Below are 54263 nucleotides of genomic sequence, written 5' to 3' on the forward strand. Positions count from 1 at the left end.
CGTCCACCGGCCGCCGCGGCGATGTTGGCGTGCGTCCGGTCGCCGGCGCCGATGGCCTCCAACACGCGCCGCGCCGTGTCGGGGTTGGGGAACTCCGCCAGAAGGGACGCCTCAGGCACGCCGAACAGGGCCGCGGCCGGGTCGGCGCACTCGTCGCGCATGAAGTCCAGTGCGGGCGTGGCATGCGGCCAGGTGCGGATGATGCCCGGCAGCCCTCCGGAGACCAGGTGCGCGTCGATGGCGTCGGCGGCGCCGAGTCCGAGCGCCCGGCCCAGGTCGGCCGGATTCAGCGGTCCGAGCACCAGGTTGTCGGCCCGCCCGTAGAACGGGCGGTCGTAGGCGGTGAGGCGCTCCATCATGTGCAGGTCGCTGCCCAGGAGGAGGAGCAGGAGGGGCTTGGCGGACAGCAGCCGATCCCACGCGGTCTGCAGTGCGCCGTCGAACACGGGGTCCTGCTCGGCGAGCCACGGCAGTTCGTCCAGCACGACGATGGACGGAGTGTCCGGGAGAGCCGCCGCAAGGACCCTGAACGCGTCAGGCCAGTTGCCGCCGTCCAGGCGGGGGATGAGGCCGGGCTCGCCCGGCAGGGCCGATTCCCTGAGGTCGCGCGTGAACGAGGCCACCGCCTCGACGGGCGACGCTCCCTTCGTGGCGGCCGAGAAGAGGTACGGCACCCCGGCCCGGTCGCAGAACTCCTGGACGAGCCGCGACTTGCCGACCTGGCGGCGACCGCGCAGGGCGACCGCCGTCCCGGCCCCCTTGGCCGCGACCCGCTCCAGACGCTTTCCCAAGAGCGCCAGCTCGGCCGTCCTCCCGATGAACACCAGGCCCCCCAAGCGTGTAGCTCGAATCTATGTAGATTCAGTCTACGTAGATGAGAACTACCAAGGAAGGCCGATGCCGGTGGAGCTGTCCGTCGCCCTGGGCCGCGACCTCTAACGGCGGTGGCCTCACGAATCGTGACGCTCGGCCGGACTGAGGGCCGCCCCCCGAGGTGTGATTGAGTCGAGCGGTGCGCCTCACCATGATCGCGGCCCTTGCCGTCACCGCCCTGGCCGCCGCCGGCTGCGCGGACGCCACGGCCGAGGCGGACGCCGTCGACGACGCCCGCGACAAGGTCAGGCAGGTGAGCAACGCCATGTACGGCACCCGGCTGGTCAAGGCGGGCGACATCGGCCACCACATCGCGGACCTCAAGGGCGTCGAGGTCCTGAACGTGTCGGGCGCCGGCACCGGCACCCCGGGCGGCGTCCGGGTGACCGTGCGGGTCTCCGGCGTCGCGCTACGCGGCGAGGGCCTGTTCCAGGGGCCCGGTCGGGTCACCGCGAACCGCTGCTTCGAGCTGGCCTTCGACGGCAGGCCCGGCGAGTGGGACACCGCCCCACCGCCCGCTCCCTGCCCCGACGGCGCTCCCCCGACGTTCGCCCCATGGCCCGAGGCACCGCCGGTCTCCGCCGCGCGCATCGAGCGGGCCCTGCCCAAGGTGAACGCGCTTCCCTCTGGCCGGGGCGTGGAGGAGAGGGACGTCCGCGCCGCGTTGGCGAAGCTCGGCCTGCACCCCGCGATCAGGATCGAGACCGAGCCCCAGTCCGACTTCGCCGTCGGCGTGTCCCTGTACTCCGACGCCACGCCCCCGGGCAAACCGCGCTGCGTCCTCGCCAGCGTCTCCCCGGGCAAGACCAAGGCATGGGTGCCGTCCCCGACCGAGGCCAGGCAGGGCTGCAAGGCCCACATCGCCCTGGGGACCGGCCGTTAGCGCGCCTCGCGCTCCCTCCCGAGAATCAGCCGGAATCCAAGATCTCGAAGGCGTCGCCGGCGACGCCGACGGCCTGGTCGTCGTTGATGGAGATCATGCGCCAGGTCCCGCCGAGTTCGCGGGCCAGCCGGTCGTGCCGCGCGGCCCGCCCCCGGTTCCGGTGGGGCAGCACCACGAAGGGGACCAGGCCGAGCCCGGCGGTGGAGTCGACGGTTCCAGGGTCGTCCGCGGCTTGCAGCGCCCGCAGGTCCGGCCCGGCGAGAGCCGCTCCCGCCGAGATCCCCGCATAGGCCAGGGACCCGTCGGCGACGGCGGTCGCGGCAAGGCGGTCGAACCCGCTGCGGCGGACATGCTCCAGCAGGAAGATGGGATACCCGCCGGTGACGAACACCACCTGGGCTCCGTCCAGCGCACGCCGTAGGTCGTCACCTGCGGCGCGTTCGAGATCGAGGACGTCCACCGCCACCCCCTCCGTCCCGAGCAGTTCGGCGGCGACACCGACGAACGGTGCGGACGGCAGAGGATTCGCCGCCGTGGGGATCAGCACCGCCCGGCGCGGCACGACCGGCAGCGAGCCCAGCCAGGCGGGCAGCGCTCCCAGCCCGGCCGACCCCAGGAACAACCGCGCCGCCAAGAAGGTCACCCCCTGATTCTCTCCCGCCATGGACCCGGCCGGGGAGCGGTCAGGACGCAGGAGTGGCGGGGCGTCAGGGTCCAGGAGTCGATGGAGCCGGGGTCAGCGGAGGGGGCGGAAGAAGTCCTTGAGGTCGTCTGCGAGTAGGACGGGTTCCTCGTGGGCGGCGAAGTGGCCGCCGCGGGGCATGACCGTGTATCTCGTCAGGTTGTAGGTGCGCTCGGCCCAGGTGCGGGGTGGGTGGGCCAGGTCGGCTGGAAAGAGGGCGAGGGCCGTGGGGACGTCCACCGCCAGGACGTGGATGCCGACGAGGGCTTCGGGGTGGGCCTCCGCCAGACGGGCGCTGATTCCGGCACCCAGGTCGCCGCCGTGGGCGGCCTCGTGGGTGCGCCAGTCGTAGCCGTCCGCCCAGTAGGCGGTGAGGCGTCGCAGCGCGGCGGGGTCGGTGCCGGCGCTCCATCCGGGGGCGGGCCAGAGGTCCGGCCATCGGGTGCGGCGCAGCCGTGAGCGCAGGTCGTCCAGGTCGGCGTCGGGCACGGCGATCACAAGAGGCGTCACGGGCGCGCCTCCTCCGGTCCGAGGGTCTGGACGATCGCCGCCCTCGTCGCCTCGCGCGGCTCCGGTTCGGTGGTGAGCAGGGCGTGCATGACCATCCCCTCCAGCAGCGCGTCCAGGCGGGCGGCGGCGTCGGGGCCGGTGAAGCGGGCCAGCACGGCGCGGCTTCCCGCCGTCCACGCCTGCGTGAGGGCGCGGAGGGCGGGCACCCTGAGCGCCGCGAGGTGGAGTTCGAAGCCGAGCGTCGCGCTGCGCCGCCGGGCCGGCCCCCCGTGCACGTAGCCGACCAGGACGTCGACGAGTTGCTCGCGGCTCCCGACGTCGGCGAACAGGTCCTCGAACGCCGCCGACGCCACGTCCACGTACCGGGCGAACGCCTGCGCGTGCAGGTCGCCGAGACCGGCGAAGTGGTAGGTGACCGAGCCGAGCGGCACGCCGGCCCGGGCGGCGATGCTCCGGTGGGTCGCCGCCGCCGCGCCGTCCTCCGCGATGGCGTCGAGGGCGGCCTCGACGATGCGCGCCTTGCGGTCCGGGTCGTTGCGGCGTGTCCGCCTGCGGTCCTCCGCTGGTCCCGTCTCCCCCATATGTACAAACGTACACGAACCTTAGGAACAAACGTACATATCTGTCATCGCAGGTCAGCGAGGGCGGGGTGGGTACTTGGCGACGAAGAGGCCCTCGGCGGTCACGCAGTCTTCGCCGCCGGCCCGGATGGCTCCCACCATCCGGATCTTGCGGCCGTCCACGGAGACCTGGCGGGCGCTGATCGTGAGGGGCTCGAAGAGGGGCGTCAGGCGGTGGTAGCGCAGGGTGAGCTCCGCTGTCATGCCGGACTTGCCCGCCCATCCGTTCGCCACGCCGAGGGTGTGGTCCAGGAGGAGGGCCGAGATTCCGCCGTGGACGCTGGACGGCGGCCCCTGGTAGGGCAGGCCCAGCGTCGTGGCGGCCTCGATGGTGCGGGAGTCCGCGGCGGTGTATTCCAGCGGCGGGGCGATCGGGTTCTCGGGGCCGGTGACCGGGTCGTGGCGGGTGTTGCCGTCGCCGCGCCACATGTCGACCAGGCGGTCGCGCAGCGGCGGTGCCGCCGACTCCAGGTCGTCGGCCACGGCGTTCAGGCGGTCGGCCACGTCCGACATGTCGGCACCCGAGAGGTCTCCGGAGCGGACCAGCGCGTCGAGGACGCGGCGGGCCGCCGCGGCCGCCGCGTCCACGCCGGTCGCCTGCACCTCGGCCTGAAGGTCGAGGGTCATGACGCCGCTCCGGACGGCTGCGGGTCGCGCGGGAGGCCGAGGAGGCGCTCCCCGATGATGTTCAGCTGGACGTCGGTGGTGCCGCCCGCGATCGACATGTTGCGGGAGTTCAGGAACATCCAGGTCGGGTCGCCCCTCCCGCCCTCGCCCTCGCCGGAGAGCGCCTCCGGGCCGATCCAGTCCACGGCCGTCTCCCACACCTGCTGGATGTGCTCGACGCCGATCAGCTTGCCGATGCTGGACTCGGCGCCGGGCCGGCCCCCCGCGAGCGAGCGCAGCGTCGTGCGCAGGCCGAACAGGCTGCTCGACTGCGCGTCGCAGAGGATGCCGCCGAGCGTGGTCAGGCGCTCGTCGCCGGCGTCCGCGGCCAGCTTGATCAGGGCCTCGCCGCCACTGCCGAGGGACGAGTCGTGCGAGAGCGAGACGCGTTCGTTGGCGAGGGTCGTGCGGGCGAGCTTCCAGCCGTCGCCCGGCGCCGCGACGAGGAGGTCGTCGGGGATGAACACGCCGTCCAGGAACACCTCGTTGAACAGGGTGTCGCCGGTCAGTTCGCGCAGCGGCCGGATGTCGATGCCGGGCGACCTCATGTCGAGGAGAAAGTACGACAAACCCTTGTGCTTCGGGACGGACGGATCGGTGCGCGCGAGCAGGATGCCCCAGTCGGCCTCGCGGGCCATGGACGTCCACACCTTCTGGCCGGTGATCTTCCAGCCGCCCTCGGCCTTCTCCGCGCGGGTGGCGAGGGCGGCGAGGTCGGAGCCCGCGCCCGGCTCGGAGAACAGCTGGCACCAGCGGATGTCGCCGCGCAGGGAAGGGGGCAGGAACCGCTCGTGCTGGGCGGGCGAGCCGTGCGCGATCAGCGTCGGCACCACCCAGTTGCCGATGATCATGTCGTGGGCGCGCAGGCCGGCGGCGCGCATCTCCTCGGAGATGACGAGCTGGGTGACGGCGCCGGCGCCCTTCCCCCAGGGCTCGGGCAGGTGGGGGGACGTGTAGCCGCGGTCGGCGAGGTAGGCGGAGCGCTCCTCGCCGTCCAGGGCCTTGGCGGGCTCCAGCTCGGCGCGGACCTCGGCGCGGATCCGCTCGGCCTCCGGGGGAAGTTCGACGCGGAGTTCGCGGCGGACGCCGTCGAGGGTGAGGCGGGCGACGCGGCGGCGCCAGGACGCGGTGGAGCCGAGCAGGACGCGGAGGGTCTGGGCGCGGCGCAGGTAGAGGCTCGCGTGGTGCTCCCAGGTGAAGCCGATGCCGCCGAGTGTCTGCACGCAGTCCTTCGCGGTCTGGAACGCGGCCTGGACGCTGGTGGCCCCGGCGACGGCGGCCGCGAGCGACGCCTCCCGCGCCCGCCCCTCGTCCTGGGCGCGGGCGGCGTCCCAGGCGCAGGCGCGGGCCTGCTCGGCGTGCGCGAGCATCCGGGCGCAGCGGTGCTTGACCCCCTGGAACTGCCCGATGGGACGGCCGAACTGCTCGCGGACCTTGGCGTACTCGGCGGCGGTCGCCGTCGCCCGGTCGGCCAGGCCGGAGGCTTCGGCGGAGAACAGGACCGCCGCGAGGTCGCGCACGACCTGTGCGTCCAGATTCAGGACTGAACGGTCGGAGACCATCTGGTTCTCCGCCCCGACCCGGGCCAGCCGCCGGGTCAGGTCGTGGCTGGGCAGCTCGTCCACCCTCACGGCGTCCCGGGGCAGCACGATCCACGCCGTCGCGTCGCCGTCCTTCACCGGGAGGACGAGGACGTCCGCCGGCGGGGCGCCGAGGACGGGTCCCGACGTGCCGGTCACCGTGATCTCGCCGCCCGCGCGGGAGAGCGAGAGCGTCCCCGCGTCCAGGCCCACGGCGCCGACCGTGCTCCCGTCGGCGAGGGACGGCAGGTGCTCGGTGTGCCCCGCCCGGTGCAGCACGGCGCTCGCCAGCACCGTCGGCAGGAACGGCCCCGGAGCGACGGCCCGCCCCAGTTCCTCCAGGACGACGGCCAGTTCGACCAGACCGTAGCCCGCACCGCCGGCGTCCTCGGGAAGGTGCAGGCCGAGCAGGCCCTGCGCGGCGAGATCGTCCCAGAACGCGGGCGCCTGGTCCCGCTCGGCGTCCACGGCGGCGCGGACGGCCGCGGGGGTCACCTGCCGGGAGGCGAACGCGCGCACGGCGTCGCGCAGGTCGCGGTGCTCCTCGGTCAGCCCGATGGTCATGTGCTCCTCAGATCCGTTCGATGATGGTGGCCGTGGAGTGCGCGCCGCCCGCGCACATCGTGACGAGCGCCGTCGACTTGTCGGACCGCTCCAACTCGTTCACGGCCTGGGTGATGAGTCGCGCGCCGGTGGAGCCGACGGCGTGGCCGAGGGCGATGGCGCCGCCGTTGACGTTGACCCGGTCCATGTCCGCGCCGTGCACCGAGGCCCAGGACAGGACGACCGATGCGAACGCCTCGTTGATCTCCACGAGGTCGATGTCGGACAGCTTCATCCGGGCCCGGTCCAGCACGTGCCGCGTCGCCTCGATCGGCCCGTCCAGGTGGTAGTACGGGTCGGAGCCCACCATCCCGGACGCGACGATCCGGGCGCGGGGGCGCAGCCCCAGCTCGGCGGCCCGGTCCGCCGCCATCAGCAGCACCGCCGCGGCGCCGTCGCTGATCTGCGAGGAGTTGCCCGCGGTGTGGACACCGTCCGGGAGGACCGGCTTCAGCCCGGCGAGCGCCTCGGCGGTCGTGTCGCGCAGGCCCTGGTCGCGGGTGACGACGGCGGTCTCCCCGGTGGGGCCCTCCTTGGTCATCACCGGCGCCTCGATCTCCAGGATCTGGCCAGCGAAACGGTTCTCCGCCCACGCCGTGTTCGCCTTGACCTGCGATGCCAGCCCGAACGCGTCCGCGTCCTCGCGGGTGATGCCGCGCTTCTTCGCGATGCGCTCGGCCGCGGTGAACTGGTCGGGCATGTCCAGCTCCCATCCGTCCGGCGCCGGGCTGCCGGTCTCCGGCGTGAGCGCCCCGCCGAGGAAGACCCGGCTCATCGCCTCGACGCCGCAGCCGATCCCGGTGTGGACCGCCCCGGACGCGATCAGCCCGGCGACGAGGTGCACGGCCTGCTGGGACGACCCGCACGCGCAGTCGATCGTGGTGCACGCCGTCTGGTACGGCAGGCCCGCGTACAGCCAGGCGTTGCGGGTCACGTTGTTGGACTGCTCGCCCGCCTGCGTCACGCACCCGCCGACGACCTGCCCCACCGTCGCGGCCTCGACACCGGCGCGGTCGAGCAGCCCGCGCTGCGCCGCCCCGAGCAACTGCGCCGGATGGAGCCCCGAAAGGGCCCCGTACCGCTTGCCGACCGGAGTCCGGACGGCATCGACGATGACGGCCTCGGGCATGGAGGACACTCCTTCACTACGGACAGGCTGATCGGTGGACGGTGCCGGGCCTGTGGCGACGTTCTCGGGGCGGATCGGGCCGCTGGAGCCCGGGTCGGGCAACCGGCGCCGGATCAGTCGGATCGGGACTCGGCGGCGGGGGCGAACTCCGCGTGCACGAGGCCCGCCTGCTCGGCGAAGGTCGGCCCGTGGTCGCCGCGGACGAGGGGGGGCGGCCGGGCACGGCCGCGGCCACCGCCTCGAAGAGGGTCGCCAGGTTCAGCGTCATGGCGCGACACTAGAATTCATTCTCATTCGGGCACAACGGGTGTCCCACTCAGCGGTCCGGGCCGATCATGCGGGCGGCGCGGACCCGCTCAGCGGGACGTCACCCGCGGCGGAACTAGAATACGTACTAGCCTCCCGGCGGACGAGATCATCACCGACCCGGAGGTTCCGATGAACGCCGACCTCTCTCTGGCGGGCCGCACCGCCGTCGTCACCGGCGCGGGCGCGGGGCTGGGCCGCTGCGAGGCCCTCGCCCTGGCAGCGCGGGGCGCCAACGTCGTCGTCAACGACGTGGGCCCGGCCGCCGAGGAGGTCGCCGCCGAGATCAAGCGGGCGGGCGGCCAGGCCGTCGCGGTGACCGGGGACGTCGGCGACTGGTCGATGGGCGACACGCTGGTGTCGGCCGCGGTCGACACGTTCGGCTCGCTGGACGTCCTGGTCAACAACGCGGGCGTGCTGCGCGACAAGATGCTGTTCAACCTGTCGGAGTCGGACTGGGACGACGTGATCCACGTCCACCTGAAGGGGCACGCGTCGGTGTCGCGGGCCGCCGCCGTTCACTGGCGTACCGCCAGCAAGGCCGCGGGCGGTCCCGTCTACGGACGGGTGGTCAACACCGCGTCGGAGGCGTTCCTGTTCGGGTCGGCCGGCCAGCCGAACTACTCGGCGGCGAAGGCCGGCATCGTCGCTCTCACGCTGTCGACGGCGGCGGGCCTCGGCCGGTACGGGGTGCGCGCCAACGCGATCTGCCCCCGGGCCCGGACGGCGATGACCGAGGCGACGTTCGCCGAGGGCACCTCCCCCGGAGGGCTGGACTCCATGGCGCCCGAGCGGGTCGGGACGTTCGTCGGCTACCTCGCGTCCCCGGCCGCGGAGAAGATCAGCGGGCAGGTGTTCGTCGTGTACGGGGACATGGTCGCGCTGATGGCCGCGCCGACCGTGGAGCACAAGTTCACCGCCGCGGACGGCGTCTTCTCCGTCGAGGAGCTCGGTGAGCAGGTCACCCCGTACTTCGAGGGACGTGAGCCGCACAGGACCTACGCCGCCTACAGCGTCGCCGCGCTCGACGACACCGGCACCAGCAGGCACTGAAGCGCGGACGACGGCCGCCCCGCGAGGCGAGGGGCGGCCGCCGTGTGCTCAGAACATGTCCGCGCCGCGGAGGGTGGCCTCGGCGCCGCCGTCCACGTAGATGACCTGGCCGGTCATGTGGGTGTTGACCGGGGAGATCAGCCAGCGCAGCGCCGCTGCGATCACTTCGGGGCCGGCGAAGCCGTTCAGCGGCATCGGGACGGCCTCCTTCATGATCTCGAACATGCCCTCGTCCTCGAAGAGCGGGACGGTCATCGGCGTCCTGACGACGCCCGGCGCGATCGCGTTCAGCGGGATGCCCGCGCCCGCCCACTCGGGGGTGGCGCAGACCCGGCGCATCCACTGCGCGAGCGCCGACTTCGACGACGGGTACAGCCGGCCGCCGGCGCCGCTCTCCTCGACCTTCGTCGCCGCCGCGATCGCCGCCGGCTCGTCCAGGTCCAGGCAGGCGCGGACGGTGTCGTCGTCCACCGGGTGGGTGCCGGAGATCGAACCGACCACGGCGGCGCGCGGCGCCCCGGCCTTCGCGAGCGCGGGCCGCAGCCCGTCCAGCAGCCCGACGACACCGAAGAAGTTCACCTTGACGGGCATGATCGTGAAGTCGGAGACGCCGGCGCAGGCCACGACGGCGTCGAGCCGCCCGCCCGCCTTCTCCAGCGTCTCTGCGACCGCGCTCGCGCGGCCATCGGGGACACCGAGGTCGGCGCAGACGTCCGCGTCGCGACGGTCGATCCCGATGACGGTCTCGCCCGCGTCGCGGAGCATCCCGGCGAGGGACTCGCCGATGCCGGACGCCGAACCGCTGACGGCGATGGTGCGTGCCATGGTGGTCCCTCTCAGGTGTGGGCGCCGCCGTCCACGCGGAGGTCGGCGCCGGTGAAGTAGGCCGCGTCGGACGAGGCGGCGAACGCGATCGCGGCCGCGACGTGCTCGGGCTCGGCCGCGCCGTAGTAGGAGCGGATCTTCGTGAAGTAGGTGAGGTCCAGGCCGTCCGGGAACATGCCGGGCGCCCGGGTCAGCGGGGTGTCGACGGCGCCCGGGGAGATCGGCACGACCCGGATGCGGCGGGCGGCCAGCTCGGCGGCGAGGCTCAGCGAGAACGCCAGCACGGCCCCCTTGGACGCCGAGTACGCCGTCATGAACGGGTTGCCCTGCGTCGCCGACAGCGAGGCGGTGTTGACGATCACGCCGGTGCGATCGGGGAGGTGCCGGAGGGCCTCGCGGCAGAACAGGGCCGTGCCGACGAGGTTGACGGAGAACATCCGGTGGAGGTCGTCCACCGTGAGGGTCTCGATCGGGGTGGTCTTGTGGACGCCCGCGACGTTGACGAGGACGTCGATGCCGCCGAGCGTCCCGGCCGCGTCCGCCACGGTCGCGACCACGGCGGCCTCGTCGGTCACGTCCGCCACGCGGGTGGCGATGGTGCCGGGCCCGCCCGCCGCGGCGGCCGTCTCCGCGAGGCCCCGCTCCGAGACGTCCACGGCGTACACCGCGGCGCCCTCGGCGGCCAGGCGGATCGCGGTGGCCCGCCCGATGCCCGACGCCGCCCCGGTGAGCAGCACTTTCACGCCGTCAAAGCGATTCATGGCGGCACGCTAGCCGCGGCCGCGGGGCGTCCGCCGGAACGGTCCCGATCACCGGGAGGCGTCGGGCGTCCCGCCGGTTCGCGGGGCGTTCGAGCGGGGCGCCAGCAGCAGCCGGCAGGCGAGGCGGATGTCGCTCTCGACGTCGGCCATGGACGCGCGGCCGTTCAGGCTCGACTGGAGCACGCCGTACCAGCACTGCATCAGCAGCCGGACGAGGGTGACGTCCTGCGCGGTCGGCACCTCGATCCCCACCGCCCGCAGCAGGATCTCCCGGAACGTGCTGTCGATGTAGACGGTGTCGGCGACGGTGGCGACGTGGGCGGTGTTGGACGCGTGCAGCATCGACGTCGACAGGACCGGCTGCGCCATGAGGTGCCGGCTGGCCTGCACCAGCAGGTCGGCGACCGCGTCCTCCGGGCTCGTGCCGGGCGCGGGCTCGGTGACCTGGTCGCGGAGCCGGTCGACCTGCTTGGCCATGACCGCGGTGAACAGGTGGACCTTGGACGGGAAGTACCGGTACAGGGTCCCGATCGCGACCCCGGCGGCCTTCGCGACCTCGTGCATCTGGACGCGTTCGAGGGACTTCTCGGCACCGATGCGCGACGCGGCGCGCAGGATGCGCTCGCGCCGGTCGTGCTGCTCCGGCGAGCTCGGCTCGGCGGACAGCCTGCCCGCTGCGATCCTCGCCACGGTCCTCCCCCGGTTCCCTTCGCGTCCCGATCCTTCCCTGCCAGGAACAATATCCGGGCTCCGGACCGTCCCCGCGAACGTCCGTACCGGTCAGTGGGACGGGCCGCCCCTCCCCGCCGGGGCCGCGCTCTACGGTGTGCCCGCGCCGAGATCCCGAGGTCGGAGGGCATGTCACATGGGACGAGCCGGATGGGACGACGAGTACGACGTGGTGGTCGCCGGCTCCGGGGCCGGGGCGATGGCGGGCGCGCTCGCCGCCGCGTCGGGCGGGCTGCGCACCGCCGTCCTGGAGAAGACGGGCCTGCTCGGCGGGACGTCCGCGTACTCGGGCGCGGCGATCTGGCTGCCGGGGACTCGGGTCCAGGAGCGCGCCGGGCTCGGCGACTCGGCCGAGGGCGCGCGGACCTACCTGCGGGCGCTGCTGGGCGACGCCGAGGAGGAGCGCCGCGAGGCATTCCTGGAAACGGCCCCTGAACTGGTGGACTTCCTGGAAAAGGACCCGGAGGTCGAGTTCCGTTTCCAGGCGTTCCCCGACTACTTCGACGCGCCTGGACGCCTGGACCTGGGGCGGTCGTTCGTCCCGCTGGAGCTGCCGGCCGAGCGGCTCGGGGAGCTGGCGGCGCTCGTCCGTCCTCCGGTCGACCGGGACAGGGCGGGGCGGGGGCATTCGGCGTCCAAGCCGTTGGCGCAGGGCCGGGCCCTGATCGGCCGGCTGCTGCTGGCGATCACCGCGACCGGTGCCGGGGACGTCCGCACGCGGACCGCGCTGACCGACCTGATCGTCGAGGACGGCCGGGTGGCCGGGGTCGCGGCGAGGACCGCGGACGGCCCGGTGCGGCTGCGGGCCCGGCGCGGCGTCCTGCTGGCGGCGGGCGGGTTCGAGTCGTCCACCGCGCTGCGGGCCGAGCGCGGCGTGCCGGGCGGCGCCGGCTGGACGATGGCCCCCGATGGTGCGAACACCGGCGACGCGATCGAGGCCGCCGTCCGCATCGGCGCGTCCACCGGCCTGCTGGACCAGGCCTGGTTCTGCCCCGGCCTCCTCACCCCGGACGGCCGGCCCGCGTTCACCCTCGGGTTCCGCGGCGGGCTGATCGTGGACGCCGCGGGCCGCCGGTTCGCCAACGAGTCCCTCCCCTACGACCGGATGGGCCGCAGGATGGCCGCCGCCGAGGGGCCGTTCCACCTCGTCTGGGACTCGCGCGCGGGCGGCCTGCCCGCGATCTCCGTCCCGCCGCTGCGGGCCGACGAGCAGCTCGCGTCGGGCGCCTGGGTCCAGGCGGGCGCCCTGCCCGAGCTGGCCGAGATGATCGGCCTCCCGCCGGACGCGCTCACCGGCACGGTCGAGCGGTTCAACGGCTTCGCCGCCGAGGGCGCGGACGAGGACTTCCATCGCGGCGAGGACGCCTACGACCTGTACTTCTCCGGCGGCGAGCCGTGCGTCGTGCCCGTCGACCGGCCGCCCTACCTGGCGGCTCGGGTCGTTCTGAGCGACCTCGGCACGAAGGGCGGGCTGCGCACCGACGCCGACGCCCGCGTCCTGGACGGCTCGGGACGTCCCCTCCCCGGGCTCTACGCCGCCGGCAACACCAGCGCCTCGTTCACGGGCCCCGTCTACCCGGGGCCCGGAGTGCCGATCGGATCGGCCATGGCCTTCGCCTACCGCGCCGTCCAGGACATCAGGAGGAACCACACGTGAGATCCGCAGGAAGGGTCGCCGTCGCGGCCGCCGCGTGCGCCGCGATGGCCGGGGTCGCCGCCGTCCCCGCGCAGGCCGCCCCGGCGCAGCGCGGGACGCTGCTCCACAACCGGCCGCTGACGAACCTAGCGGCGCTGCCGAGCGCGGCGAGGAACCGGTTCGTCACCTACGTCTCCGAGGGCGTGGGCGGGAAGCGGATCACGGTCTCGGGGACGGTCGCCGTCCCGAAGGGCGCCCCGCCGCGCGGCGGCTGGCCGGTGCTGAGCTGGGCGCACGGCACCACCGGGACGGCCGACGCCTGCGCGCCGTCCGCCGACGCCCCCGGCGGCCCGGTGCGCGACTACCTGTCGCTCACCGAGCCGTACCTGGACAAGTGGGTCGCGAACGGCTTCGCGGTCGTCCAGACCGACTACGAGGGACTCGGCACGCCCGGCGGGCACCCGTACATGAACGGGGTCAGCGAGGCCAACACCGTCACCGACATCGTCCGGGCCGCCCGCGAGGTGGACCACCGCATCGGACGCGACTGGTTCGTCGCCGGCCACAGCCAGGGCGGCCAGGCCACGCTCTACACGGCGGCGTCGAGGCAGAAGCCCCGCGACATCCGCCTCAAGGGTGCCGTGGCGATCGCGCCCGGCTCGAACATGAGCCAGACCGCGCAGTACGTGAGGGCGCAGTACCCGGGCGCCGAGGTCGCTCTGCCGTTCCTGTTCGTGCTGCTCAACGGCGCGCACGCGGCCGACCCGGCATTCGTCCCCGAGGACCTGCTGACCGACGACGCCGCCGCCGTCGCCAGGGCGGGCCGGACGAACGCGTGCCTTCTCCAGCTCAAGCAGCTCAGCAGGGACCTGCCGCTGGACGACGTGTTCCGTCCGGACGCCGACCTGACGCGGTTCGAGGCCTACTACGACTCGCAGGAGGCGCTCGGCCTGACCCTGAAGGTCCCGACGCTGGTCGCCCAGGGCACCGGCGATCGCGAGGTCTCCCCCGCCGCGACGCAGAACATCGTCAACGACCTGTGCAGGCGCTACGGGACCGTCGCCTACCGGACGTTCGAGGGCGCCGACCACCGGGGCAGCATCAACGCGTCCTTCGAGACGTCCCTGAAGTTCGCCCAGGCCGTCCGCAGCGGCGAGACCCCGCCCACGACCTGCTGACACCGCGGGCCTGACCGAGCATTTCGCCGGGCAGGCCCGCACCATCGCCCCGACGCGCCCGCCCCGGCGCACGCCGCCGCGCGGGCCGCCGAGGCGTGCGCCGGGAGTCAGACCAGGTTGTCTTCCACCTTGAGGCCGAATTCGCCTCGGCCGTACATGGAGAGGGCGTGTTCGACGTCGTTGGCGACGTGGACGCTGCCGGCGTGGGCGTCGCGCCAGGCGCGTTCGATGACGTTGCCGCGGTGCAGGGAGTTTCCGCCGGCGGTCTTGAAGAGGATGTCGATGGCCTCGATGGCGCGCTCGGTGCCGCGGACCTGGTCGCGGCGGGCGCGCAGGCGCAGCTCCATCGGGATCTTCTCGTTGCGGACGGCGTACTCGTGGATCTCGCGGACGTTGCGGTCGGTCTGCAGGATCGCGGCGTCGATCTCGGAGGCGGCGCGGGCGACGGCGACCTGGGCGAACTGGTCCTCGACGAAGCGGCCGCCGCCGAGGCTGAGGCGGATCCGGTCGCGCATGCGGGTCACGTACAGGTCGTGGCAGCCGGCCGCCATGCCGATCACGCTGGCGGCGACGGTGCTGGTGAAGATCGTCCCGAAGGGCATGCGGTAGAGCGGGCCCGTGTTGACCTTGCGGCCGGGGTTGCGGAGCTGGGCCTGCTCGAAGTTGCGCATCGCGCGGTGGGACGGGACGAACGCCTTCTCCACGACGATGTCGTCGCTGGCGGTGCCGCGCAGGCCCATCGAGTCCCAGACCTCGGCGATCTCGTAGTCGCGCCGGGGGACGAGGACGGTCATGAAGTCGACCGGGCGGCCCTCGGCGCCGACGACGAGCGCGCCGAGCAGGGCCCAGGAGGCGAACTCGCAGCCGGAGGAGAACGACCAGCGCCCGGTCACCTCGTAGCCGCCGTCGACGGGGGTGAGGCGCCCGATCGGGGCGTAGGAGGAGGCGATGAGGGTGTCCGGGCCGGCGCCCCACACCTCGCGCTGCGCCTCGTCGGCGAACAGGCCGAGATGCCAGGAGTGGACGCCGAGGACCGCGGCGACCCAGCCGGTCGAGCCGCAGGCGCCGGAGACCGCGCGGATCACCTCGTAGAAGGCGACCGGGTCGTCCTCGGCGCCGCCGTAGCGGGTGGGCTGGAGCATCCGGAACACCCCGGCGGCGGTCAGCTCCCGGATCGTCTCGGCGGGGACGCCTCCCTTCTCGTCCACGGACCGGGCCCGCTCGGCGATGCCGGGCAGCAGTCCGCGCACCGCGTCCAGGACCTCGTTGCTCATCCCCGCTCCTTCCCTAGTAAGGCCATTGCAGGAGACCATGGTCCCCTGCCGGCGCGGGGACGGGCGTCCCGCCCAATGGGACTCGGCGGTCGGGACGGTGACCTGCGACCTAACGTTCGAATCACCCATCCATCGCTGAAGGGATGATCCACGTGACCGCTACCGAGTCGGACGCCGTCCGCGCCATCGAGGCGGAGGCGATCGCCCGCCGGTTCGCCCGGGGATGGCACTGCCTCGGGCTGGCCGAGAAGTTCCGGGACGGCAAGCCCCACACGGTCAACGCGTTCGGGCAGAAGCTCGTGGTCTTCACCGGTGAGGACGGCACGACGAACGTCCTGGACGCCTACTGCCGGCACATGGGCGGCGACCTGTCCCAGGGCACCGTCAAGGGCAACGCGATCGCGTGCCCGTTCCACGACTGGCGCTGGGGCGGCGACGGCCGCTGCAAGCAGATCCCCTACGCGCGCCGCGTCCCGCTGCGGGCACGGACGGCCGCGTGGCCGACGATGGAGCAGGACGGGCTGCTGTTCGTCTGGAACGACCCGGAGGGCCGCAAGCCGCCGGAGGACGTGACGATCCCGGTGATCGAGGGCGCCACCCGCGACGACTGGACCGACTGGCGCTGGACGGAGACGGTCGTCCACACCAACGCGCGCGAGGTCATCGACAACGTCGTGGACATGGCGCACTTCTTCTACATCCACAAGTCGTTCCCGACCTACTTCAAGAACATCTTCGAGGGCCAGGTGGCCACGCAGATCATGAAGGGCCGGACGCGGGAGGACGCGCGCCGGGAGGGCGGGGGCGGCGGGCCGAAGATGCTCGGCAACACCTCCGTGGCGTCCTACCACGGCCCATCCTTCATGATCGACGAGCTGACGTACCACTACGAGGGGTACGACCTGCACTCCGTCCTGATCAACTGCCACTACCCGATCGACGAGAACTCGTTCGCGCTGCACTCGGGCATCATCGTCCAGCACAGCGACGCGCTGCCGCCCGATGCCGCCGAGGCCACCGCGCAGAAGCTGTCGGACTTCATCCTGACGGGCTTCGAGCAGGACATCGAGATCTGGCGGAACAAGACCCGCATCGACAACCCGCTGCTCTGCGAGGAGGACGGGCCCGTCTACCAGCTGCGCCGCTGGTACGAGCAGTTCTACGTGGACGCCGCCGACGTCACGCCGGAGATGACCGACCGGTTCGAGTACGAGATCGACACGACCCGTCCGGTGGAGTCCTGGCAGAAGGAGGTCGACGCGAACATGGCCCGCCGGGAGGCCGAGGGGGCGTCGGCGTGACGACCCGCCAGGACGAGCGCCTGCTGGAGGGGCCGCTGCTGCCGGTCCGCTGCCGCCGCTGCGCCGCCGAGGTGCTGGTGCGCAAGTCGAGCTGGGAGCAGACGAGCATCCAGTGGAACGCCGAGGCCAGGGAGGCGTGCGTGGGTCTGGACGACCCGCACGCGACCTGCCCGGCGCTCCGCTCGGCCATCCAGGAGGCCGCGCTGAACGGCGCCATCACGGTGGTCGAGTGACGGGCGGGCGGCTGGCAGGGCGGGTCGCGGTCGTGACCGGCGCGGGCGACGGGATCGGGCGCGGCATCGCCCGCCGCTTCGCCGCCGAAGGGGCCCGCGTGCTGGTCGCCGAGCTCGACCCGGAGTCCGGGGAGCGGGTCGCCGCGGAGATCGGGGCGGACGCCCGGTTCGTCCGGACGGACGTCACCGACAAGGCGCAGGTCCACGCGATGGTGTCCGCGGCGGTCGGGACGTGGGGCTCCGTGGACGTCCTGGTCAACAACGCCTGGGGCGCCGGAACGGTGAGCCGGGTGGAGACCAAGACCGACGAGCAGCTCGCCCGCGGGTTCGCGATGGGCTACTACGGCCCGCTGTGGGCGATGCAGGCCGCCTTCCCGCACATGAAGGCCCGCGGGTGGGGGCGCGTCATCAACATGTGCTCCCTCAACGGCGTCAACGCCCACATGGGGACCCTGGAGTACAACTCGGCCAAGGAGGCCCTCCGGACGCTGACCCGCACGGCCGCCCGCGAGTGGGCGCCGACCGGCGTCGTCGTCAACGCGATCTGCCCGGGCGCCAAGAGCGCGGCCTTCCGCCGGATGGCGGCCGCGCACCCGGAGATCGAGGCCGCCGCCGACCGCGCCAACCCGATGGGCCGCCTCGGCGACCCGGAGACCGACATCGCCCCCGTGGCGGTGTTCCTGGCGTCCGAGGACGCCCGCTACCTGACCGGAAACACCCTGTTCGCGGACGGCGGCTCGCATGTCAACGGCGTCGCCTGGACCCCGGACCTGGACGGAGAGCAATGATCGACCGATACGGCCCGTGGGCCGTGATCGCCGGGGGCTCGGAGGGCGTCGGCTCGGCCTTCGCGCACCGCCTCGCCGACGCGGGCCTGAACCTCGTGCTGATCGCGCGCAAGCCGGGGCCGCTGGCGGAGACGGCCGAGGCCGTCCGCGCGAAGGGCGTCGAGGTGCGCACCCTCGAACTGGACCTGGTCGCCCCGGACCCGGTCAAGGCGATCCGCGAGGTGACCGACGGCCTGGACGTCGGGCTGCTGGTCTTCAACGCGGGCGCGAACAGCTACGGCCACGAGTTCGTCAGCGGCGACCTGGACCGCTTCCAGGGCGTCATCGACCTCAACGTCACCGCCCAGCTCGCGCTGACGCACCACTTCGGCGCGCTGATGAAGGAGCGGGGGCGCGGCGGCATCCTGCTGGTCGGCTCCCTCGCCGGCTACATGGGACAGCCGCAGATCAGCATCTACTCGGCGGTGAAGGCGTTCGGCCGCGTCTTCGCCGAGGGGCTGTGGCTGGAGATGCGCGAGCACGGGGTGGACGTCCTGGAACTGGTCCTCGGCGTGACCCGCACCCCGGCGATGGAGCGCGCCGGCCTCGACATGGACATGCCGGGCCTGAACGTCGCCGAGCCCGACGACGTCGCCCGCGAGGGCCTCGAACACCTGGGGGACGGCCCGGTCTGGGTCGCGGGCGGCAACTACGACATGGCCCGCAAACGCGCCGGTTTCCCCCGCGAGAAGCTCGTCGCCGGGGCGCACGCCGCGATGCGGCGCATGCTTCCGAAGCCGTCCTGACACGCTCCGCAGCCGGCGTCCGGTAGGCATGGAGCATGTCCGTTCACCATGCCCGTGTCCCGGTCGCCGGCCACTCGCTGCACGTCGCGGAGTCGGGAGACCCCTCCGGCCGGCCGTACCTGTTCCTGCACGGCTGGCCGGAGTCGTGGCGGACGTGGCGGGACGTGATGGCCGCCGCGCCCCCGGGGGTCCGCCTCGTCGCCGCCGACCTGCCGGGCATCGGCGGGTCGACCGGGGCGACCTGCGGATCGAAGCGCGCCCTGGCCTCGGTCGTCCACGACCTCGTCCGGCACCTGGGCCTGGACGACCTCACCCTGGTCGGCCACGACGCCGGGGGAATGGTCGCCTACGCCTACCTGCGCCGGTACGAGGCGGCGCGGGTGGTCATCATGAACACGGCGATCCCGGGCGTCGCGCCCTGGGACGCGGTCATCGCCAGCCCCACCATCTGGCATTTCGGCCTGCACGCCGTTCCCGGCCTGCCGGAGACCCTCGTCCGCGGCCGCCAGGCCGAGTACTTCGACCACTTCTACGACGTGCTGTCCGCGGACCCGTCCAGGATCACGCCCGGCTCCCGCGCCGCCCACGCGGCCGCCTACGGCACGGACGCGTCCCTGACCGCCGGTTTCGACCTCTACCGCGCCTTCGCGCAGGACGCCGAGGACAACGCCGCCCTGACGGGCCCGGTCACGACACCCGTTCTCTACCTGCGCGGGGACTGCGAGGGCGGCGACATCGCCGCCTACGCGGAGGGCTTCCGCAAGGCGGGCGTGGAGAACCTGACCACCGCGACCATCCGCGACACGGGCCACTTCTCCCAGGAAGAGCAGCCCGCCGCGGTCTGGGCCGAGATCCACGCCTTCGCCACCCGGGAGGGCTGAGCCGCGATCAGCGGGGCCGGTAGGTGCCGCCGCGGTGCTCGTAGACGGGGTCCGGGGCGTCGCGGCCTTCGGTGCGGAGGACGCGCTTGACGACCTTGTTGGTCGGGGTGCGGGGCAGAGCCTCGACCACGCGGACGTAGCGCGGGGTCCACTTGGTGCCGAGGTCCGGCTGGGCGGCCAGGAAGGCGGTGAAGGCGGACGGGTCGAAGACGCGGCCCGGGGCCAGGGTGACGGCCGCCATCACCTGGTCGCCCACGCGGTCGTCCGGGACGGCGTAGACGGCGACGTCGGTGAAGGGCTCGAAGCGGGCCAGGAGGCGTTCGACGGGGGCGGCGGCGAAGTTCTCGCCGTCCACGCGCAGCCAGTCGTCGTCGCGGCCGGCGAAGTACCAGTAGCCGTCGGCGTCGCGGTAGGCGAGGTCGCCCGACCAGGTCCAGCCGTTGCGGACGCGCCGCGCCGTCGCCTCGGGGTTGTTGTAGTAGCCCTCGAACTTGGCGGCGCCCATCGTGTCGACGATCTCGCCGATGGCCTCCTCGGCGTTGAGGAGCAACCCGTCCGCGTCGAACTCGGCGCGCGGGCATTCCCGCAGGGAGTCGGGGTCCATCACGACGGTGCCCGCCTCGGCGACGCCCAGCGAGCCCGGCGGCGTGCCCGGGACGCGGTTGAGGCGGATCTCGCCCTCGCTCGACCCGTAGGAGTCGATGACGGTGCAGCCGAAGCGGCGGGCGAACGCGTCGATGTCGCGCTGCGCCGCCTCGTTGCCGAACGCGATCCGGAGCGTGTTGTCGGCGTCGTCCGGCTTCTCCGGGACGGCCAGGATGTAGCTGAGGGGCTTGCCGACGTAGTTGAAGAACGTCACGCCGTGGCGGCGCACGTCCGGCAGGAACCCGGAGGCCGAGAACGTGCGGCGCAGGACGATGCGGCCGCCGGCGGCCACGGCGGGCGCGATCCCGGCCATCAGCGCGTTGGAGTGGAACATCGGCATGACCACGTAGAACACGTCGTCCCCGGTGAGGCGGCGCCGGTCGCGCTGCTGGACGGCGATCCGGCCGAGCCTGCGCTGCGTGCAGATCACCGCCTTGGGCGCGGACGTCGTCCCGGACGTGAACACCAGCGAGAAGATCGTGTCGGGGTCCACCGGGGCGGGCGCGGCCAGGCGGGCGGAGGCCAGCCGCTCGGCGTGCGCGGGCGTGTCGACCGCCAGGGACGGGACCGGCGTGAGCCCTTCGAGCAGCGGCGCGCGGGACGTCTCGGTGACCAGCAGCGCGCAGTCGGTGTGGGTGATGTCGCGGGCCAGCTCGGCGCCCCGCCGCGTCGGGTTCAGCTCCACGACGGGGACGCCGGCGAGGGCCGAGCCCAGCAGCCAGAACAGGTGCTCGGGGCCGTTCTCCAGGAACAGGCCGACGTGGCCGGGCAGGTCCCGGACGAGCGAGGCCCGCCGCAGGGACTCCGCGACGACCTCCCTCCAGGTCCAGGAGCGGTCCTCGAAGCACAGGCCCGTCCGGTCGTCGCCGCCGCGCGCCGCGATCAGCTCCGCGAACGCGGTCTCGCGGGCGGGACGATCGTCGCCCAGCACCGCCTTCTCTCTGAGCGCCCCTGCCTTCTCGTCCTGCATGCTGCCCTGGCCCCTCTCGTCTCGGAGCGCCCCTAGGCGCGGTGCGGGCGGTTCGTCCAACCCTGGTCGTCGGCGCGGACGAACCAGCCGGACGCGGCGAGCGTGCCGCCGTCGACCGGGCTCGTGTGCGCGGCGCCCTCAGCCATCGCGCCGCCTCCGGACGGGACGGGTCTCGATCGAGTCGATCCGCTGCTCGCGCCGGGCGAACCGCCAGGTCCCGCCGTCCAGCCGGTAGGCGTCGGTGTAGCGGCAGTGCCACACCAGGTCCCGTGCGGAGCCGTCCTCGCCGTCGCTCAGGTGGTGGGCGACGCAGGCGATCTCGCCGGTGGCGGTACCGGGCTCGGAACCCGCGGCGAACACCTCCCCGGCGAGCGCGTGGAACGTGACCGGGATGCCGCGCAGCGCCGAGAGCGTCGCGGCGATCTCGGCGCGTCCGGTGAAGGTCCGCACGGGGTCGAGCTCGCCGGGGGCGTCGGGCAGGACGAGGACCGCGTCCGGCGCGAACAGGTCGGCCATGGCGCCGACCTCGCGGCGGTCGGCGTGCAGCGCGTACCGGGCGACGAGGTCGCCGAGCGCGATCCGGTCGGCGGCTTCGAGCGTCATGATCCCGACAGGCCGAGGCGGTCGGCGCAGGCGGACAGCTCGTCCCTGGCCTCGCCGAGGTCCTTCGTCACGGTCCCGCGCAGGACGAGCCGGTCCGCGCCGAGGGCGGCCAGTCTCCCCGCCTTCTCCGGCGTGACCGCCGACAGCGAGTGGCCGAGGGTCAGTTCGAGGGCGTCCGGGTCGCGGCCGTTCTTCTCGGCCTCCTCCCGCATCAGCGCCACCAGTCCGCGCAGCTCCTCCCCCGCCACGCCGAGCGGCTGGAGGCCGTCGCCGTAGCGGCCCGCGCGGCGTGCGGCGGCCTTGGAGTGGCCGCCGATGTGGATCGGGATCCCGCCCTCCTGGACGGGCTTCGGGTAGCTCATCGCACCCTCGAACCGGAAGAACTCCCCGTCGTGGGAGGCGCCCCCGGGCGCGGTGTCGGCCCACAGCTCGCGCAGCACCCGGAGCTGCTCGTCGCCGCGCCGGCCCCGTGTCTCGAAGTCGGCGCCGCACGCCTCGACCTCCTCGCGCATCCAGCCCATGCCGACGACGAGCCGCAGCCGGCCGCCCGACAGCGCGTCGACCGTCGCGAGCCGCTTGGCCAGCACCACCGGGTGGTGGTTCGGCAGGACGAGCACACCGGTGGCGAGCCCGATCCGCCCGGTCCGTCCGGCGAGGAACGCCAGCAGGTCCAGCGGATCGGGAATGTCCAGGTCGTCGGCCAGCTCCATCCGCCCCGACCGGTCGTAGGGGTAGACGCTGGAGTAGCCGCTCGCCACCACCGCGTGCTCGACCGCGCCGACCGACTCGAAGCCGCAGACCTCCGCGTGCCGGGCGTACTCGCCGATCCACGCGGGATCGGCGGTGACCCCCGCCGCCACGGGAAGCAGGACGGCGTACTTCATCCGATTCCTCTCAGTTCCGGGCCGTCAGTTCGCGGCGGCGGCGCGTCCGGCGCGGCGGCCGAAGAACGTGCCGTCGCCGAGGGACGTCCCGCTGACGTACCCCTCGCCGTGGATGCCGGAGGCGGTGCGCCCGGCGGCGTACAGGCCGGGGATCGGCTCACCGGAGTTGTTGCGGACCTCGCCGTCCACGGTGGTGTCGAGGCCGCCGAGGGTGAACCCGCCGGCGCCCGTCCCGGCGCCGTGCTTGCCGGCGCCGAAGAACCCGTCGGCCGGGTCGATCGCCGCGAACGGCCCCTTCAGGGGGCGCAGCCACTTGCGGTCCTTGCGGAAGTAGGGATCCTCGCCCCGCTCCGCGAACCGGTTGTAGGTCTCGACGGTCGCCTCCAGCGAACCGGGCGGCAGGCCGAGCGACTCCTCCAGCTCCGCGAGCGTCTCCGCCGCGTGCTTGGGGCGGACGCCCCACATGTCGGCCTCGGGGATCTCGTCGTGCCCGGCCTCGTCGATGATCGCCCAGTAGGGACCGGGCTGGTGCTGGACGGCCTGGTGGCTGAACAGGCCCGGGTAGACGTCCTCGTTGATGAACCGGCGGCCGAGGCCGTCGACGAGCATGCCCCGGCAGATGACGGCGGGGTTGGCGGTGAGCGCGATCTCCACCGTCGCCATGCGGCGGGTCGCGGCGCCGAGCGCGGTCGCCATCCGGATGCCGGACCCGTCGCTGGTGCCGTCGCTGACCTTGTCGTGCCCGAGCAGCACCGGGGCGTGGTCGGCGAGCATCTCCTCGTTGTCGACGAACCCGCCGGAGGTCAGGATGACGCCCCTGCGCGCCCGGTAGACCACCCGGTCGGCGAACCTGCGCGCGACGACGCCGGTGACGCGGCCCGCACCGTCCACGACGAGGTTCGTGGCACAGGTGTCCTGGTGGGCGACGGCGCCCGCCTCGGCGGCGGCCGCGATCAGCTTCTCCATGAGGATGCCGCCGGCGAACATCGGCGTCTCCGGGCGGTGCCCGCGTGGCGCGGGCCGGGCGATCTCGTTGTACGGCCAGGCGTTCTCACCGAGCCACATCAGGCCGTCGTCGGTGTACGGCATCCAGCCCGGCGCGTCGAACAGGCTCTCCTTGAACGGGACGCCGCGCGCGCGGAACCACTCGAAGTGCTCCACGCTCCCGTCGCAGTACAGTCGCAGCTTCTCCGCGTCGGCGTGCGGGCCGAGCGCCGCCGCGAGGAAGGCGAACATGTCGTCGGGCGTGTCGTCGAAGCCGCACGCCTTCTGCACCCGCGTGCCGCCACCGAGGTACAGCTCCCCGCCCGACTGGGCGGACGTCCCGCCGGGGCCGCTCGACCGTTCCAGGACGAGCACGTCCGCGCCCGCCACCGCGGCCTCGTACGCCGCGGCGGCGCCGGCGGCGCCGAAGCCGACCACCAGCACATCGCACTCGTGGTCGGGCTCCGCCTCCGCGGCGCCGACCGGTTCCACCGAGGGCTTCGCCATCGGCGTCAGCCCTTCTGCTGCGGGACGAAGGCCGCCAGCGGCTCGGACCCGGACCAGTCGTGGCCCCAGTAGCTGTCCTTGGTGATCTCCTCGGCGGTGTAGTACGCCTCGTCCACGAGCATGCCCTCGCAGCCGTACTCCACGTCCCAGCCCCCGGGGGCGCGCACGTAGAACGACACCATCTTGTCGTTGGTGTGGCGGCCGAGCGTGGAGGAGATCGAGAAGCCCCTCTTCGTGATGGAGTCGAGCGCGATGCCGACCGCGTCGAGCGTGTCGACCTCCACCATGAGGTGGACGAGGCCCGGGTCGCCGTCGAACGGCGCCGGGCAGATCGCGAGGCTGTGGTGGCGCTGGTTGACGCCCATGAACCTGACCTTCGCGGCGCCGCCGCCGACCTTCATCGCGCCGCGCGGCAGGAACCCGAGAACCTCGGCGTAGAACGCGACGGTCTCGGTGAACCTGGGGGTGGGCAGCACGACGTGGCCCATGCCCATGGGGCCGGTGACGAACTTCTGCGCGAAACCGGTGCGCAGGGGGCCGTGGTCGAGAAGCGGGCCCCAGAACACCTCGACGGGGGTACCGCCCGGATCGGTGAACGCGACGGCCTCCTCCGCGTCGCGCTCCGCCGCCTCCTTGGACGTCAGTTTCGTCACGGCCGTCCCGGACTTCTCCACGGCCTCGCGGACGGCGGCGAGCGCGTACTGGTCGCGGACCTCCCAGCCGACGGCCAGCACCCGGTCGGTGTCGCCGGGCAGCACCTGGAGGCGCGACCGGCGCTCGTCCATGCGCAGGTAGAGGCCGTCCGGGTCCGGTCCGCTCCCCTCGGCGAACCCGAGCCCGTCCAGGGCGAACTCGCGCCAGCGGTCGATGTGCCGGGTCTGGACCTTCAGATATCCCAGCCCTCGGATCTGCGTCACTGTCCTCGGTCCCTTCTGGATAGCGGCCCGCGCGGCGGCCGTCCAGGCTCAACCTGCCAAATCCGGGGGCGGGCCGCCGCGCCCTTCCCGCTGAGTGAGAGTCTTCCTGCGGCGGGCGGACGGCGGCGGCTCTGATCGGGGCGGCCGCCCTCACGGCGGCTCCCAACCGGAGGGGGAGGTCTCATGACGGCGGACAGGCCGGTCGCGATGGTGACCGGGGCGAGCCGGGGCATCGGACGGCGGACGGCGCTCGCGCTGGCCGCCGCCGGGTACGACGTCGCGTTCACCGCGCGCACGGTCGAAGAGGGCCGGGGCCGGATACCGCCGCGCCACGGGCGGGCGGAGCCGATCCCCGTCCCGGGAAGCCTGGAACGCACCAGGGCGGAGATCGAGGCGCTCGGCGCGCGGGCCCTGCCGGTGCGGATGGACCTGCTCGACAGGGCGAGCGTGACGGCCGCCGCCGGAACGGTGCTCGACGCGTGGGGGCGGGTGGACGTCCTGGTCAACAACGCGGTCGCGCACATCGCGGGCACCCACGAGCGGTTCCTCGACCTCGACCCGGAGGTGGCGGCGCGGACCGTCACCGGCAACTACCTGAACCAGATCGTCCTGCTGCAGGCCGTCCTGCCCGCGATGCTGGCACGGGGCGGCGGGACGATCGTCGACCTGTGCTCCGGGTCGGCGACCACCGACCCGCCCGGGCCGCCCGGCGAGGGCGGCTGGGGCGTGGCGTACTCGGCGTCCAAGGCGGCGTTCGGGCGCCTCGCCGGCGCGATCAACGCCGAGTACCGCGGCAGCGGCGTCCGCGCGTTCAACCTCGACCCCGGGTTCGTCGTCACCGAGGCGGGCGCGGCGCGCGGCGGCCTCGACGGCCTGAAGGACGAGGGCTTCGTGCCGACGCCGGAGGAGGCGCCGGCGGCGGCCGTCGTCTGGCTGGTCACCGACCCGGCCGCGGAGGAGTACCTGGGCCGGGTCGTCTGGACCCCCAAGCTCGTCGCGGACCTCGATCTGCTCGGCTAGGGGACCGTCGGTTGGGACGCGGCGTGCCGGGCGGTGGAGGCGCCCACGCTCCCGGCACGCCGCGAGTCGGCGGGGCTCAGATCATCGACCGCATCGGGCCCTGGGGCGGCTCGATGTCCAGGTCCGTCAGGGCGGAGACGTGGTAGACCGAGCCCGGGACGTGGATGGCGTGGGCGAGGCCCACGTGCGCGTCCCGCCAGAACCGCTGGATCGGGTTGTCGTTGCGCATCGCGTTGCCGCCGGACCGGACGACGATCTCGTTCATCGCCTGCACCGCCCGCCACGCCGCGCGGACCTGGGTGCGGCGGCCGGCGGCGCGCTCGGCGAACGTCGGCTCGTGCCCGGCGGCGACCATGTCGTACATGCGCGAGCAGTTGTCGAGCAGCGCCGTGCGGGACGCCTTGATCTCCTCGGCCGCCTCGCTGATCGCGTACAGCACGTACGGGTCGTCCTTGATCTTCGTGCCGGTGATCTGGACGCGGTTGCGCTGGTAGGCCAGGTGGTGGTGCAGCGCGCCCTCGGCGATGCCGATGACCGCGGAGGAGATGCCGAGCGGGAAGACGCAGGAGAACGGCATCAGGTAGGACGGGTTGGTCAGCCCCGCCTCGCGCGGCGCCGAACCGTCCACGACCTTGGTGTACTCCAGCGTCCGGTACGCCGGGACGAACGCGTCCTTGACGATGATGTCCTTGCTGCCGGTGCCCTTGAGCCCGGCGACGTCCCAGGAGTCCTCGACGATCCGGTAGTCGGAACGGGGCAGGATCATGTGCAGCGACCGCGGCGGCTGCGCCATCTTGCCCTCGTCGTCGCCCAGCATCGCGCCGAGGAAGATCCAGTCGCAGTGGTCGGTGCCGGAGGAGAACTGCCAGCGGCCGTTGAAGACGTAGCCGCCGTCCACGGGCCGGGCGATGCCCATCGGGGCGTACGGGGAGGCGATCCAGGTGTCGGGGTCCTCGCCCCAGATCTCCTCGCGCACCTTCGGGTCGGCGTAGGCCATCTCCCACGGGTGGACGCCGACGATGCCGGCGACCCAGCCGGTGGAGCCGTCCAGGGAGGCGATCCCCATCACCGTCTCGGCGAACTCGCGCGGGTGAACCTCCAGGCCGCCGTGCGCCTCCGGCTGCAGCAGCCGGATCGCGCCCGCGTCCTTCAGGATCTGCGCCGCCTTGTCGTCGAGCCTGCCGAGCGCCTCGTTGACCGGGCCGAGCTCGCGGATCTGCTCCGCCCTCTCCATGATCGTGTCAAGCACGCGGTTGGCCATCGCCTGTCTCCCGTATGTGTTCGTCAGCCGTCGTAAGTGATCTTCAGCCGGTCGGTGACCGGCCTCGCCTGACAGGCGAGGATGAGGCCGTCGGCGAGATCCTGCTCGTCGAGGACCGTGTTGGCGTCCAGGGTGACCTCGCCCTCCAGTGCCACGCAGGCGCAGGCCGAGCAGGAGCCCTCCCGGCAGGAGAACGGGGCGTCGACCCCGGCGCGCAGCAGCGCGTCGAGGAGCCGCTCGGATCCGCGCCACGGAACCGTGCGGGTCTCGCCGTCCATCTCGACCTCGATCTCGCCCGCGTCGCCGTCCTCCGCCTCCGCCTGCTCCGGCGCGTCCTCGGGCCCCTCGAACGGGTCGCCCTCCAGCGAGAAGAACCGCTCGGCGTGCACCCGCGCGCCGAGGCCGGTGAGCGTCTCCGAGACCAGGTCCATGAAGATCTCGGGCCCGCACACGTAGGCGGGGCGGCCCGCGTAGGGGCCCGCCAGGGAACGGACGGCGGCGGCCGTCGGCAGGCCCTGCACCGACTCCAGCAGGTGGACGACGGTGAGCCGGTCCGGGTGGCGCTCGGTCAGCTCCCTGAGCTCGTCGGCGAAGATGACCGACCGCTCGTCCCGGTTGGCGTACAGCAGCGCCACCTTCGCGGAGCCGCCCGCCAGGCACGACTTGAGGATCGACATGACCGGGGTGATGCCGCTGCCGCCCGCGACGAGCAGCAGGTCCTCCTCCAGCGAGGGCGGCGTGAACGTGCCCGCCGGGCGCAGCACCTCCAGGACGTCGCCCGCCGTGACGTTGTCGCAGATCCAGTTGGATCCGAGACCGCCCGCGACCCGCTTGACCGTCACCTTCGGCCGGTCGTCGGTGAGCGGCGAACTGCACAGCGAGTAGCAGCGCGCGGCCCAGCCGCCCTCCGCCGGCACCCGGACGGTGAGGAACTGCCCGGGCCGGTAGGCGAACCGCTCCCGGTCGCCCTCGACGGGTTCGAGGACGAGCGAGTGCGCGTCGGCCGTCTCCCGGACGACCTCCACCACCCGCGCCTTCAGAGCCGTCATGAGCGTCCCGCGGCCTTCCCTGCCGACCCGGCCGAGGCGGCGGCGTGCCGGGCGGCGATGTAGCCGAACACGATGGCCGGGCCGATCGTGGCGCCCGGGCCCGCGTACTCGTTGCCCATCACCGACGCCGAGGAGTTGCCCGTCACGTACAGGCCCTCGATGGCCGTCCCGTCCCCGCGCAGGACGCGGGCGTGCTCGTCGGAGACGAGGCCGCCCTTGGTGCCGAGGTCGCCGACCTCCATCCGGAACGCGTGGTACGGCCCGCCCTCGATCACGTCCAGGTTCGGGTTCTCCAGGTTCGGGTCGCCGTAGTAGCGGTCGTAGGCGGAGTCGCCGCGGCCGAACTCGGGGTCCCTGCCCTCGCGCGCGTACCGGTTGAACGTCTCGACGGTCTCGCCCAGCGCGTCCGCCGGGACGCCGATCTTGACGGCCAGCTCGGCGAGCGTGTCCGCCCTGAACGCGATGCCCGCCTCGTAGAACGCCTTCGGGATCGGCGCGCCGGGCAGGATCTGCGCGAACGGGTAGCGGGCCCGGGCCTTGGCGTCCATCACGAACCAGCAGGGGACGTGCCCGCCCTCGAGCTGGTCGTGGACGAAGTTGACGTACGGGGCGGACTCGTTGGTGAACCGCTTGCCGTCCTGCCCCACGATCACCGACCGCGGGATGCACCGCTCCGACAGCAGCGGGATCGTCGCCCCCGCCGGGTGGCGGACGGCCGGCATCCACCAGGCGTCGTCCATCAGGTCCAGGGCCGCGCCGACGCTCTCACCGGCGCGGATGCCGTCGCCGGTGTTCTCGCGGGCGCCCATCGCGAAGTCCTCCTGGCCGCCCTTCGGCAGGTAGGTGTCGCGCATCTCCTGGTTGTGGTCGAAGCCGCCCGTCGCGAGCAGGACGCCCCGGCGCCCGCGGATGCGCAGCGGCGCACCGTCGCGCTTGACGACGACGCCGGTGACACGGCCGTCCTCGACGACGAGCTCGGTCATCGCGGTCTTCAGCCAGAGCGGGACCCCGGCGTCCTTCAGCGCCATCCGCAGCCGCGCGGCGAGCGCCCGGCCGCCGGTCGCCATGTGGCGGCGGCGGACCATGTTGGACGACACGCGCCACGCCGCGACCAGCGACGCGCGCCGGCCCGTCCAGGTGCGCTTGGCCATCGCGAGGTCGTGGTAGTCCTTCGCGGTGATCCACAGGCCGAGCGGGCCCTTCATGCTGTTCGGCCGCTGGTACCGCTCGTCCTCGCCGAGCTTGCGGGTGTCGAACGGCTTGGCCTCGATGGACCGGCCGAGCGCGCGCCCGCCCTCGTACTCGGGGTGGTAGTCGGCGTAGCCCTTGGTCCAGAAGAACCGCATCCACTTGCTCTGGCAGAGCAGTTCCATGGCGGCGGGCCCGTTGTCGACGAACGCGTCCAGCCGCGCCGCCGGGACGCGCCCCTCGGTGAGCCGGTCCAGGTACCGGCGGACCGACTCGCGGCTGTCGTCGTGGCCGCGCGCCTTCAGCGTCGGGTTGTTCGGGATCCAGATCCCGCCGCCGGAGATCGCGGTGGAGCCGCCGAACTTCTTGCCCTTCTCCACGATCAGCGCGGAGAGCCCGGCGTCGTGCGCGGTCAGCGCCGCGGCCATCCCGCCGCCGCCGCTGCCGACGATGACGAGGTCGTACTCGTGGTCCCAGCCGCTCGCGTGCTCACCGTCACTTACCGCTCGGTCGCTCACCGCTCGTCCTTCCGGGTCAGGAACGCCAGCACGGCGCTCTCCCAGGCGGACTTCTGCTCGATCATCACCCAGTGCCCGCAGTTGGGGAAGATGTTCACCTGGACGTCCGGGATGGTCCGCATCGGCACGAGCACCATGTCGACGGGGCTGACCCGGTCGTCCCGGCCCCAGGTGATCAGAGTCTTGGCCTTGAGCCTGTGGAGCATCGCCCAGTACGGCGGCTCGTCGGAGGCCGCCATCGCCTTCGCGCGGGCCGCCATCGCCTTCGAGCCGTACATGCGGCGCGCGCTCGCGAGGGTGTCCGGGTCGGTCGCCTGCCGCCAGCGCTCCTCGATCATCTCCTCGGTGACGATCCGCGGGTCGTACACCATCGAGTTCAGCCACCGGACGAGGCCCTCGCGGGTCGGGTCGTCGGTGAACTCCGCCAGCAGCCTGATCCCCTCACCGGGCGCGGGACTGAAGACGTTGCGGCCGATCCCGCCGATGGTCACCAGCCGCCGGACGCGCTCGGGGTGCCGGAGCGCCACCTGCGTCGCGACGATCCCGCCCATGGAGTTGCCGATCACGTCGACCTGGTCGAGGCCGAGGCCGTCCAGGAACCGGACCACGGCGCCGCCGGCGGCCATCATCGGGTGCTCGTCGGTCGGGTCGCTGACCCCGAAGCCGGGGAACTCCAGGACCAGGCAGCGGAAGTGCTCGGCGAACCGGGCGAGGTTGCCGCGGTAGTTGCGCCAGCCGGTGACGCCGGGACCGGAGCCGTGCAGCAGCAGCAGCGGCGGGCCCTCACCGGCCTCGTGGTAGCGCAGGACGCCCTGGTCGGTGGCGAGCTCGCGCAACGTCGACTCGTAGGTCAGCTCCGCAGGCATGATCTCCCAGTCCTTCGACGGTGGCTTGTCCGGAACGTAATCGGCGGGACGGCGGGGTCAGGCGGTGGATCCCGATCAGCGGGACGCGGGTCTCAGGGCGGCTCGGCGGGCCCGTCCCGGCACCCGCTTCCACTCATCGGGATCGGGGCGCGTGGCCCCGGCGGGCCGTGCCTACCTTCGGGCCCACCGGCCGCCCCTTGACCGGTGCCGGGTGAGTACCTGTTAGTGGAAATACCGCATAGTGGATCCGAACGCCCGCCCGCTCGCAGCCCCGAGGTGAACACATGCCAGCCGAGCCAGCGCTCACGCCCCTGCACGACGCCGACGCGGCCGCGCCGGAGCCGGCGGACTTCCGCCTGGCCATGGCGGAGTTCGCGACCGGCGTCACCGTCGTCACCGCCCTCGACGGCGGCGAGCCGGTCGGCTTCGCCTGCCAGTCGTTCGCGTCGGTGTCGCTGGACCCGCCGCTGATCCTGTTCTGCGCGGACAAGCGCGGCCGGTCGTGGCCCCGGATCCGCTCGGCGGGGCGGTTCTGCGTGAACGTCCTCGGCGAGGAGCAGCGCGACCTGTGCGAGCGCTTCGGGTCGAGCCGGGGCACCAAGTTCGAGGGCCTGGAGTGGGAGGAGTCGCGCTGGGGCGCCCCCGCCCTGCCGGACGTCCTGCTCGCCGTCCACTGCGTCGTGCACGACGTGCACGAGGCCGGCGACCACGAGGTGGTGATCGGGCGGGTCCTGGCGGTGGACCGGCACGAGGTGGTGAACGGCACGTGGCGGCACCCGATGGTGTTCTTCCGCAGCCGGTTCGGCGTCGGGGAGCCCGACGCGCCGATCGCCCCCGACCCGTGGGGCATCGGCGACCGGTGGGGCTGGGGTTGACGTCACCTCCGGCCGCCCGTCACATCCAGTCGCCGCGCCCGTCGACCGCGAGCAGCCGGTTCATCGTCTCCGGCGACCAGCTGGTCTCCTCGCCGGTCCGCACGGCGCGCCGGGTGCGCCCGCCGGGGCGTCCCGCGCGGGCGCCGGGGGCCGAGCCGGGGAACAGGATCTGCGACGCCTCCCGGGCGGCGGTGACCACCAGCGGCGCGACGTTCTCCAGCGGTGCGCGGATGTCGCCGACCAGGGAGATCCCGGCGACCGGCCCCTCCGCGCCGCGGATCGCCGCGGCGACGCAGGCGATGCCGGGGTAGGACTCGCCGCGCTCGAACGCCAGGCCGCGGCGCTGCCGGATGCGGTGCAGCTCCTGGTGGAGCGTGCCGAGCTCGCCGATCGTGCGGCTGGTGAAGCGGCTGATGCCCGAGCCGAGCAGCGCGTCCACCTGCTCGGGCTCCAGCCAGGCCAGCATCGCCTTGCCGAGGGCGGTGCAGTGCGCCGGGGCGCGGCCGCCGACCCGCGACGGGACGGACGTGGCGAGCCGCCCGCCGAGCTTGTCCAGGTAGAAGACCTCGGCGCCGTCCAGGACGGCCAGGTGCGCGACGAGCCCGGTGGTGACCTGCAGCTCGTGCAGCAGCGGCGCGGCGGCCTCGCGGATCTTGCCGTGCCCGCCGTCCTGCCCGCCGAGGCCGAGGGCGCGCTGGCCGAGCCCGTAGCCGAACGAGTGGTGCGCGAGCCAGCGCTGCCGGACGAGCTGGTCCAGGATCCGGTGCGCGGTGGAGCGCGGCAGCCGGGTGCGGCGGGCGACGTCCTCCAGGGTCAGCCGGGCGGTCGGGCCGTTGAACGCGTCGAGGATCAGCGTCATCCGCTCGATCATCGACGGCGGCGACTCCCGGCGCGCGTCCGCCGACTGCAGGCTCTCCGACTGCATGGCCGCCGCCGACATGACCCCCCGCCGCGTCATGACCTCCGGCGTCGCTGCCTCCGGCATCGTGGCCTCGGTCATCGCACCTCCCAGAACATGACTGAAATGAATTCTTGTTACCTCGAATGTAGCAACCGCTTGCTCTCAGCGGAAGAGGGGGAGTAAGGGCAGGTCAGCCGGAGGCTACGGCATCGGGACCGCGGCCCAGGTCGGACCGGACGCCGTGATAGAACGTTTTTCTGCCAACGAGGGGAGCAGCGATGCGCGTCGGGATCGTCACGCCGGTGGTGGCGCAGCCGCCCGGCCATGCCGCCTGGGAGCGCGACGCGGGCATCGAGGAGATCGCCCTGATCGCCGGGACCGCCGACCGGCTCGGCTACCACCACGTGACGTGCAGCGAGCACGTCGCCGTCCCGGCCGGGGCGGCCGAGCAGCGCGGCGGCGTCTACTGGGACCCGCTCGCGACCTTCGGCCACCTCGCCGCCCGCACGTCCCGGATCCGGCTCGCCACGCAGGTGCTCGTGCTCGGCTACCACCACCCGCTCGCCATCGCCAAGCGCTACGGCACGCTCGACCGGGTCAGCGGCGGGCGGCTCACGCTCGGCCTCGGCGTCGGCAGCCTGGAGGAGGAGTTCGGCCTGCTCGGCGCGCCGTTCGCCGGCCGCGGCGCCCGCGCCGACGACGCGCTGGCCGCGCTCCGCGCGTCCCTGTCGCGGCGCACGCCCGAGTACCGCGGCGAGCACTACGCCTACTCCGGTCTGGTCGTGGAGCCGCACGCCGTCCAGGACCGCGTCCCGCTGTGGATCGGCGGCCGCTCGGGCCGCTCGCTGCGCCGCGCGCTGGACGCCGACGGCTGGGTCCCGTTCGGCCTGCCGCTGCGCACGCTCGCGGAGATGCTCGCGGACGCCGACGTGCCGCCCGGCTTCGACGTGGTCCTCGCGCCGTCGCGCCCGCTGGACCCGATCGGCGCACCGGAGGCGTCCGGGACGGCGCTCGCCCGGCTGCGCGAGGCGGGCGCCACGATCGCCGGCGTCCGGATGGAGTCGGATTCGGCACCGCACTACTGCGAGCAGCTCGCCGCCCTGCGCGGGCTGGCCGCCGACTACGGCCTGGCCTTCGGGGAGGAGGCGTGAGCGTCGAGGCCCGCTTGGCCGCCCTCGAAGAGCGGCTGCGCGCCCTGGAGGACGAGCGGGAGATCACCCGGCTGATCCTCTCCTACGGCCCGCTGGTCGACGCCGGCTGCGCGGCCGAGGTCGCCGGGCTCTGGGAGCCGGACGGCGTCTACGACGTGGACGAGCTGATGATGACCGGGCACCCGGAGATCGAGGCGATGGTCCGCTCGGCGAACCACCAGCGGTGGATCTCCGGCGGCTGCGCGCACGTCGTCGGCCCGCCGCACGTCGCGGTCTCCGGCGACGAGGCCACCGCCGTCGGCTACACCCTCATGATCGTCAAGCGGCCGGACGGCTTCGTGCTGCGCCGTGCCACCGCCAACCACTGGCGGCTGCGCCGCACCCCGTCCGGCTGGCGCGCCGTGACCCGCACCAACCGCGTCCTCGACGGCCGCGAGGAGTCGCCCGACCTGCTCGCCTCCCATTTCCCGGACGCCGTCCGGCACCGCTGAGGGGGTCGCGGCGGCTCAGGGGGTGACGCCCATGGTGGCGAGGACCCCGCCGGCCAGCTCCCCGTCGCCCTCGGTGCGGACGGCGACGTCGCCCGCCGCGCAGCGGCCGGCGGCAAGCCGGACGTAGGTCTCCCAGTCCATGGCGATCCTCGCCGCCGGGGACGCCGGGACGTCCGACCACGTGCCGCGGCCGTCGTCGCCGACGGTCACGGCGACCTCGAAGTCGGGCGGGCCGGAGATCGTGAGGGCGGCGCTGCGGCCGGGCTCGCCCTTCGCGGCGCGGGCCACGATGCGGGGCAGGGAGCGGCTCAGCAGCTCCCAGAAGCACTGCGCCGCCGGGCCGTCGAGGTTGCCGGGGCGGCCGACCGCGCGGCGGATGTCCTGCTCGTGGGTCCAGCAGTCCATGGCGCGGAACTTCATGAACCGCGTGTAGGAGCCCTCCCTGCCGTCCGGGCACATCAGGACGCGGTCGGGGTCCTCGCCGGCCACCTGCACCAGGCGGCGTTCGAGCGCGTCCGCCAGCTCCGCCGCGACCTGCGGGCCGGGGGCGGGCCGCCGCGCGTGCACCGCGATCTCGGTGTACCGGGCGAAGTCGTTGCGGAGGTGGTCGAACTCGGGCAGCTCGACGGGCGGGGCGGGGTCGCCGAGCAGGTCGCGCTCCACACCGGCGAGGTGGGAGAACTGGTCCTTGACCGTCCAGCCGGGGCACTCGGTCGGCCGGTCCCAGTCGTCGTCGCGCAACGTCTCGGCGAGCGCGAGCGTCGAGCGGATCGTCTGCTCGTACGCGGCGGTGTTGGCGCGCATCTGCTCGTTCATGTGAGCCCCTCCGGTCGGCGTCACGAAGCTTACGGCCCGTCCCGGCCGGGGGGCCTGGCCGGGACGGGTCATCAGCGGGCTCAGGCGCCGAGGACGCCGCCGAGGACGGCGGCGTAGGCGGCCTCGCCCTGCGCGTTCGGGTGGAGGGGGGCGGCGGCGTGGACGGGGACGTAGCCCTCGACCCAGCGCCTGGACGACGACTGGCAGGCGTCATGTCCCGCGCTGGGCGTGACCAGGTCGACGTAGGTCCCGCCGTGCGCGGTCGTCTGCTGGCGGATCACGTCGTTCATGGCGTTCACGGAGCCCTGCAGGAAGTTGGCGTCCGTGGGGAGCACGGGTTGCACGGGCCAGCAGCCGTTCTGCTTGATGTAGAGGCCGTAGCCGGTGACGACGATCCGGGCCTTCGGGGAGCGGGCGCGGATGCCGTCCAGAACGGCGGACAGCTTCGGCCCGAAGTCGCGGGTGCGCTGGGCCACCTGCTCCTCGAACTCGCCCTTGCACGGGGTGGCGGTGGGGTCGAGGGTGGCGCAGTCCTGGGCGATGCCGACGAGGCCGACGTCGTTGCCGCCGATGGTGAGGGTCACCAGCGCGGTGGACGCGGTGAGCGCGTCGAGCTGCGGCGGGACGGTCCCCGTGTCGACACCGCCGACGCTGGTGCTCTGCGACTGGGTCATGTGGGTGGTCTTGGCGCCGCTGCAGGTGACGTCCCGGAGCGCGGCGCCGAGCCGGGACGCCAGCTCGTGCGCGTAGTTGTGGGTGGAGCGCCCGCAGCCGATCGGGCCGGTGATGTCCGGGATGAGCGGGCCGGACGCCATCGAGTCGCCGAGCGCGACGTACTCCTGCGCGGCCGCCGCCGCGGGCACCGCCGTCCCGCCGAGGGCCGCCCCTGCCAGGACGATCGCGCCGACGGCGCCCCTGGCGACCCGGCCCCTGCCGCGCCGGCGTGCGGCGACTCGCGTGACGACCCGGCCGGTGGACAGGCCGCCGTTGAACAGACGCTTCATGAGCTGACTCCCGGCGTCATGGACGATGTCGCCGTGATCGTCCAGAATCTGGACACGCCGTTCAATTGGCGTGGGGACAGACTCTTCCGGGAGCCGTTGTGACGCGGGACAAGACGCCGGCGCTGCGGGTGGCGGGCCGGCCTATGGCGGCCCATCTGCGGGTCCGCGCGCCGCTGCTGACCCGCCGGGTCGTGGCGCGGCTGCTCGCCGAGCTGCCCGTCTACGCCGAACTGCCGCAGGAGGAGGTCGCCGGGGACATCGCCGGGATCGTCCAGCACAGCCTGCGGCAGTTCGCGGACGTCCTGGAGCGGCGCCGGCCGGCCCGCGCGGCCGACTTCGCCCGGCAGCGCGACTCGGCGGCGCTACGGGCCGAGGAGGGCGTGCCGCTGGACGCGATCCTCGCCGCCTACCAGATCGGGGCGGCCATGGCCTGGGAGGAGCTGACCACCGGGGCCGAGCCCGCCGACCTGCCCGCCTTCCAGGAGGCGCTCGGCTACTTCCTCGACTTCCAGCGGCTGCTGACCTCGGCCGTCAGCGCCGCCTACCTGGAGGTGCGGCAGATCCTCGACAGCCAGGAGCACGGCGGCCGGCACGCCCTGATGACCGCGCTGCTGGCAGGGGACACCGCGGGGCACCGCCCGGCGCCCCGGTACGCCGTCCTGGCGCTGGCGTTCGGCCCGCATCCGGACGAGGCCGGCTCGGGCCAGCGGGCCCGGATCGCCGCCCGCCGCAAGATCCGCCGCGTCCGGACCGCCCTGGACGCCGTCGCGGACGAGCCCGCCCTCACCGCCCTGGACGCCTCGGGAGGGACGGCCCTGCTGCCCTTCTCCTCCGGCTGGGAGGCCCTGCACGACCTGGTCGCGGGCGCGGCGAAGGCGGCCGACATCGAGGTGACGGCCGCCGCGGAGATCATCGGCCCGGCGGGCGTGCCGGGCGCCGTCGCCCAGACCGCCGAGATCATGGATCTGGTGCGCCGGGCGGGCCGCCCGCCCGGCCTGTACCGGCTCGCCGACGTCCTGCTGGACTACCAGCTGAGCCGCCCGAGCGGCGCGCTCGCCGCGCTCGCCGCCCTGCTGGCCCCGCTCGACCGCAGGCCGGATCTGCTGAGCACCCTGGAGCGCTACCTGGCGTTCGGCCTGGACCGCCGCGCGACCGGCGCGGCCCTGCACGTCCACCCGAACACGGTCGCCTACCGCATCCGCCGCATCAGCGCCCTCACCGGACTGGACCCGGGCCGCCCCGGCGACCTCCAGCTGCTGAACGCCGCCCTGGTGGCCCGCCGCTCCCTGGACTGATCCCATCCGGCCGGATCCCCGGGAGACCGGGGACGGGCGGGGTCAGGCGTGTTCGGTGCGGAGGTGGTGCTTGAGCGTGGCCAGTTCGAGGTGCGGCGCGTGGCAGTGGTCGCACGCCCAGACTCCGCTGGGAATGGAGACGCCGCGCGCCGTCGCGTCCTCGCGCGCGCACAGCAGGTTGTAGGACTGGACGAGGCGTCGCCACGTCCGCCGGACCGCCGATGACATTCCCGCTCCCCCTCCGAGCCCGGTTTCCAACCTTCTTGGGCTCAGCATAGGGTAACGGGAATGTCAAGGCGAAACGCCGGACATCACTGCCCGATCTTCACACCCGGCTCACCGTACCGGTACTCCAGGGGCCGGACTCCCCGGCCGCCGGGCATGTTGGCACCCCGGCGGATCATGCCCGTGGGCAGGATCGTCCGTCCGAAGCTGTTCACGAACATCATCGCGGCCGCCGCGTACAGGGCGACCACCGCCGCCGCGACGAACAGCCAGCCGCCGACGTCCAGCGGCCAGGTCGAGCCGGCCCAGAATCCGGCGGCCGTGAAGCCCGCGCCGACGGCCAGGCAGCCCCACACCAGGGCCGTCATCAGGTTCTCGCCGAGCGCGGCGAGCGCGCCCAGGCCGGTGATCACCGCGAGTGGAATGAACCAGAACGCGAAGCCCTGGAAGGAGGTACCGAGGACCGGCGCCAGCGCCACGGGCGCGGCGCCGATGCTCACCAGCAGGAACAGCAGGCCCCAGCCGATGAAGAACGCGCCCCACATGCCGTGCATCGCGGTGGCCACGCCGTCGCGCGCCCGGTAGCCCCACATGCCGGCCAGCAGCTGCGCGATGCCGCCGAAGGTCAGCACGAACGGCCACAGGATGAGCGGCGTGCCGGCGCCGCCGTACCAGCCGGCCTGCCACGCGCCCACCATCATGGCCGCCGCGGCGAGCCCGAACAGCCCGAGGATCGACGGCGCCGCGATGGGCTGCAGGAAGACGCGGGTGCGGTCCTCCCAGAGCGCGTGTTCGCCGGCCTGGTCCGCGCCCCGCGGGGGCGCCATCGCCGCGCCGTGCGCCGGCGCGGCCGCGCCGTGCGCCGGCGTCTCCATGCCCTCCGCGGGCATCGCCGATCCCGTGTGCTCGCCGGGCATCGGCGCGGATTGGTGCTCTCTACGCCTTGCCATGAGATCCCCCTCTGAATCGGAGAGCTGTAAGCCCCTCCTAACCGTGTTCAAGCAGGTCAAACGGCATATGACCGTTTCCTGAAGAGGTTCGCGTTTGCACCCGGCACCCTTTGCCGGGCGCTGACGCGGGCATGGCGATCCGGTGGCCCGGCGGTCCGGGACGCGGGGTCGGGCGGCTCGGCGATCGGGCGGCTCGGTGTTCCGGCGGCTCGGTGTTCCGGCGGCTCGGTGTTCCGGCGGCCCGGTCCTCCGGCGGCTCAGCGGGGCGGCGGGCAGTGGATCTGCAGGCCGGGCGTGGTGTGCCAGCCGATCAGCGTGAACAGCCGCTCGATGTGCGGGGGGACCCCGTGCAGGACGAGGAGGCGGCCGCGGTCGTGCAGGGTGCGGGCGGCCTCGCTGAAGGCGCGCAAACCCGCGACGTCCATGAACTCGACCCCTGACAGGTCGGCGTGCAGGTCGCCGGACCCGCGGTCGTGGACGGCGCGCAGGGCGTGCGCGACCGCGGCGGTGTTGGAGACGTCGACCTCCCCGGCGAGCAGCACCCGGGACACGCCCGACGCGGCCGTGATGCGCAGCAGCGCGGAGTCGTGCTCGACGATGTCGTAGCGGGCAGCCTCCCGCGCACCGGGGTCGGGGGCGCCCTCGCCGCCGGTGATCCGCCAGACCGTCATCTGCTCCTCACCCTCAACGGGGGCGCCGCCGCTACCGTGCGCGGCCCCGTATATGCAAGGCTCTCACCTGTCGGGACCTTCTGGACCCCACCAGAGCGGAAAACCACGATCGGAAGCCATTTCATGGACGAGAAGGCGATCCTGGAACGTATCAACGATTTCATCGAGGAGGAACACGCCCTCCGGCAGGCGCACGAGCGGGCCGAGACCTCCAACGCCGAGGCCCAGGCGCGGCTGCGGGACCTGGAAGTGGCCCTCGACCAGTGCTGGGATCTGCTGCGGCAGCGGCGGGCCCGCCTCGCGGCGGGACAGAACCCCGACGACGCCCAGGTCCGTCCCGCCGGCGAAGTGGAAGGCTACCGGCAGTAGCGCCTCACGGGCCCGTCACGGGACCATCCAGCCGAGCACGCCGGTGGACTGCAGGCCGGAGAGCAGGCACATCCCGGCGAGGAACAGCAGGCTCCACAGCACGACGCGGCGGAAGATGTCGCCCTCGCGCCCGTCCAGGCCGACGGCCGCCGCGGCGATGGCGAGGTTCTGCGGCGACACCATCTTGCCGAGGACGCCGCCGGAGCTGTTGGTCGCCGCCATCAGGACCGTCGACAGGTCGGCCTTGTTCGCGGCGGTGACCTGCAGGGAGCCGAACAGCGAGTTGGACGAGGTGTCCGATCCGGTGACGGCGGTGCCGAGCCAGCCGAGGATCGGCGACAGCAGCGCGAACGCGCCGCCCGCCCCGGCCATCCACGTCCCGAGCGTCACGGTCTGCCCGGAGGCGTTCATCACGAAGGCCAGCGCCAGGACGGCCATGACCGTGATGATCGCCCACCTGAGCTGGACGAGGGTCGTCCGGTAGGCGCCCAGGGCCCGGCGCAGGCCGACGCCGAGGGCGGCCATGGTGATCAGCCCGGCGACGAGCATCTGCGTGCCGGGCGTGGTCAGGTAGTTGAAGGTGAAGGTCGACAGGGCCAGCGGCTTGCCGGACGGGCCCGTGAGGTGCAGGCCCGGCCAGGAGAACGTCCGGGTCGCCCTGTCCAGGAGATCCTTGACCGGCCCGATCTGGCAGACGACGAAGACCGCGATGATGATCGCGTAGGGCGCGTAGGCGCGGGCGACCTCGGCGCGGGAGTCCCCGCCCGGTCCCCCGTCCCGTCCTTCGACGCGGGCGGCGAACTCGGGGGTCGGCTCGTCCGCCGCACCGCCCGCGACCGGGGCCGGCCTCGCCGGCGCCGCCGACGGACGCAGCCGGACGGCGAGGACGACGGCCGCGGCCGAGACCAGCGAGGCCACGACGTCGGCGAGCGGCACCGAGATGAAGTTCGCCGTGACGTACTGGGCGACGCCGAACGCGGCGCCGCACAGCAGGGCGACGGGCCAGGTCTCGCGCAGGCCGCGCCGCCCGTCCACGATGACGACGAGGACGAGCGGGACGAACAGGGCGAGGATCGGGGTCTGCCGCCCCACCATGGCGCCCAGCGTGTCGCTGGACTCGCCGGTGACCTTGCCGAGCGTGAGGATCGGCGTCGCCATCGCGCCGAACGCGACGGGCGCGGTGTTGGCGGTGAGGGCCAGCACGGCGGCCTTGAGCGGCGGGAAGCCGAGCGCGATCAGCATGACGGAGGTGACCGCGACCGGCGTGCCGAACCCGGCCAGGGCCTCCAGCAGCGCGCCGAACGAGAAGGCGATCAGCACCGCCTGGAGCCTGTTGTCGTCGCTGACCTGCGCGAACGAGCGGCGCAGCACGTCGAAGTGGCCGGTGGCGACGGTGATGTTGTAGACCCAGAGGGCGTTGATGACGATCCACAGGATCGGGTAGAAGCCGAACGCGGCGCCTTCGGAGGCGGCGAGCAGCGCCTGGTCGGCGGGCATGCCGTACGTCCAGACGGCGACCGCCAGCGCGACGGCCAGCGCGATCAGGGACGCCGGCCACGCGCGCATGCGCACGCCGCCGAGCAGGACGAACAGCACGGCCAGCGGCAGCGCGGCGACCAGGGAGCTCCAGCCGAGCGAGTCGGCGACGGGATCGAGGACCTGCTGGTACACGGCGATCACCTCGCGGGGTAGTGGTCGCCCCCGAGCACGTGGTCCTTACCCGTCCCGATGACGGAGATCACCTTGATAGTGAACTTTTCCCTCGGTCAGAGGGCCTGGAGAAGCCTGGCCGGCGTGATGGGCAGGTCCCGGACGCGGATGCCGGTCGCGTGGTGGACGGCGTTGCCGACGGCCGCCGCCGCTCCGACGATGCCGATCTCGCCGATGCCCTTGGCGCCCATCGGGTTCAGGTGCGGGTCGGACTCCTCCACCCACGCGGCGTCGATGTCGCGGACGTCGGCGCAGACCGGGACGTGGTACTGGGCGAGGTCGCGGGTGAGGTAGTCGCCGAACTCCCGGTCCATGACGCTCTGCTCCATCAGCGCCATCCCGACGCCCATCGTCATCCCGCCGATGAACTGGGACCGGGCCGTCGTGGGGTTGATGATCCGGCCGGCGGCGAACACGCCGAGCATCCGGCGGACGCGGACCTCTCCGGTGTCGGCGTCCACCTCCACCTCGGCGAACTGCGCGCCGAACGCGTGCCGGGCGTACTCGGCCCGGGCCCTGAGCTCCTCACCGGTGTCGGCGGACGCCTCGATCCCCCCGGGCGGGACGGCGCCGTTCAGCTTGCCGCGCAGGGCCTCGCAGGCGCGCACGACGGCCGTGCCCCAGCCGGCCGTCCCGGCGGAGCCGCCCGCCACCGACGCCTGGGGGAACGCGCTGTCGCCGATCTCCATCCTGACGTCGGCGAGATCCTCCTTCAGCGTCTCGGCGGCGATCAGGGCCAGGGCGGTGCGGGCGCCGGTGCCGATGTCGGCGGCGGCGATCCGGACGGTGAACGTCCCGTCGGGCTCGGCGCGGGCCGTCGCCTGGTTGGGGCGCTGGTAGGCGGGATAGGTGGACGCGGCGACGCCCATACCGACGAACTTGCGGCCCTCCCGGCGGGCACCGGGTTCGGGGGCGCGCCCCGCCCAGCCGAAGCGTTCGGAGCCCTCGCGGAGGCAGGCGACCAGGTTCCGCGAGCTGAACGGCAGCCCGCTCTCCGGCTCCCGGTCGGTGTCGTTGCGCACGCGGAGCTCGACCGGGTCGATGCCCGCGGCGACGGCCAGCTCGTCCATCGCCGTCTCGAGCGCGTACATGCCGGGCGTCTCCCCGGGGGCCCGCATCCAGGACGGCGTGGGGACGTCCAAGGCCACCACCCGGTGCGACGTGAGGCGGTGCGGGGCCTGGTACAGGATGCGCGTGGGCGTCGCGGTCTGCTCGGCGAACTCCTTGACGGTGGAGGTCTGCTCGGCCACCTCGTGGAGGATCGCGTTCAGCCGCCCGTCCTCGTCGGCGCCGAGCCGGAGACGCTGGATGGTCGGGGTCCGGTAGCCGGTGGTGGCGAACATCTGCTGGCGCGGGACGGCGAACTTCACGGGACGTCCCACGGCGCGGGCGGCCATCGCGGCGAGCACCACGTTCGGCCGGGGCATTCCCTTGGAGCCGAAACCGCCGCCGACGTGCGGCGATACTACGTGCACCCCGGAAGGATCGAGCCCGAACACCTTCGCGATCGTGGCCTGGACGGTCGACGCGCCCTGGTTGGAGTCGTAGAGCGTGAGGGTGCCGTCCTCGTTCCACTGGGCGATCGTGGCGTGCGGCTCCATCGGGTTGTTGTGCTCGGCCGGGGTCGTGTAGACGGCGTCCACCCGCACCGCCGAGTCGGCGAACGCCTTCTCGGGCTCGCCCTGCTCGGTGTCCGCCGGGAACACAGGGTTCACCTTGTCCGGCTTGTAGAGGCCCGGATGGTCGGCGCGGAGCCGCACGTCCGGTGCCTCCCCGGCGTACTCGACGCGCAGGAGGCGGGCCGCCTCCCGGGCGGTCTCCAGGGTCTCGGCGACCACGGCGGCGACGAACTGGCCGCGGAAGGAGACCGTCCGCGACTGGAACAGGGCCAGTTCGCCGTCCGAGGTGTCGCTGAGCTCGGGGGCGTTCTCGCAGGACAGGACGGCGAGCACCCCGGGCAGCCTCAGCGCGGCCTCGGCGTCGACCGACCTGACCTGCCCCTTGCCCACGCTCGCCTGGACGGCCGCGGCGTAGGCGGCGTTCCGCACGGGGTACTCGAACGCGTACCGCGCCGTTCCGGTGACCTTCTCGCGGCCCTCCAGCCGGTCGGTCATGACTCCTCCCCCAGTTCGGTCAGCGTCCGGACGATCAGGTTGCGCGCCAGCGGCACCTTGTAGGCGTTGTCGCGCAGCGGCTCGGCGGCCTCCAACTCGGCCTCGGCGGCGCGCAGGAACGACTCCTCGGTCGCCTCCGCGCCGCGCAGGGCCTCTTCGGCGCGCCGCGCCCGCCACGGCTTGTGGGCGACGCCGCCGAGGGCCAGCCGGACGTCCCGCACCCGGCCGTCGCCGACGTCCAGGGCCGCCGCGATGGAGACCAGCGCGAACGCGAACGACGCGCGCTCTCGGACCTTGCGGTAGCGGGACGGCACGCCCAGCACGGGGACCTCCACGGCGGTGACGAGGTCGCCCGCTTCGAGCGTGGTGTCGCGCTGGGGTTCGTCACCCGGAAGCCGGTACAGGTCTTCGACGGGGATGGTTCTCTCTCCACCGCGCCCCCGGATGCGTATGGACGCGTCCAAGGCGGCCAGTGCGACGGCCATGTCGGACGGATGCGTCGCCACACAGGCGTCCGACCAGCCCAGGATCGCCAGATTGTGGTGCTCGCCCTCCCGCGCGGGGCACCCGCTGCCCGGGGTGCGCTTGTTGCAGGGCTTGGCGGCGTCCTGGAAGTAGGAGCAGCGGGTCCGCTGGAGCAGGTTGCCGCCGACGGTGGCGAGGTTGCGGACCTGGCCGGACGCCCCCGCGAGCACGGCCTGCGCCAGGACGGGATGGCCCTCGCGCACGGTCCGGTCGGCGGCGACGGCGCTGTTGGTCACCGCCGCGCCGATGACGAGGCTCCCGTCCGGCCGCAGTTCGATCTGGTCGTACGGAAGATGCGCGACGTCGACGAGCCTGGCCGGCTCCTCCACGCCGAGTCGCATCAGGTCGACGAGGTTGGTTCCGCCGCCCAGGTAGACGGCTCCGTCCTGCTGGCGCCGCAGTGCGTCCTCGGCGCTGGTGGCGCGCTCGTACGCGAAGGGCCTCATGCCTCAGCCCCCTCCCTGCGTCTCGCGGCCTGTCTGAGGGCCGCGACTATGCCGACGTAGGCGCCGCACCGGCACAGGTTGCCGCTCATGCGCTCGCGTATCTCGTCGTCGTCGAGTACGGGGTCGGCCCTCAGGTCGCCGGTGACGACGCTGGGCCAGCCGCGTTCGGCCTCGTCCAGCATTCCCGTGGCAGAGCAGAGCTGGCCGGGTGTGCAGTACCCGCACTGGAACGCGTCGTTCTCGATGAACGCCTCCTGGACGGGACTGAGCTCCCCGTCCCGCGCCAGCCCTTCGACCGTGACGACGTCCGCTCCGTCATGGGCGACGGCCAGGGCCAGGCATCCGTTCACCCGGCGGCCGTCGAGAAGGACGGTGCAGGCTCCGCACTGGCCGTGGTCGCAGCCCTTCTTCGACCCCGTCAGGCCGAGTTGCTCGCGCAGCACGTCCAGGAGGGACGCTCGGGTATCGACGTTGAGCCGGTGCTCCGCCCCGTTCACGACCAGGGTGACGTCGGCGCGCACCGGAGTGGCTTCGCTGTCCATGCCGGGGGGCCTACCCCAGATCTCCCGTCGGTCACAGAACATCGACGGCCGTCCGCACCCGCTTCCGGCGGCCGGCGATCAGTCGTTGTCGGTGAGGATCTCCACGACCTGCCGGGCCGTGTCGGTCGGCAGCGGCGCCGGCAGCCCCTTCCACTTGCGGGACGCGGCCATCGCGGCCGCGCCGGCCCCTCCCCCGTACACGGCGGCGGTGATGAACGACGCCAGTTCGGGAGGCAGCTTCTTCTCCAGCAGCAGCACGTTCATCCGGTAGGTGGCCGCGGTCGCCATGACCCCGAAGGCCCCGGCCACGGCCCCGAGGCGCAGCGCCGGTATGCGCTGCCTGGCCTTATCGATCATCTCCTGCTGCGCCGCCTCGACCACACGCCGGGCGAGCACGAGGTTCTGCTCCAGCGGGTCGCCGGCCGCGGCAGGTTTGCGCGACTCCGACATGACCTCGGCTTACCCGCAGATGGGGAGGAGATTCCGGGAAGCAATATGTCACTTTCAGTGACTTTGCAGGTGCTGTAGGTTGCCGAACCGGACCCGACAGAGAGGCCGGTTCATGCAACCCTTCGAGCTGCCCGACTTCTACGTCCCGTACCCCGCACGGCTCAACCCGCATCTGGAGGGCGCACGCCGGCACACCATGGCCTGGGCGCGAGAGATGAAGATGCTGGACGCCGACCGGGACCCCGGCACCCCCGACATCTGGGACGAGCCCGCACTCGAAGCGATGGACTACGCCCTCCTCTGCGCCTACACGCACCCCGACTGCGCCGCCCCCGAACTCGACCTCGTCACCGACTGGTACGTCTGGGTCTTCTACTTCGACGACCACTTCCTGGAGGTGTTCAAGAAGCCCCGGGACCAGGAGGGCGCCCGCACCTACCTCGACCGGCTTCCGCTGTTCATGTCGCTCGACCCGCCCGAACCGGTGAACGCCGTCGAGCGCGGACTCGCCGACCTGTGGGCGCGGACCGTCCCGGCGCGGTCGGACGCCTGGCGGCGGCGCTTCTCGGTGAGCACCCTGAACCTGCTGCGCGAGTCGCTGTGGGAGCTGTCCAACATCAGTACCGGCCGGATCCCGAACCCGGTCGAGTACATCGAGATGCGGCGCAAGGTCGGCGGGGCGCCCTGGTCGGCCGACCTCGCCGAGCACGCCGCGGGCGTCGAGATCCCCGAACGCGTGGTGGCGACGCGGCCGCTGCGCGTCCTGAAGGACACCTTCTCCGACGGCGTCCACCTGCGCAACGACATCTTCTCCTACCAGCGCGAGACCGAGTCCGAGGGCGAGGTCAACAACTCCGTCCTGGTGATGGAGCGCTTCCTGTCGGTCGCGCCGCAGGTCGCCGCCGACACCGTCAACGACCTGCTGACCTCTCGGCTGCGCCAGTTCGAGAACACCGCGGTGACCGAGCTGCCGCACGTCTTCGAGGACCACGGCCTCGACCCGGCGGAGCGGGCGGGCGTCGCGGCCTACGTGAAGGCCCTCCAGGACTGGCAGTCCGGCGGCCACGAATGGCACCTGCGGTCCAGCCGGTACATGAACGACAGGTCGCTCGGCATGTCCGCCGCCCGCATCCCCGCCCTGGTGAGGTCGGCGCGGATCAGCCTCCCCCACGTCCCGTTCCAGAGGGTGGGGCCGACGCCGCTGCCCTCGTTCGACATCCCCTACGCCGCCCGCGCGAACCCGCACCGCGAGCGCGCGGGCCGCAACCTGCTCGCCTGGGCGCGGGAGATGGGCATGTTCTCCCCCCACCCCCGGACGCCCGTCCCGGTGTGGAGCCCCGACCGGCTCGCCGGGATGGTGCTGGAGGTCTGCGCCGCGTCCCTCGACCCGGACGCAGATCCGGAGGCGCTCGACCTCGCCGTCCAGTGGCTGGCGTGCGGCACGTTCGGCGACGACTTCTTCCCGGCCGTCTTCAACCGCGACCGCGACATGGCGGGCGCGAAGGCGTTCAACGCCCGCGTCCCCCTGTTCATGCCGCTGGACTGCGGCGCCACCCCCGCCCCGGAGAGCCCGTTCGAGGCGGGGCTCGCGGACCTGTGGCCCCGCACCGCCGGGCCCATGGACGACAAGGGCCGCCGCGAGTTCCGGGCGGCCGTCGAGCACATGGTCGAGAGCTGGGTGTGGGAGCTGAACAACCACCTCCAGTCGCGCGTCCCCGACCCCGTCGACTACATCGAGATGCGCCGGCACACGTTCGGCTCCGAGCTGACGATGAGCCTGGCGCGCATCGGGCGCGCGGACGAGATCCCTCAGCACGTCTTCGAGACCCGCACCCTGCGCGAGATCGACGCCTCCGCGATGGACGTCGCGTGCCTGCTCAACGACTGCTTCTCCTACCAGAAGGAGATCGAGTACGAGGGCGAGCTGAACAACGGCGTCCTCGCCGTCGGGAACTTCTTCGGCTGCGGCCGCGACGAGGCGCTGCCCATCGTCGCCGACCTCATCGCCTCGCGCCGCCGCCAGTTCGAGCACCTCGCCGCCGGGGAGCTCCCCGCCCTCTGCGACCGGCTCGACCTGGACGACGCCGCCCGGGCCGCGCTCTCCTCCTACGTCGAGGAACTGCGCGACTGGATGGCCGGGATCCTCAAGTGGCACCGCGAGACCGATCGCTACGACGAGCGCGAGCCCGTCCTCCGGCTTCCCAGGCCCACCGGCCTGGGGATGTCGGCCTTCCACCTCTTCGCGCGCGCCGCCCGCTGAGCGGGCACCGCGACATGCTGTGTTGAAATGCTCGGCAATGTGCGGACATGTGCCCTGCGTCCGGTGAGAACGCCGCGACGAGAGGAGAGGGCTTGCCATCCCCATTGCGAAAATCCACCTCGCAGGAGTCCCACCCGCCCGACGACCGGCGGCGCCGCTTCGAGGACGTCTACGCGGCCAACCGCGCCCGGATCCTCGGGTACGCGCTGCGCCGGACCAGTGACCCGCAGGACGCCGCCGACGTCCTGGCGGAGACGTTCCTCACCGCCTGGCGGCGGCTCGACGACGTCCCGCCCGGCGACCAGGCCCGGCTGTGGCTGTACGGGGTGGCCCGGCGCGTCCTGGCCAACCACCACCGCGGCGAGCGCCGCCGGTCCGCCCTGGCCGCCGACCTCGGCTCCCGGCTGCGCGACGGCCTGGCCGTCCAGGACCCGTCCGGCGACGGGCCGACCGGCGTGGGCGCCGCGTTCCGCGGTCTGCCCGAGTCCGACCGCGAACTGCTGGCCCTGGTCGGCTGGGAGGGACTCGACCACGGCGAGATCGCGACCGTCCTCGGCTGCTCCCGCAACGCGGTGCGGATCCGCCTGCACCGCGCCCGCCGCCGGTTCGCCCGCGCCCTGGCCCGCATGGAGGCGGACGCCCCCGCCGCCCCCGCGCCGGCCGCCTCCCTGCGTGCCGCCTCCACGCCCGCCACCTCCCTGCATGCCACCTCCCTGCCTGCCAAGGGGCGGCGGATCCCGAACGGAGACCCCACATGAACCGCGACATCGACCCGCTGATCGGGGGCCTCGCCTCCGTCACCGACCGGCAGGCCGGGACCCTGCTGCCCGAGGACGCCGCCACCGCCCTCGCCGACCGCATCACCGCGACCGCGGTCCCCTCGGCCCCCGCGCGCGGGCGGCGCTCGCCGGTCATGCTCATCGGACTCCCGCTGGCCGCGGCCGGCATCGCCGCCGCCGCCGTCACGGCGGTCGTGATGACCCGCGACGGCGGACCCGGCAGCACCCCGGGCGTCACGCCGACGAGCCCGCGCGTCGTGCTGGCCGCGGCGCTGACGTTCACCCGCAAGGGCGGCTACATCGACGTGCGCGTGCGCGACCCGCTGGCCGACCCGAAGCGCTACCAGGAGGAGTTCGCCGCCCACGGCCTCAGGGTCACGTTGTCGATGGTGCCGGCGTCCCCGTCCATCGTCGGCACGGTCGTCGCGATGGAGACCAGCGAGAACACCGCCGAGCGCGACGTCACCACGATCACCGCCAGGGGCGGGTGCGAGACCGGCGGCGGAGGGGACGTCTGCCCGGTCGGCGTCCGGATCCGCACCGGCTACAAGGGCACCGCCTCCATCACCTTCGGGCGGGAGGCCCGCCCGGGCGAGCAGTACAACAGCAGCGCCCCCGCCACGGCCCCGGGCGAGGTCATGCACGGCATGACCTACCGCAAGCACCGCGTCGGCGAGGTGCTGGCCGCCCTGCGAAAGCGGCACGTCACGGTGCCCGAGTACCGCGCCATGGAGGGCAACGTCAGCAACGTGCTGAAGCCCGGCCAGGTCCCGCCCACGTGGTACGTCCACAGCGCGACCCCCTGGGCCAAGAACCAGGTCCTCCTCTTCGTGGGCCCGCGTCCCACCGAGGACGCCGGCGGCGCGCCGCCCGCGTCGGCGCCCGGAGCACCCGCCCCGAGCGCGACCCCGACCTCCTGAGCACCGGCGGACCGCCCCGACCGGGGCGGTCCGCCGCTCTCAGGGCCCGCTCATCTCGCTGCGCGGCGGGAGAGCGTCCGGTCGAGGAGGACGGTCGGCACGATGGCCGCCGCCAGCCCGGCGCCGATCCAGGTGACGGCGGTGAGTCCCGCGCCGGCGTTCATGGCGGCGCCGGCGAGGACCGGAACGAGGCTGATGCCGAGCTGGAAGGCCGAGACGGTCGCGGCCCCGGCGAGCGTCGGCGCCTCCGACGCGATGGCGAACACCCGCCCGTAGATGGCCGGGTTCAGGACGAATCCGGCGACTCCGAGCAGCAGAACGAGCGGGACGACGGCCGTCGCATGCCCGGACAGGACCGCGAGCAGCACGGAACTGGCCGATATCCCCAGCGCCCCGGCCATGAGCGCGTGAGTGGGCCGCCTGTCGGCGATCCGGCCCCCCACGGACAGGCCGATGAAGGCGCCGACGCCGAACAGCGCGAGGATCGCGGGCACCCACACGCCTGGAATGCCGGTGACCTCCGTCAGGAACGCCGCGAGGTAGTTGAACGAGATCATGTAGGCGGCGGTGCTCAGGACGGTGGCGGCGTAGACGACCCACAGCTGCGGCCGCCTCATGGTGCGCAGTTCCCCCCGCACGCTCGGCTTCGCGTCCGCATCGGTCGCGGGCACCGCGAGCAGGCTCAGGACCGCGCCCGCGGCGGTCAGGACGACCACGCCCCAGAACCCGCCCCGCCACCCGGTGAAGTAGCTGAGCAGCGCGCCCGCCGGACCACCGGCGATCATCGCCAGGCCGAGCCCGCTGACGACCACTCCGGACGCCCGCGCGGTGCGGTCGGACGTGACGAGGCCGATCGCGGTGACCGCCGCGACCGCCCAGTACCCCGCATAGGCCAGCCCGCACAGGAAGCGGCTGGCCAGCAGCACCGCGTAACCGTCGATCACCAGGCCGGCCGTCACCGAGACCGCGAAGACGACCTGCGTGGCCACCAGGGTGGTGCGTCGCGGCAGGCGCAGCGTCAGGATGGCGAAGGGCGGCCCGCCGACGACCACCCCGACGGCGAACGCCGAGATCAGCGCCCCGGCGGAGGACAGGCTGATCCCGAGGTCGTCGGCGATCTCCGGCAGGACCCCGGCCAGCAGGAACTCCGCGCTGCCCATCGCGAACAGGCTGAACGCCAGCAGGTAGACCCCGAGCGGCAGCCTCCCCCCGGAGACCGACACCCGCCGGGAAGCGGTCTCGACGCTCACCGGCCCCCACCCCCGACGCGTCCCCGCTCGACGGCACGGCCCTGGTCGACGGCCTGATGGACGTCCTCGTCCAGCAGGTCGGCGTTGACGGCGATGGCGGCGGCGGAGCCCATGCCGGCGGCGGTGACGACCTGGGCGCGCGGGTCCGCCACGTTGCCGACCGCCCACACGCCCGGCACGGTGGTGCGCCCGGTCCGGTCGGTGACGACCCGGCGGTCCTCGACGGCGCAGCCGAGTGCGGTCAGCAGGGCGTCGTGCGGAACCATGCGCGGGAACAGGAACACCACGCGGCGCGGCACCATGCGCCCGTCGGCCAACTCGACGCCGCGCACCCCGTCGTTCTCCGCCACCACGCGCTTGATCTCGCCGTCCACGAGACGCACGCCGCGGGCGGTGAGACGTTCATGCTCCTCTTCGTCCAACTCCAGGGTGTGGACGAACAACACCACATCGTCGGACCACTGCCGCAGCAGCAGCGCCTGGTGCACCGCGCCGGGCGAGGTGCCCAGAACGCCCATGGGCCTGTCGCGGACCTCGTACCCGTGGCAGTACGGGCAGTGCAGCACGTCCCGGCCCCACCGCTCCGCCACACCGGGGATGCCGGGCAACTCGTCGCGCAGACCGGTGGCCACCACCACCCGCCGCGCTCCCAGTGCCGCCCCGCCGACGAGGCGCACGGTGAACCCGGGGTCGACGTGCTCCACCCGGGCGTCGATCAACGCCGCCCCGTATCCGGCGACCTCGGCCCGCCCCACCTCCAGCAGCGCGGCGGGCGACATCCCGTCTCGCGACAGGAACCCCTGCATGTGCGCGGCCGGTGCGTTGCGGGGCTCGCCCGCGTCCACCACCGCGACCCGCCGCCGCGCCCGCGCCAGCACCAGCGCCGCGTTCAGCCCCGCGGCCCCCGCACCGACCACCACGACGTCGTACTCCGCATCGCTCATCGCGATCACCTCCGCCGCGGACGGTGCCCTGCCCACCGGCTGAACGACAACCTTTGTTGCCATTTCCGGGACGACCGCAGTGGAATGGGGGCATGCCTCACCCACCCGCCATCGCCGACGCGCTCGCCGAAGTCGGCCCGCGCCTCAAGCGGCTGCGCAACGAGCGCAACGTGACACTGGCCGAGCTCTCCGAGGCCACCGGGATCTCCAAGAGCACGCTGTCGCGCCTGGAGTCCGGTCAGCGCCGTCCCAGCCTGGAACTCCTGCTGCCCATCTCGCACGCCCATCAGGTCCCGCTGGACGAACTGGTGGGAGCCCCCGAGGTCGGCGACCCCCGCGTCCGGCTGACCCCCCGGCGCGTGAACGGCAACACCGTCCTCCCCCTGACGCGCCAGCCCGGCTCGATCCAGTCGTACAAGATGGTTCTCCCGGCGGCCCGGCGCGTACCCGACCTCTGCACCCACGAGGGCTACGAGTGGCTCTACGTGCTGTCGGGACGACTGCGCCTGGTCCTGGCCGACCACGACCTGGTGCTGGGCCCGGGCGAGGTGGCCGAGTTCGACACCCGGCTACCGCACTGGTTCGGCACCACCGGGGAAGGCCCGGTCGAGGTCCTCAGCCTCTTCGGCCGTCAGGGAGAACGCCTCCACATCCGCGCCAGGCCCCGCCCCCGCCAGGAGTCCGCGTCCTGACCCGTCCGGCGAAGGGCGCCTGTTCCGCCGAGGACTCCAGGCCACTGTCCGGTCTTCGTCGACGACCGCGTGCGAGACCGCCGCAGCCGGCGCGGCGGTCAGGAGGCCAGTGCTTCGCGGACGGTCATCAGGGCGAAGCCCAAGAGGTTCTCGCCCTGCCAGGAGGCGGGGTGTTCGGCGCGGGGGTCGTCGGCGGTCAGGCCGATGCCCCACACGCGGTCCAGGGGACTCGCTTCGACGAGGATGCGGTCGCGGGTGCCGGCAAGGTAGTCGCGAAGATCTTTGTTCTGGGCGAACTTGGCCTCGCCGCCCTTCGTGACAATGGTCACACGATTGTCGCGCCATGTCCGCTCGTCGAAGTCGCGGACGCGGCGGCCGAGGTCTTTCGCACGGCGGGGATGGGACGCGGCGACGATGGCGGCGGCCGTTTCCTCGTCGCCGAAGAGGCGGGCCTTTTCCGCCATCATGTAGTGCTCGGCGGTCGCGTAGGTGACGCCGCCGACGGTGAAGGGGGACGGCCACCACTGGCTGAGGTAGCCGCGACCTGGGGTCTGGTGGCCCCAGAAGAACAGGAACCTCAGGCGCGTGCCCTGCTCCTGGAGGCGGGTCAACTCGGCGACGTCCATGGGTGAGAGGGTGCCAGGGCCGGCCGCCGCGGTCCATCCGGTTTCCCACCGGGAATGGATGATCGATTGGCGTTGTTGACAGGTTTGCCGCGACCCGGGGTGGGGATCGCGGTCTAGACCATTTTGCGGACCCGGCATCTCGCCGGGACCATCTATTGATCCGGCCCGGCCTTGAACAGGAGGACTGCGGTAACAATGGACAACGCCCTGGCGAACCCCCGGCGCACCAAGATCGACGCGTGGCCCGAATGGCGGCCCGCGGAACCGGACTCCGAGCGTCCCGCGGAGGCCGACGTGTCCGAGGACGAGCTCGCCGCGCATTGACGGCCTTCCGGCCGATAGATGAGAACCCGCCCGGCTCCCCCGGGCGGGTTCTTCGTGTCCGGGCCCGGCGGGCGAGCGCCGCGGCGTGGTTCAGACCGGGCGGGTGAGCAAGGCGTCGATCACGCGGCGGGCCTTGCCGGCCGCGTCCTGATCGCCCAGGCGCAGGGCGGTGTTGGCGGCGTTGAGGACCGCGTCGGTCTGGAAGGCGGCCAGGTCGGGGTCCAGGGGGGCGATCTCACCGGCGTCGACCGCGTGCCGCATCTCCCCCGCGATCAGGGAGAGCCATCGGCGGTGCTGCTGCGCCAGCGTGTCCCGGACGGGGCCGGGGCGGCTGTCGAAGTCGGGGAGGTTGGCCGCCCAGAAGCAGCCGCCGGTGAACAGCGGCTTCTCCGCGTACTCGATCCAGTACCCGACCAGGGCCCGCAGCCGGGCGGCACCGGCGGGTGCGGCCCGCGCGGGACGCACGACCGCGTCGGCGAAGAGTTCGCGGGCCGCTTCGACGGTGGCCAGATGCAGGTTCTGCCTGGTCCTGAACAGCGTCTGGATGCCGCTCTTGCTCACCCGCAGGTCGGTGGCCAGTCGGCCGAAGCTCAGCCCGTTGAGTCCCTCCAGCGACGCGACGTCCACGGCGTGCCGGGTGATCGTTCGTCGTGCCCGGGCGCCGCGCAGGAGCCGTCCGTCGGTCGACTCGGTCTCCGGGGACGGGGCGTTCTCGCTCATCTCCTCCATCCTGGCACAGCGATTGCCTATACGTACGATCGACCGTATTGTTTGTTCGGCCATCGGCACACCGAGGGAGGTCCGACCATGGACGGCGACCGCATGTTCGAACTGGCTCAGGCGCTGGCCGCCGCCAAGAGCCGCCAGGACGTCCCCGCGGCGATGAAGCTCCTGCACCCCGAGATGGTGCTGGAGAGCCCGGCCTTCGGGACGACGGCCCGCGGCCCGGCCGAGAACGAGAAGGCGCTCCACCGGTTCTTCGCCTCGTTCCCCGACTACGACGTCGTCCTGCAGGGCCACGCCGCGAGCGGCGAGGCGCTGGCCTGCTGGGGGACCGTCCGCATGACCATGACCGGCGACCGGTTCGGCGCCGAGCCGAACGGCAGGCGCGCCGAACTCCCGGTGTTCATCCGGTTCGGTTTCGAGGACGACCTGATCGCCGCCGAGTACTTCTTCTTCGACCTGTCGGAGCTGTGCGCCCAGTCGGGGGTCTCGACCGACGCCG

At 73.2% G+C, this 54263-nt stretch carries 56 protein-coding genes (2 of these 56 only partly in view); 21 read left to right on the plus strand and 35 right to left on the minus strand.

The window, feature by feature from the left end; genetic code table 11:
• A protein-coding gene (locus AB0H37_RS02850; RefSeq protein WP_360610959.1) for an ATP-binding protein crosses the window boundary here: on the minus strand, window positions 1-824 show its 5' portion. The gene continues 598 nt to the left of window position 1, outside the view; the window shows 824 of its 1422 coding nt (coding positions 1-824); it begins with the start codon at window positions 822-824; its stop codon lies beyond the left edge, outside the window.
• A gap of 176 nt (window positions 825-1000) precedes the next feature.
• Between AB0H37_RS02850 and AB0H37_RS02855 the strand changes: the two genes are divergently transcribed.
• The gene (locus AB0H37_RS02855; RefSeq protein ID WP_360610961.1) at window positions 1001-1756 is read left to right on the plus strand and encodes a hypothetical protein; all 756 of its coding nucleotides are present in this window, start codon (window positions 1001-1003) and stop codon (window positions 1754-1756) included.
• Between the two features lie 25 nt (window positions 1757-1781).
• Here the strand turns inward: AB0H37_RS02855 and AB0H37_RS02860 are convergent, their stop codons facing one another.
• The 6 genes from AB0H37_RS02860 to AB0H37_RS02885 all read right to left on the minus strand — a co-directional run bounded on the left by AB0H37_RS02860 (window position 1782) and on the right by AB0H37_RS02885 (window position 7546).
• Window positions 1782-2399, minus strand: a complete 618-nt coding sequence (locus tag AB0H37_RS02860; protein WP_329086601.1) for a Type 1 glutamine amidotransferase-like domain-containing protein — start codon at window positions 2397-2399, stop codon at window positions 1782-1784.
• Between the two features lie 93 nt (window positions 2400-2492).
• Window positions 2493-2948: an epoxide hydrolase N-terminal domain-containing protein gene (locus AB0H37_RS02865; RefSeq protein ID WP_360610963.1), complete on the minus strand. Its 456-nt coding sequence runs from the start codon at window positions 2946-2948 to the stop codon at window positions 2493-2495.
• Window positions 2945-3529 (minus strand): TetR family transcriptional regulator, encoded by a 585-nt coding sequence (locus AB0H37_RS02870; RefSeq protein WP_329086597.1) that lies wholly within the window; start codon window positions 3527-3529, stop codon window positions 2945-2947. Before AB0H37_RS02870 ends, AB0H37_RS02865 begins: the two co-directional genes overlap by 4 nt.
• A gap of 54 nt (window positions 3530-3583) precedes the next feature.
• Window positions 3584-4195: a PaaI family thioesterase gene (locus AB0H37_RS02875; protein ID WP_360610965.1), complete on the minus strand. Its 612-nt coding sequence runs from the start codon at window positions 4193-4195 to the stop codon at window positions 3584-3586.
• On the minus strand, window positions 4192-6378 hold the full coding sequence (locus AB0H37_RS02880; protein WP_360610967.1) for an acyl-CoA dehydrogenase: 2187 nt from the start codon (window positions 6376-6378) through the stop codon (window positions 4192-4194). The genes AB0H37_RS02875 and AB0H37_RS02880 overlap by 4 nt, the downstream gene beginning before the upstream one ends.
• A gap of 7 nt (window positions 6379-6385) precedes the next feature.
• The gene (locus AB0H37_RS02885) at window positions 6386-7546 is read right to left on the minus strand and encodes a steroid 3-ketoacyl-CoA thiolase (protein ID WP_360610969.1); all 1161 of its coding nucleotides are present in this window, start codon (window positions 7544-7546) and stop codon (window positions 6386-6388) included.
• Window positions 7547-7984: 438 nt separating this feature from the next.
• Between AB0H37_RS02885 and AB0H37_RS02890 the strand changes: the two genes are divergently transcribed.
• On the plus strand, window positions 7985-8905 hold the full coding sequence (locus AB0H37_RS02890) for a 3-oxoacyl-ACP reductase (RefSeq protein ID WP_360610971.1): 921 nt from the start codon (window positions 7985-7987) through the stop codon (window positions 8903-8905).
• Window positions 8906-8953: 48 nt separating this feature from the next.
• On the opposite strand, the gene AB0H37_RS02895 is transcribed toward AB0H37_RS02890, so the two are convergent.
• The 3 genes from AB0H37_RS02895 to AB0H37_RS02905 are packed head-to-tail and all read right to left on the minus strand — an operon-like array spanning window position 8954 to window position 11181.
• A complete protein-coding gene (locus AB0H37_RS02895) occupies window positions 8954-9730 on the minus strand; it encodes an SDR family oxidoreductase (protein WP_360610973.1) in 777 nt (258 codons plus the stop codon).
• Window positions 9731-9741: 11 nt separating this feature from the next.
• Window positions 9742-10491, minus strand: a complete 750-nt coding sequence (locus tag AB0H37_RS02900; RefSeq protein WP_329086580.1) for an SDR family oxidoreductase — start codon at window positions 10489-10491, stop codon at window positions 9742-9744.
• Between the two features lie 48 nt (window positions 10492-10539).
• Window positions 10540-11181, minus strand: coding sequence for a TetR family transcriptional regulator (locus tag AB0H37_RS02905; RefSeq protein ID WP_329086578.1), 642 nt, complete (start codon window positions 11179-11181; stop codon window positions 10540-10542).
• 175 nt (window positions 11182-11356) lie between these two features.
• On the opposite strand from AB0H37_RS02905, the gene AB0H37_RS02910 reads away from it, so the two are divergent.
• Both AB0H37_RS02910 and AB0H37_RS02915 read left to right on the plus strand, forming a co-directional pair.
• Complete coding sequence (locus AB0H37_RS02910; protein WP_360610975.1) at window positions 11357-12877, plus strand: FAD-dependent oxidoreductase; 1521 nt, start codon at window positions 11357-11359, stop codon at window positions 12875-12877.
• Window positions 12874-14034: an alpha/beta hydrolase gene (locus tag AB0H37_RS02915; protein ID WP_329086575.1), complete on the plus strand. Its 1161-nt coding sequence runs from the start codon at window positions 12874-12876 to the stop codon at window positions 14032-14034. The genes AB0H37_RS02910 and AB0H37_RS02915 overlap by 4 nt, the downstream gene beginning before the upstream one ends.
• Window positions 14035-14141: 107 nt before the next feature.
• Here the strand turns inward: AB0H37_RS02915 and hsaA are convergent, their stop codons facing one another.
• Window positions 14142-15308 carry a 3-hydroxy-9,10-secoandrosta-1,3,5(10)-triene-9,17-dione monooxygenase oxygenase subunit gene (gene hsaA / locus AB0H37_RS02920; RefSeq protein WP_179837061.1) on the minus strand — a complete coding sequence of 389 codons (1167 nt, stop codon included), beginning with the start codon at window positions 15306-15308 and terminating at the stop codon, window positions 14142-14144.
• A gap of 143 nt (window positions 15309-15451) precedes the next feature.
• Between hsaA and AB0H37_RS02925 the strand changes: the two genes are divergently transcribed.
• The 5 genes from AB0H37_RS02925 to AB0H37_RS02945 are packed head-to-tail and all read left to right on the plus strand — an operon-like array spanning window position 15452 to window position 19296.
• Window positions 15452-16609: a Rieske 2Fe-2S domain-containing protein gene (locus tag AB0H37_RS02925; RefSeq protein WP_179837062.1), complete on the plus strand. Its 1158-nt coding sequence runs from the start codon at window positions 15452-15454 to the stop codon at window positions 16607-16609.
• Window positions 16606-16842, plus strand: coding sequence for a ferredoxin (locus AB0H37_RS02930; protein ID WP_089309888.1), 237 nt, complete (start codon window positions 16606-16608; stop codon window positions 16840-16842). The genes AB0H37_RS02925 and AB0H37_RS02930 overlap by 4 nt, the downstream gene beginning before the upstream one ends.
• Window positions 16839-17630 carry a glucose 1-dehydrogenase gene (locus AB0H37_RS02935; RefSeq protein WP_329086570.1) on the plus strand — a complete coding sequence of 264 codons (792 nt, stop codon included), beginning with the start codon at window positions 16839-16841 and terminating at the stop codon, window positions 17628-17630. The genes AB0H37_RS02930 and AB0H37_RS02935 overlap by 4 nt, the downstream gene beginning before the upstream one ends.
• Window positions 17627-18415, plus strand: coding sequence for an SDR family NAD(P)-dependent oxidoreductase (locus AB0H37_RS02940; RefSeq protein ID WP_329086568.1), 789 nt, complete (start codon window positions 17627-17629; stop codon window positions 18413-18415). Before AB0H37_RS02935 ends, AB0H37_RS02940 begins: the two co-directional genes overlap by 4 nt.
• A 35-nt stretch (window positions 18416-18450) precedes the next feature.
• Window positions 18451-19296 carry an alpha/beta hydrolase gene (locus AB0H37_RS02945; RefSeq protein ID WP_329086566.1) on the plus strand — a complete coding sequence of 282 codons (846 nt, stop codon included), beginning with the start codon at window positions 18451-18453 and terminating at the stop codon, window positions 19294-19296.
• Window positions 19297-19303: 7 nt separating this feature from the next.
• Here AB0H37_RS02945 and AB0H37_RS02950 read toward each other — a convergent pair whose 3' ends face one another.
• The 5 genes from AB0H37_RS02950 to AB0H37_RS02970 form a co-directional block, all read right to left on the minus strand.
• The gene (locus AB0H37_RS02950; protein WP_360610980.1) at window positions 19304-20911 is read right to left on the minus strand and encodes an AMP-binding protein; all 1608 of its coding nucleotides are present in this window, start codon (window positions 20909-20911) and stop codon (window positions 19304-19306) included.
• 138 nt (window positions 20912-21049) lie between these two features.
• Window positions 21050-21514 carry a nuclear transport factor 2 family protein gene (locus tag AB0H37_RS02955; protein ID WP_329086561.1) on the minus strand — a complete coding sequence of 155 codons (465 nt, stop codon included), beginning with the start codon at window positions 21512-21514 and terminating at the stop codon, window positions 21050-21052.
• Window positions 21511-22398, minus strand: coding sequence for an LLM class F420-dependent oxidoreductase (locus AB0H37_RS02960; RefSeq protein ID WP_360610982.1), 888 nt, complete (start codon window positions 22396-22398; stop codon window positions 21511-21513). The genes AB0H37_RS02955 and AB0H37_RS02960 overlap by 4 nt, the downstream gene beginning before the upstream one ends.
• 24 nt (window positions 22399-22422) lie before the next feature.
• On the minus strand, window positions 22423-23889 hold the full coding sequence (locus AB0H37_RS02965; RefSeq protein ID WP_179837069.1) for an FAD-dependent oxidoreductase: 1467 nt from the start codon (window positions 23887-23889) through the stop codon (window positions 22423-22425).
• Window positions 23890-23894: 5 nt separating this feature from the next.
• A complete protein-coding gene (locus tag AB0H37_RS02970; protein ID WP_179837070.1) occupies window positions 23895-24806 on the minus strand; it encodes a VOC family protein in 912 nt (303 codons plus the stop codon).
• Window positions 24807-24989: 183 nt separating this feature from the next.
• Here AB0H37_RS02970 and AB0H37_RS02975 point away from each other — a divergent pair, with 183 nt between their 5' ends.
• Window positions 24990-25826, plus strand: coding sequence for an SDR family oxidoreductase (locus AB0H37_RS02975; RefSeq protein ID WP_179837071.1), 837 nt, complete (start codon window positions 24990-24992; stop codon window positions 25824-25826).
• Between the two features lie 76 nt (window positions 25827-25902).
• On the opposite strand, the gene AB0H37_RS02980 is transcribed toward AB0H37_RS02975, so the two are convergent.
• The 4 genes from AB0H37_RS02980 to AB0H37_RS02995 are packed head-to-tail and all read right to left on the minus strand — an operon-like array spanning window position 25903 to window position 30708.
• Complete coding sequence (locus AB0H37_RS02980) at window positions 25903-27087, minus strand: acyl-CoA dehydrogenase family protein (protein ID WP_329086550.1); 1185 nt, start codon at window positions 27085-27087, stop codon at window positions 25903-25905.
• Between the two features lie 23 nt (window positions 27088-27110).
• Entirely contained in the window at window positions 27111-28136 is a 1026-nt protein-coding gene (locus tag AB0H37_RS02985) for a ferredoxin--NADP reductase (protein WP_329086548.1), read from the minus strand.
• Window positions 28133-29842 (minus strand): FAD-binding protein, encoded by a 1710-nt coding sequence (locus tag AB0H37_RS02990; protein WP_329086546.1) that lies wholly within the window; start codon window positions 29840-29842, stop codon window positions 28133-28135. The genes AB0H37_RS02985 and AB0H37_RS02990 overlap by 4 nt, the downstream gene beginning before the upstream one ends.
• Complete coding sequence (locus tag AB0H37_RS02995; protein ID WP_329086544.1) at window positions 29839-30708, minus strand: alpha/beta fold hydrolase; 870 nt, start codon at window positions 30706-30708, stop codon at window positions 29839-29841. The genes AB0H37_RS02990 and AB0H37_RS02995 overlap by 4 nt, the downstream gene beginning before the upstream one ends.
• A gap of 284 nt (window positions 30709-30992) precedes the next feature.
• Between AB0H37_RS02995 and AB0H37_RS03000 the strand changes: the two genes are divergently transcribed.
• Window positions 30993-31583, plus strand: coding sequence for a flavin reductase family protein (locus AB0H37_RS03000; RefSeq protein WP_179837075.1), 591 nt, complete (start codon window positions 30993-30995; stop codon window positions 31581-31583).
• A gap of 19 nt (window positions 31584-31602) precedes the next feature.
• Here the strand turns inward: AB0H37_RS03000 and AB0H37_RS03005 are convergent, their stop codons facing one another.
• On the minus strand, window positions 31603-32583 hold the full coding sequence (locus AB0H37_RS03005) for an IclR family transcriptional regulator (RefSeq protein WP_329086540.1): 981 nt from the start codon (window positions 32581-32583) through the stop codon (window positions 31603-31605).
• Window positions 32584-32762: 179 nt separating this feature from the next.
• Between AB0H37_RS03005 and AB0H37_RS03010 the strand changes: the two genes are divergently transcribed.
• Window positions 32763-33635 (plus strand): TIGR03619 family F420-dependent LLM class oxidoreductase, encoded by an 873-nt coding sequence (locus AB0H37_RS03010; RefSeq protein WP_179837076.1) that lies wholly within the window; start codon window positions 32763-32765, stop codon window positions 33633-33635.
• Complete coding sequence (locus AB0H37_RS03015; protein WP_179837077.1) at window positions 33632-34126, plus strand: nuclear transport factor 2 family protein; 495 nt, start codon at window positions 33632-33634, stop codon at window positions 34124-34126. Before AB0H37_RS03010 ends, AB0H37_RS03015 begins: the two co-directional genes overlap by 4 nt.
• A gap of 15 nt (window positions 34127-34141) precedes the next feature.
• Here AB0H37_RS03015 and AB0H37_RS03020 read toward each other — a convergent pair whose 3' ends face one another.
• Window positions 34142-34942, minus strand: a complete 801-nt coding sequence (locus AB0H37_RS03020; protein WP_360610987.1) for a maleylpyruvate isomerase family mycothiol-dependent enzyme — start codon at window positions 34940-34942, stop codon at window positions 34142-34144.
• Between the two features lie 80 nt (window positions 34943-35022).
• Window positions 35023-35946 carry an SGNH/GDSL hydrolase family protein gene (locus AB0H37_RS03025; protein ID WP_360610989.1) on the minus strand — a complete coding sequence of 308 codons (924 nt, stop codon included), beginning with the start codon at window positions 35944-35946 and terminating at the stop codon, window positions 35023-35025.
• Between the two features lie 98 nt (window positions 35947-36044).
• Here AB0H37_RS03025 and AB0H37_RS03030 point away from each other — a divergent pair, with 98 nt between their 5' ends.
• A complete protein-coding gene (locus tag AB0H37_RS03030) occupies window positions 36045-37241 on the plus strand; it encodes a helix-turn-helix domain-containing protein (RefSeq protein ID WP_360610991.1) in 1197 nt (398 codons plus the stop codon).
• Window positions 37242-37283: 42 nt separating this feature from the next.
• Here AB0H37_RS03030 and AB0H37_RS03035 read toward each other — a convergent pair whose 3' ends face one another.
• The 3 genes from AB0H37_RS03035 to AB0H37_RS03045 form a co-directional block, all read right to left on the minus strand.
• Window positions 37284-37469, minus strand: a complete 186-nt coding sequence (locus tag AB0H37_RS03035) for a hypothetical protein (RefSeq protein WP_179837080.1) — start codon at window positions 37467-37469, stop codon at window positions 37284-37286.
• Window positions 37470-37552: 83 nt separating this feature from the next.
• Complete coding sequence (locus AB0H37_RS03040; RefSeq protein WP_329086532.1) at window positions 37553-38416, minus strand: GPR1/FUN34/YaaH family transporter; 864 nt, start codon at window positions 38414-38416, stop codon at window positions 37553-37555.
• A gap of 257 nt (window positions 38417-38673) precedes the next feature.
• Entirely contained in the window at window positions 38674-39087 is a 414-nt protein-coding gene (locus AB0H37_RS03045; RefSeq protein ID WP_329086530.1) for an STAS domain-containing protein, read from the minus strand.
• Between the two features lie 123 nt (window positions 39088-39210).
• Between AB0H37_RS03045 and AB0H37_RS03050 the strand changes: the two genes are divergently transcribed.
• Window positions 39211-39456, plus strand: coding sequence for a DUF2630 family protein (locus AB0H37_RS03050; RefSeq protein WP_179837083.1), 246 nt, complete (start codon window positions 39211-39213; stop codon window positions 39454-39456).
• A gap of 15 nt (window positions 39457-39471) precedes the next feature.
• Here AB0H37_RS03050 and AB0H37_RS03055 read toward each other — a convergent pair whose 3' ends face one another.
• The 5 genes from AB0H37_RS03055 to AB0H37_RS03075 all read right to left on the minus strand — a co-directional run bounded on the left by AB0H37_RS03055 (window position 39472) and on the right by AB0H37_RS03075 (window position 45243).
• Window positions 39472-41127, minus strand: coding sequence for an L-lactate permease (locus AB0H37_RS03055; protein ID WP_360610994.1), 1656 nt, complete (start codon window positions 41125-41127; stop codon window positions 39472-39474).
• Between the two features lie 95 nt (window positions 41128-41222).
• Complete coding sequence (locus AB0H37_RS03060; RefSeq protein ID WP_360610996.1) at window positions 41223-43280, minus strand: xanthine dehydrogenase family protein molybdopterin-binding subunit; 2058 nt, start codon at window positions 43278-43280, stop codon at window positions 41223-41225.
• Entirely contained in the window at window positions 43277-44251 is a 975-nt protein-coding gene (locus tag AB0H37_RS03065) for a xanthine dehydrogenase family protein subunit M (RefSeq protein WP_360610998.1), read from the minus strand. The genes AB0H37_RS03060 and AB0H37_RS03065 overlap by 4 nt, the downstream gene beginning before the upstream one ends.
• A complete protein-coding gene (locus tag AB0H37_RS03070; protein ID WP_360611211.1) occupies window positions 44248-44772 on the minus strand; it encodes a 2Fe-2S iron-sulfur cluster-binding protein in 525 nt (174 codons plus the stop codon). Before AB0H37_RS03070 ends, AB0H37_RS03065 begins: the two co-directional genes overlap by 4 nt.
• Before the next feature lie 99 nt (window positions 44773-44871).
• Window positions 44872-45243: a phage holin family protein gene (locus AB0H37_RS03075; protein ID WP_179837087.1), complete on the minus strand. Its 372-nt coding sequence runs from the start codon at window positions 45241-45243 to the stop codon at window positions 44872-44874.
• Window positions 45244-45355: 112 nt separating this feature from the next.
• Here AB0H37_RS03075 and AB0H37_RS03080 point away from each other — a divergent pair, with 112 nt between their 5' ends.
• The 3 genes from AB0H37_RS03080 (at window position 45356) to AB0H37_RS03090 (ending at window position 49202) form a co-directional block, all read left to right on the plus strand.
• Entirely contained in the window at window positions 45356-47503 is a 2148-nt protein-coding gene (locus tag AB0H37_RS03080; RefSeq protein ID WP_360611000.1) for a germacradienol/geosmin synthase, read from the plus strand.
• A 92-nt stretch (window positions 47504-47595) separates the two neighbouring features.
• Window positions 47596-48261, plus strand: a complete 666-nt coding sequence (locus tag AB0H37_RS03085) for an RNA polymerase sigma factor (protein WP_360611002.1) — start codon at window positions 47596-47598, stop codon at window positions 48259-48261.
• Window positions 48258-49202: a hypothetical protein gene (locus AB0H37_RS03090; RefSeq protein WP_360611004.1), complete on the plus strand. Its 945-nt coding sequence runs from the start codon at window positions 48258-48260 to the stop codon at window positions 49200-49202. Before AB0H37_RS03085 ends, AB0H37_RS03090 begins: the two co-directional genes overlap by 4 nt.
• A gap of 50 nt (window positions 49203-49252) precedes the next feature.
• On the opposite strand, the gene AB0H37_RS03095 is transcribed toward AB0H37_RS03090, so the two are convergent.
• Both AB0H37_RS03095 and AB0H37_RS03100 read right to left on the minus strand, forming a co-directional pair.
• Window positions 49253-50452 carry an MFS transporter gene (locus AB0H37_RS03095; protein ID WP_360611006.1) on the minus strand — a complete coding sequence of 400 codons (1200 nt, stop codon included), beginning with the start codon at window positions 50450-50452 and terminating at the stop codon, window positions 49253-49255.
• Window positions 50449-51396, minus strand: coding sequence for an NAD(P)/FAD-dependent oxidoreductase (locus AB0H37_RS03100; RefSeq protein ID WP_360611008.1), 948 nt, complete (start codon window positions 51394-51396; stop codon window positions 50449-50451). Before AB0H37_RS03100 ends, AB0H37_RS03095 begins: the two co-directional genes overlap by 4 nt.
• 92 nt (window positions 51397-51488) lie before the next feature.
• On the opposite strand from AB0H37_RS03100, the gene AB0H37_RS03105 reads away from it, so the two are divergent.
• On the plus strand, window positions 51489-52088 hold the full coding sequence (locus AB0H37_RS03105; protein WP_360611010.1) for an XRE family transcriptional regulator: 600 nt from the start codon (window positions 51489-51491) through the stop codon (window positions 52086-52088).
• A 98-nt stretch (window positions 52089-52186) separates the two neighbouring features.
• Here the strand turns inward: AB0H37_RS03105 and AB0H37_RS03110 are convergent, their stop codons facing one another.
• Window positions 52187-52714 (minus strand): NADAR family protein, encoded by a 528-nt coding sequence (locus AB0H37_RS03110; RefSeq protein WP_360611012.1) that lies wholly within the window; start codon window positions 52712-52714, stop codon window positions 52187-52189.
• 195 nt (window positions 52715-52909) lie between these two features.
• On the opposite strand from AB0H37_RS03110, the gene AB0H37_RS03115 reads away from it, so the two are divergent.
• Window positions 52910-53038: a hypothetical protein gene (locus AB0H37_RS03115; protein WP_268247751.1), complete on the plus strand. Its 129-nt coding sequence runs from the start codon at window positions 52910-52912 to the stop codon at window positions 53036-53038.
• Between the two features lie 90 nt (window positions 53039-53128).
• Here AB0H37_RS03115 and AB0H37_RS03120 read toward each other — a convergent pair whose 3' ends face one another.
• Complete coding sequence (locus tag AB0H37_RS03120) at window positions 53129-53758, minus strand: TetR/AcrR family transcriptional regulator (protein WP_329086505.1); 630 nt, start codon at window positions 53756-53758, stop codon at window positions 53129-53131.
• Window positions 53759-53845: 87 nt separating this feature from the next.
• On the opposite strand from AB0H37_RS03120, the gene AB0H37_RS03125 reads away from it, so the two are divergent.
• Window positions 53846-54263: the 5' portion of a nuclear transport factor 2 family protein gene (locus AB0H37_RS03125; RefSeq protein ID WP_329086503.1), read on the plus strand. The gene runs 32 nt beyond the window's last position; 418 of the gene's 450 nt are visible here — the first part of the coding sequence; the start codon lies at window positions 53846-53848; its stop codon lies off the right edge, out of view.

The sequence above is a fragment of the Actinomadura sp. NPDC023710 genome (assembly GCF_040639875.1).
GTDB classification, from domain to species: Bacteria; Actinomycetota; Actinomycetes; order Streptosporangiales; family Streptosporangiaceae; genus Spirillospora; species Spirillospora citrea.

Bases quoted from the DNA above. Each gene is read 5' to 3' on its own strand.
- AB0H37_RS02870 (WP_329086597.1), bottom strand. From the start codon at position 3,529: ATGGGGGAGACGGGACCAGCGGAGGACCGCAGGCGGACACGCCGCAAC.
- AB0H37_RS02875 (WP_360610965.1), bottom strand. From the start codon at position 4,195: ATGACCCTCGACCTTCAGGCCGAGGTGCAGGCGACCGGCGTGGACGCG.
- AB0H37_RS02880 (WP_360610967.1), bottom strand. From the start codon at position 6,378: ATGACCATCGGGCTGACCGAGGAGCACCGCGACCTGCGCGACGCCGTG.
- AB0H37_RS02885 (WP_360610969.1), bottom strand. From the start codon at position 7,546: ATGCCCGAGGCCGTCATCGTCGATGCCGTCCGGACTCCGGTCGGCAAG.
- AB0H37_RS02890 (WP_360610971.1), top strand. From the start codon at position 7,985: ATGAACGCCGACCTCTCTCTGGCGGGCCGCACCGCCGTCGTCACCGGC.
- AB0H37_RS02895 (WP_360610973.1), bottom strand. From the start codon at position 9,730: ATGGCACGCACCATCGCCGTCAGCGGTTCGGCGTCCGGCATCGGCGAG.
- AB0H37_RS02900 (WP_329086580.1), bottom strand. From the start codon at position 10,491: ATGAATCGCTTTGACGGCGTGAAAGTGCTGCTCACCGGGGCGGCGTCG.
- AB0H37_RS02910 (WP_360610975.1), top strand. From the start codon at position 11,357: ATGGGACGAGCCGGATGGGACGACGAGTACGACGTGGTGGTCGCCGGC.
- hsaA (WP_179837061.1), bottom strand. From the start codon at position 15,308: ATGAGCAACGAGGTCCTGGACGCGGTGCGCGGACTGCTGCCCGGCATC.
- AB0H37_RS02925 (WP_179837062.1), top strand. From the start codon at position 15,452: ATGATCCACGTGACCGCTACCGAGTCGGACGCCGTCCGCGCCATCGAG.
- AB0H37_RS02940 (WP_329086568.1), top strand. From the start codon at position 17,627: ATGATCGACCGATACGGCCCGTGGGCCGTGATCGCCGGGGGCTCGGAG.
- AB0H37_RS02945 (WP_329086566.1), top strand. From the start codon at position 18,451: ATGTCCGTTCACCATGCCCGTGTCCCGGTCGCCGGCCACTCGCTGCAC.
- AB0H37_RS02950 (WP_360610980.1), bottom strand. From the start codon at position 20,911: ATGCAGGACGAGAAGGCAGGGGCGCTCAGAGAGAAGGCGGTGCTGGGC.
- AB0H37_RS02955 (WP_329086561.1), bottom strand. From the start codon at position 21,514: ATGACGCTCGAAGCCGCCGACCGGATCGCGCTCGGCGACCTCGTCGCC.
- AB0H37_RS02960 (WP_360610982.1), bottom strand. From the start codon at position 22,398: ATGAAGTACGCCGTCCTGCTTCCCGTGGCGGCGGGGGTCACCGCCGAT.
- AB0H37_RS02965 (WP_179837069.1), bottom strand. From the start codon at position 23,889: ATGGCGAAGCCCTCGGTGGAACCGGTCGGCGCCGCGGAGGCGGAGCCC.
- AB0H37_RS02975 (WP_179837071.1), top strand. From the start codon at position 24,990: ATGACGGCGGACAGGCCGGTCGCGATGGTGACCGGGGCGAGCCGGGGC.
- AB0H37_RS02980 (WP_329086550.1), bottom strand. From the start codon at position 27,087: ATGGCCAACCGCGTGCTTGACACGATCATGGAGAGGGCGGAGCAGATC.
- AB0H37_RS02985 (WP_329086548.1), bottom strand. From the start codon at position 28,136: ATGACGGCTCTGAAGGCGCGGGTGGTGGAGGTCGTCCGGGAGACGGCC.
- AB0H37_RS02995 (WP_329086544.1), bottom strand. From the start codon at position 30,708: ATGCCTGCGGAGCTGACCTACGAGTCGACGTTGCGCGAGCTCGCCACC.
- AB0H37_RS03000 (WP_179837075.1), top strand. From the start codon at position 30,993: ATGCCAGCCGAGCCAGCGCTCACGCCCCTGCACGACGCCGACGCGGCC.
- AB0H37_RS03005 (WP_329086540.1), bottom strand. From the start codon at position 32,583: ATGACCGAGGCCACGATGCCGGAGGCAGCGACGCCGGAGGTCATGACG.
- AB0H37_RS03010 (WP_179837076.1), top strand. From the start codon at position 32,763: ATGCGCGTCGGGATCGTCACGCCGGTGGTGGCGCAGCCGCCCGGCCAT.
- AB0H37_RS03020 (WP_360610987.1), bottom strand. From the start codon at position 34,942: ATGAACGAGCAGATGCGCGCCAACACCGCCGCGTACGAGCAGACGATC.
- AB0H37_RS03025 (WP_360610989.1), bottom strand. From the start codon at position 35,946: ATGAAGCGTCTGTTCAACGGCGGCCTGTCCACCGGCCGGGTCGTCACG.
- AB0H37_RS03035 (WP_179837080.1), bottom strand. From the start codon at position 37,469: ATGTCATCGGCGGTCCGGCGGACGTGGCGACGCCTCGTCCAGTCCTAC.
- AB0H37_RS03040 (WP_329086532.1), bottom strand. From the start codon at position 38,416: ATGGCAAGGCGTAGAGAGCACCAATCCGCGCCGATGCCCGGCGAGCAC.
- AB0H37_RS03045 (WP_329086530.1), bottom strand. From the start codon at position 39,087: ATGACGGTCTGGCGGATCACCGGCGGCGAGGGCGCCCCCGACCCCGGT.
- AB0H37_RS03050 (WP_179837083.1), top strand. From the start codon at position 39,211: ATGGACGAGAAGGCGATCCTGGAACGTATCAACGATTTCATCGAGGAG.
- AB0H37_RS03060 (WP_360610996.1), bottom strand. From the start codon at position 43,280: ATGACCGACCGGCTGGAGGGCCGCGAGAAGGTCACCGGAACGGCGCGG.
- AB0H37_RS03065 (WP_360610998.1), bottom strand. From the start codon at position 44,251: ATGAGGCCCTTCGCGTACGAGCGCGCCACCAGCGCCGAGGACGCACTG.
- AB0H37_RS03075 (WP_179837087.1), bottom strand. From the start codon at position 45,243: ATGTCGGAGTCGCGCAAACCTGCCGCGGCCGGCGACCCGCTGGAGCAG.
- AB0H37_RS03080 (WP_360611000.1), top strand. From the start codon at position 45,356: ATGCAACCCTTCGAGCTGCCCGACTTCTACGTCCCGTACCCCGCACGG.
- AB0H37_RS03090 (WP_360611004.1), top strand. From the start codon at position 48,258: ATGAACCGCGACATCGACCCGCTGATCGGGGGCCTCGCCTCCGTCACC.
- AB0H37_RS03100 (WP_360611008.1), bottom strand. From the start codon at position 51,396: ATGAGCGATGCGGAGTACGACGTCGTGGTGGTCGGTGCGGGGGCCGCG.
- AB0H37_RS03105 (WP_360611010.1), top strand. From the start codon at position 51,489: ATGCCTCACCCACCCGCCATCGCCGACGCGCTCGCCGAAGTCGGCCCG.
- AB0H37_RS03110 (WP_360611012.1), bottom strand. From the start codon at position 52,714: ATGGACGTCGCCGAGTTGACCCGCCTCCAGGAGCAGGGCACGCGCCTG.
- AB0H37_RS03115 (WP_268247751.1), top strand. From the start codon at position 52,910: ATGGACAACGCCCTGGCGAACCCCCGGCGCACCAAGATCGACGCGTGG.
- AB0H37_RS03120 (WP_329086505.1), bottom strand. From the start codon at position 53,758: ATGAGCGAGAACGCCCCGTCCCCGGAGACCGAGTCGACCGACGGACGG.